Annotated in this window: 44 protein-coding genes, 3 pseudogenes and 1 riboswitch (1 of these 48 running past the window's edge); of the genes and pseudogenes, 14 read left to right on the forward strand and 33 right to left on the reverse strand. The window is 71.0% G+C overall.

The features are described from left to right. Positions 1 to 75 precede the first annotated feature (75 nt). Together LE548_RS34570 and LE548_RS34575 are read right to left on the reverse strand one after the other, a co-directional pair. Positions 76 to 417 (reverse strand): annotated as a pseudogene (locus LE548_RS34570) (transposase); the annotation flags it as partial. Between the two features lie 283 nt (positions 418 to 700). After that, positions 701 to 1,288: a TetR/AcrR family transcriptional regulator gene (locus tag LE548_RS34575; protein ID WP_225100980.1), complete on the reverse strand. Its 588-nt coding sequence runs from the start codon at positions 1,286 to 1,288 to the stop codon at positions 701 to 703. Positions 1,289 to 1,391: 103 nt separating this feature from the next. Between LE548_RS34575 and LE548_RS34580 the strand changes: the two genes are divergently transcribed. Then, positions 1,392 to 2,204 (forward strand): oxidoreductase, encoded by an 813-nt coding sequence (locus tag LE548_RS34580; protein ID WP_225100981.1) that lies wholly within the window; start codon positions 1,392 to 1,394, stop codon positions 2,202 to 2,204. A 1,465-nt stretch (positions 2,205 to 3,669) separates the two neighbouring features. On the opposite strand, the gene LE548_RS34585 is transcribed toward LE548_RS34580, so the two are convergent. The 4 genes from LE548_RS34585 to LE548_RS34600 form a co-directional block, all read right to left on the reverse strand. After that, on the reverse strand, positions 3,670 to 4,320 hold the full coding sequence (locus tag LE548_RS34585; RefSeq protein WP_225100982.1) for a thymidine kinase: 651 nt from the start codon (positions 4,318 to 4,320) through the stop codon (positions 3,670 to 3,672). Between the two features lie 219 nt (positions 4,321 to 4,539). Beyond that, a complete protein-coding gene (locus LE548_RS34590; protein WP_225100983.1) occupies positions 4,540 to 5,733 on the reverse strand; it encodes an alkaline phosphatase family protein in 1,194 nt (397 codons plus the stop codon). Next, positions 5,733 to 6,320, reverse strand: a complete 588-nt coding sequence (locus LE548_RS34595) for a DUF5998 family protein (protein WP_225100984.1) — start codon at positions 6,318 to 6,320, stop codon at positions 5,733 to 5,735. The genes LE548_RS34590 and LE548_RS34595 overlap by 1 nt, the downstream gene beginning before the upstream one ends. 436 nt (positions 6,321 to 6,756) lie before the next feature. After that, on the reverse strand, positions 6,757 to 9,729 hold the full coding sequence (locus LE548_RS34600) for a bifunctional GNAT family N-acetyltransferase/acetate--CoA ligase family protein (RefSeq protein ID WP_225100985.1): 2,973 nt from the start codon (positions 9,727 to 9,729) through the stop codon (positions 6,757 to 6,759). Positions 9,730 to 9,907: 178 nt separating this feature from the next. Here LE548_RS34600 and LE548_RS34605 point away from each other — a divergent pair, with 178 nt between their 5' ends. After that, positions 9,908 to 10,189, forward strand: coding sequence for an HPr family phosphocarrier protein (locus LE548_RS34605; RefSeq protein WP_225100986.1), 282 nt, complete (start codon positions 9,908 to 9,910; stop codon positions 10,187 to 10,189). A 171-nt stretch (positions 10,190 to 10,360) separates the two neighbouring features. On the opposite strand, the gene LE548_RS34610 is transcribed toward LE548_RS34605, so the two are convergent. From LE548_RS34610 to LE548_RS34625, 4 genes are all read right to left on the reverse strand, one after another. Next, positions 10,361 to 11,047, reverse strand: a complete 687-nt coding sequence (locus LE548_RS34610; protein ID WP_225100987.1) for a GntR family transcriptional regulator — start codon at positions 11,045 to 11,047, stop codon at positions 10,361 to 10,363. Positions 11,048 to 11,244: 197 nt separating this feature from the next. Further along, positions 11,245 to 11,985, reverse strand: a complete 741-nt coding sequence (locus tag LE548_RS34615; RefSeq protein ID WP_225100988.1) for a M23 family metallopeptidase — start codon at positions 11,983 to 11,985, stop codon at positions 11,245 to 11,247. A gap of 12 nt (positions 11,986 to 11,997) precedes the next feature. Then, a riboswitch (cyclic di-AMP (ydaO/yuaA leader) is annotated at positions 11,998 to 12,157 on the reverse strand. A 212-nt stretch (positions 12,158 to 12,369) separates the two neighbouring features. Next, positions 12,370 to 13,758 (reverse strand): pitrilysin family protein, encoded by a 1,389-nt coding sequence (locus LE548_RS34620; protein WP_225100989.1) that lies wholly within the window; start codon positions 13,756 to 13,758, stop codon positions 12,370 to 12,372. Further along, the gene (locus tag LE548_RS34625; RefSeq protein ID WP_225100990.1) at positions 13,755 to 15,158 is read right to left on the reverse strand and encodes a pitrilysin family protein; all 1,404 of its coding nucleotides are present in this window, start codon (positions 15,156 to 15,158) and stop codon (positions 13,755 to 13,757) included. Before LE548_RS34625 ends, LE548_RS34620 begins: the two co-directional genes overlap by 4 nt. Before the next feature lie 270 nt (positions 15,159 to 15,428). On the opposite strand from LE548_RS34625, the gene LE548_RS34630 reads away from it, so the two are divergent. Continuing rightward, positions 15,429 to 17,888 carry a DNA topoisomerase (ATP-hydrolyzing) subunit A gene (locus LE548_RS34630; protein WP_225100991.1) on the forward strand — a complete coding sequence of 820 codons (2,460 nt, stop codon included), beginning with the start codon at positions 15,429 to 15,431 and terminating at the stop codon, positions 17,886 to 17,888. Here the strand turns inward: LE548_RS34630 and LE548_RS34635 are convergent. Together LE548_RS34635 and LE548_RS34640 are read right to left on the reverse strand one after the other, a co-directional pair. Next, a complete protein-coding gene (locus LE548_RS34635; protein WP_225100992.1) occupies positions 17,885 to 18,943 on the reverse strand; it encodes a GTP-binding protein in 1,059 nt (352 codons plus the stop codon). The two genes, LE548_RS34630 and LE548_RS34635, sit on opposite strands and share 4 nt — an antisense overlap. 72 nt (positions 18,944 to 19,015) lie before the next feature. Next, positions 19,016 to 20,182: a citrate synthase/methylcitrate synthase gene (locus LE548_RS34640; RefSeq protein ID WP_225100993.1), complete on the reverse strand. Its 1,167-nt coding sequence runs from the start codon at positions 20,180 to 20,182 to the stop codon at positions 19,016 to 19,018. Positions 20,183 to 20,296: 114 nt separating this feature from the next. Here LE548_RS34640 and LE548_RS34645 point away from each other — a divergent pair, with 114 nt between their 5' ends. From LE548_RS34645 to LE548_RS34660, 4 genes are all read left to right on the forward strand, one after another. Further along, positions 20,297 to 21,553 (forward strand): citrate synthase, encoded by a 1,257-nt coding sequence (locus LE548_RS34645; protein WP_225100994.1) that lies wholly within the window; start codon positions 20,297 to 20,299, stop codon positions 21,551 to 21,553. A 53-nt stretch (positions 21,554 to 21,606) separates the two neighbouring features. After that, on the forward strand, positions 21,607 to 22,548 hold the full coding sequence (locus LE548_RS34650) for a sucrase ferredoxin (RefSeq protein ID WP_225100995.1): 942 nt from the start codon (positions 21,607 to 21,609) through the stop codon (positions 22,546 to 22,548). Positions 22,549 to 22,633: 85 nt separating this feature from the next. Further along, positions 22,634 to 24,331 (forward strand): sensor histidine kinase, encoded by a 1,698-nt coding sequence (locus tag LE548_RS34655; protein ID WP_225100996.1) that lies wholly within the window; start codon positions 22,634 to 22,636, stop codon positions 24,329 to 24,331. After that, positions 24,328 to 25,008, forward strand: a complete 681-nt coding sequence (locus tag LE548_RS34660; protein ID WP_225100997.1) for a response regulator — start codon at positions 24,328 to 24,330, stop codon at positions 25,006 to 25,008. The genes LE548_RS34655 and LE548_RS34660 overlap by 4 nt, the downstream gene beginning before the upstream one ends. 18 nt (positions 25,009 to 25,026) lie before the next feature. Here LE548_RS34660 and LE548_RS34665 read toward each other — a convergent pair whose 3' ends face one another. The 3 genes from LE548_RS34665 to LE548_RS34675 form a co-directional block, all read right to left on the reverse strand. Next, the gene (locus LE548_RS34665) at positions 25,027 to 26,085 is read right to left on the reverse strand and encodes an ABC transporter substrate-binding protein (RefSeq protein ID WP_225100998.1); all 1,059 of its coding nucleotides are present in this window, start codon (positions 26,083 to 26,085) and stop codon (positions 25,027 to 25,029) included. A 69-nt stretch (positions 26,086 to 26,154) separates the two neighbouring features. Next, a complete protein-coding gene (locus tag LE548_RS34670; protein ID WP_225100999.1) occupies positions 26,155 to 27,018 on the reverse strand; it encodes an ABC transporter permease in 864 nt (287 codons plus the stop codon). Then, complete coding sequence (locus LE548_RS34675) at positions 27,008 to 27,823, reverse strand: ABC transporter ATP-binding protein (RefSeq protein ID WP_225101000.1); 816 nt, start codon at positions 27,821 to 27,823, stop codon at positions 27,008 to 27,010. Before LE548_RS34675 ends, LE548_RS34670 begins: the two co-directional genes overlap by 11 nt. Before the next feature lie 158 nt (positions 27,824 to 27,981). Here LE548_RS34675 and LE548_RS34680 point away from each other — a divergent pair, with 158 nt between their 5' ends. Beyond that, positions 27,982 to 28,674, forward strand: coding sequence for a response regulator (locus LE548_RS34680; RefSeq protein ID WP_225101001.1), 693 nt, complete (start codon positions 27,982 to 27,984; stop codon positions 28,672 to 28,674). 4 nt (positions 28,675 to 28,678) lie between these two features. On the opposite strand, the gene LE548_RS34685 is transcribed toward LE548_RS34680, so the two are convergent. The 6 genes from LE548_RS34685 to LE548_RS34710 all read right to left on the reverse strand — a co-directional run bounded on the left by LE548_RS34685 (position 28,679) and on the right by LE548_RS34710 (position 36,471). After that, positions 28,679 to 30,271, reverse strand: coding sequence for a cation acetate symporter (locus tag LE548_RS34685; protein WP_225101002.1), 1,593 nt, complete (start codon positions 30,269 to 30,271; stop codon positions 28,679 to 28,681). Beyond that, the gene (locus LE548_RS34690) at positions 30,268 to 30,816 is read right to left on the reverse strand and encodes a DUF485 domain-containing protein (RefSeq protein WP_225101003.1); all 549 of its coding nucleotides are present in this window, start codon (positions 30,814 to 30,816) and stop codon (positions 30,268 to 30,270) included. Before LE548_RS34690 ends, LE548_RS34685 begins: the two co-directional genes overlap by 4 nt. A 69-nt stretch (positions 30,817 to 30,885) precedes the next feature. Beyond that, positions 30,886 to 31,590, reverse strand: coding sequence for a response regulator transcription factor (locus LE548_RS34695; protein WP_225101004.1), 705 nt, complete (start codon positions 31,588 to 31,590; stop codon positions 30,886 to 30,888). Continuing rightward, on the reverse strand, positions 31,587 to 32,738 hold the full coding sequence (locus LE548_RS34700) for a histidine kinase (protein WP_225101005.1): 1,152 nt from the start codon (positions 32,736 to 32,738) through the stop codon (positions 31,587 to 31,589). The genes LE548_RS34695 and LE548_RS34700 overlap by 4 nt, the downstream gene beginning before the upstream one ends. Then, complete coding sequence (locus LE548_RS34705; protein WP_225101006.1) at positions 32,735 to 33,256, reverse strand: DUF1453 domain-containing protein; 522 nt, start codon at positions 33,254 to 33,256, stop codon at positions 32,735 to 32,737. Before LE548_RS34705 ends, LE548_RS34700 begins: the two co-directional genes overlap by 4 nt. Positions 33,257 to 34,347: 1,091 nt before the next feature. Next, a complete protein-coding gene (locus tag LE548_RS34710) occupies positions 34,348 to 36,471 on the reverse strand; it encodes a type IIA DNA topoisomerase subunit B (RefSeq protein ID WP_225101007.1) in 2,124 nt (707 codons plus the stop codon). A gap of 439 nt (positions 36,472 to 36,910) precedes the next feature. Between LE548_RS34710 and LE548_RS34715 the strand changes: the two genes are divergently transcribed. After that, positions 36,911 to 37,141 (forward strand): hypothetical protein, encoded by a 231-nt coding sequence (locus LE548_RS34715; RefSeq protein WP_189955823.1) that lies wholly within the window; start codon positions 36,911 to 36,913, stop codon positions 37,139 to 37,141. 112 nt (positions 37,142 to 37,253) lie between these two features. Here the strand turns inward: LE548_RS34715 and LE548_RS34720 are convergent, their stop codons facing one another. Continuing rightward, positions 37,254 to 38,114, reverse strand: coding sequence for a trypsin-like serine protease (locus LE548_RS34720; RefSeq protein WP_225101008.1), 861 nt, complete (start codon positions 38,112 to 38,114; stop codon positions 37,254 to 37,256). A 191-nt stretch (positions 38,115 to 38,305) separates the two neighbouring features. Between LE548_RS34720 and LE548_RS34725 the strand changes: the two genes are divergently transcribed. Continuing rightward, positions 38,306 to 38,479 carry a transposase gene (locus LE548_RS34725; protein WP_263636920.1) on the forward strand — a complete coding sequence of 58 codons (174 nt, stop codon included), beginning with the start codon at positions 38,306 to 38,308 and terminating at the stop codon, positions 38,477 to 38,479. 87 nt (positions 38,480 to 38,566) lie between these two features. Next, positions 38,567 to 39,319: a hypothetical protein gene (locus LE548_RS34730; RefSeq protein ID WP_263636931.1), complete on the forward strand. Its 753-nt coding sequence runs from the start codon at positions 38,567 to 38,569 to the stop codon at positions 39,317 to 39,319. A 78-nt stretch (positions 39,320 to 39,397) separates the two neighbouring features. Here the strand turns inward: LE548_RS34730 and LE548_RS34735 are convergent, their stop codons facing one another. From LE548_RS34735 to LE548_RS34760, 6 genes are all read right to left on the reverse strand, one after another. Continuing rightward, positions 39,398 to 40,939 carry an RNA polymerase sigma factor gene (locus LE548_RS34735; protein WP_225101010.1) on the reverse strand — a complete coding sequence of 514 codons (1,542 nt, stop codon included), beginning with the start codon at positions 40,937 to 40,939 and terminating at the stop codon, positions 39,398 to 39,400. A 448-nt stretch (positions 40,940 to 41,387) separates the two neighbouring features. After that, positions 41,388 to 42,275, reverse strand: coding sequence for a FadR/GntR family transcriptional regulator (locus tag LE548_RS34740; RefSeq protein WP_225101011.1), 888 nt, complete (start codon positions 42,273 to 42,275; stop codon positions 41,388 to 41,390). Positions 42,276 to 42,437: 162 nt separating this feature from the next. Next, the gene (locus tag LE548_RS34745; RefSeq protein WP_225101012.1) at positions 42,438 to 45,035 is read right to left on the reverse strand and encodes an ATP-binding cassette domain-containing protein; all 2,598 of its coding nucleotides are present in this window, start codon (positions 45,033 to 45,035) and stop codon (positions 42,438 to 42,440) included. 165 nt (positions 45,036 to 45,200) lie between these two features. Then, complete coding sequence (locus LE548_RS34750; protein WP_225101013.1) at positions 45,201 to 45,959, reverse strand: NUDIX domain-containing protein; 759 nt, start codon at positions 45,957 to 45,959, stop codon at positions 45,201 to 45,203. A gap of 129 nt (positions 45,960 to 46,088) precedes the next feature. Further along, on the reverse strand, positions 46,089 to 48,038 hold the full coding sequence (locus LE548_RS34755) for a glycogen debranching N-terminal domain-containing protein (RefSeq protein WP_308030973.1): 1,950 nt from the start codon (positions 48,036 to 48,038) through the stop codon (positions 46,089 to 46,091). Positions 48,039 to 48,790: 752 nt separating this feature from the next. Continuing rightward, positions 48,791 to 50,353 carry a DUF4192 domain-containing protein gene (locus LE548_RS34760; RefSeq protein WP_225101015.1) on the reverse strand — a complete coding sequence of 521 codons (1,563 nt, stop codon included), beginning with the start codon at positions 50,351 to 50,353 and terminating at the stop codon, positions 48,791 to 48,793. A 143-nt stretch (positions 50,354 to 50,496) separates the two neighbouring features. On the opposite strand from LE548_RS34760, the gene LE548_RS34765 reads away from it, so the two are divergent. Both LE548_RS34765 and LE548_RS34770 read left to right on the forward strand, forming a co-directional pair. Beyond that, positions 50,497 to 52,662: a RecQ family ATP-dependent DNA helicase gene (locus tag LE548_RS34765; RefSeq protein ID WP_225101016.1), complete on the forward strand. Its 2,166-nt coding sequence runs from the start codon at positions 50,497 to 50,499 to the stop codon at positions 52,660 to 52,662. Between the two features lie 266 nt (positions 52,663 to 52,928). After that, positions 52,929 to 53,549 (forward strand): hypothetical protein, encoded by a 621-nt coding sequence (locus LE548_RS34770; protein WP_225101017.1) that lies wholly within the window; start codon positions 52,929 to 52,931, stop codon positions 53,547 to 53,549. A gap of 296 nt (positions 53,550 to 53,845) precedes the next feature. Here the strand turns inward: LE548_RS34770 and LE548_RS34775 are convergent, their stop codons facing one another. The 3 genes from LE548_RS34775 to LE548_RS34785 all read right to left on the reverse strand — a co-directional run bounded on the left by LE548_RS34775 (position 53,846) and on the right by LE548_RS34785 (position 55,953). Beyond that, positions 53,846 to 54,478, reverse strand: coding sequence for a hypothetical protein (locus LE548_RS34775; protein ID WP_225101018.1), 633 nt, complete (start codon positions 54,476 to 54,478; stop codon positions 53,846 to 53,848). A gap of 68 nt (positions 54,479 to 54,546) precedes the next feature. Further along, positions 54,547 to 55,248: a ribonuclease HII gene (locus LE548_RS34780; protein ID WP_225101019.1), complete on the reverse strand. Its 702-nt coding sequence runs from the start codon at positions 55,246 to 55,248 to the stop codon at positions 54,547 to 54,549. An 81-nt stretch (positions 55,249 to 55,329) separates the two neighbouring features. Next, positions 55,330 to 55,953 (reverse strand): TetR/AcrR family transcriptional regulator, encoded by a 624-nt coding sequence (locus LE548_RS34785; protein WP_225101020.1) that lies wholly within the window; start codon positions 55,951 to 55,953, stop codon positions 55,330 to 55,332. Positions 55,954 to 56,138: 185 nt separating this feature from the next. Between LE548_RS34785 and LE548_RS46680 the strand changes: the two are divergent. Beyond that, positions 56,139 to 56,294 (forward strand): annotated as a pseudogene (locus LE548_RS46680) (MFS transporter); the annotation flags it as partial. A gap of 134 nt (positions 56,295 to 56,428) precedes the next feature. Here LE548_RS46680 and LE548_RS34790 read toward each other — a convergent pair. Further along, positions 56,429 to 57,565: pseudogene (locus LE548_RS34790) on the reverse strand (transposase); the annotation flags it as partial. Positions 57,566 to 57,630: 65 nt separating this feature from the next. After that, positions 57,631 to 57,671 carry the final stretch of a recombinase family protein gene (locus tag LE548_RS34795; RefSeq protein WP_308030974.1) on the reverse strand. Its footprint extends 598 nt past the window's final position, so 41 of the gene's 639 nt are visible here — the last part of the coding sequence; the start codon falls outside the window, past its right edge; its stop codon occupies positions 57,631 to 57,633.

Here is a 57,671-nt window from a genome sequence, read left to right on the forward strand (position 1 = left end):
CGCCATGCTGCGAGACGGCACCTTCTACGAACCCCCGCTCGCCTCCGCGGCTTGACGAAAACCATAGGGGCACCCTTTGAGGGCCCGGACGTGCGAGCCGTCCACGGCGCAGTCGTCCAGGTCCAGAAGGTCCGCGCGGCGAAGTTCGGTCAGCAGCGCGGCGTGCAGGCGAGGCCAGATGCCGGCTTCCGTCCAGTCTCGCAGCCGGCGCCAGGCCGTGACTCCGGAGCAGCCCACGGCCTGCGCGGGGACATCGCGCCATGCGACACCGGTCCGCAGCACGTAGATGATGCCGGCCAGGGCCGCCCGGTCCGGGACTCGCAGTCGCCCGGGGTGGCGGTGGCGCCGCTCAGGAGCGGGCGGCAACACCGCAGCCACCCGCTCCCACAGGTCATCCGGTACGAGATCAACACGCATCCGGACACCCTGCCGACCAAGATCGCCAAATGCAAGGTCCACTGCTCACTCACCTGAGTGGACGTAAAGTCCGTTTCACGTAGGGCCTCGTCCGGGTTGGGTGAGGAAACTTGACGGGTGAGGTGTCCGAGGCGGCTGCGGGTGATGTTGACGGATGCCTCGTCAGTGGGCATGCCGAGGAGTTCGTGTAGCTCGCGTGCCCGGAACGCCCGGTGGGGGTGCTGGTTGAAGGCATTCACGATCGCCGGACGGCGCGCCCTCACGAAGGCCGTCGGACGCGGCCCTACCGAGCAGGTCGGGCGTCCAGCAGCGCGAGGGCGTTGTGGACACCCTGGTCGAGGACGTCGTCGGCGAGCTTGGGATCGGCCAGGGCGCGGGCGAGTTGGAGCGTCCCGACCATCATGGCGAAGACGCCGAGCGCCTGTGCGCGTGCCGAGGGCGGGTTGTCGGGTGCCAGGCGGGCGGCGATGTCGTCGATGACGCTCAGTAGCCCGTTGGTGAACGCCTGCTTGGTTGCGTCCGTGCATCGCCCGATCTCGTCGAGGAGAGCTGCCGTGGGGCAGCCGTTCTCAGGGGCGTCACGGTGCTCGGCGGACAGGTAGGCGCGGACGAACTGTTCGAGCCCGGCGCGGCCGGGCGCGAGTGCTTCGAGGCTCGCGTTCTGCGCGCCGAGCTGGTCGGCGAGGGCGTTCGCGACGAGGTCCTCCTTGGAGGCGAAGTGGGCGTAGAAGGCGCCGTTGGTCAGCCCCGCGTCCGACATCAGCGTGGAGACTCCGGAGCCGTCGATGCCGTCCTTCTTGAACCGGCGGCCGGCGGCCTCGATGATCCGCTGCCGCGTCGCTTGCTTGTGGTCTTTCGCGTAGCGCGCCACGCGCTCCTCCTCGCGCTTGGGCGGAGAGGCCGCTTGCCGCTCTCCGTTTCCCGTCCTAGAGTAATTGCATTACGGTCATAATCCAATCAATGGGAGGCCCATCATGACCACGAACCGGCCGGTAGCACTCGTGACCGGAGCATCGTCAGGCATCGGCAAGGCAGCCGCCTTCGCGCTCGTCGATGCGGGATTCGAGGTCGTCGGCACGAGCCGCCGAGCCTCAGGGGATCGCCGCGAGGGCGTGACGTTCCTCGACCTCGACGTGGCAAGCGACACCTCGGTGGCCAGCCTGGTCGACCGCGTGATCGAGCAGTTCGGGCGGATCGACGTCCTGGTCAACAACGCCGGCATCGGCTCTGCAGGCGCCGGGGAGGAACGCTCCCTCGGCCAGGACCAACAGCTGTTCGACATCAATGTCTTCGGACTGATCCGCATGACCAAGGCCGTCCTGCCGCACATGCGCACCCAGGGCAGCGGCCGGATCATCAACATCTCGTCCGTCCTCGGGTTCGTCCCCGCGCCCTACATGGCCGCCTACGCCGCGTCGAAGCACGCCGTCGAGGGCTACTCCGAGTCCATGGACCACGAGGTCCGCCAGCACGGCGTCCGCGTACTGCTCGTCGAGCCCGCCGTGACCAGGACCGCGTTCGAGGCCAACTCCCCGAAACCCGCCACGCCCCTACCGGTCTACGAGCAGCAGCGCCAGGTCTTCGAGCGCGTGATGGCCGCGGCGATGAAGGACGGCGACGACCCCGCCACCGTCGCCAAGGCGATCGTCGCCGCGGCGACCGACCCGAAGCCGAAGCTGCGCTACCCCGCCGGACCCACCGCCGGACGCGTCAGCACCCTGCGCCGCCTCGTACCCGCTCGTGCCTTCGACCGCCAGATCCGCAAGCTGAACCAGCTACCCGCCTGACCAGGGGGTGATGAGGACATAGCCGTCGCCACCCTTGCCTCCGTCACGGGCGAGCCCTCCCCGGCTGCCGTTGCACGGGTAGTTGTCGCTGTCCCTCTGGTTGGTGTCGCCGTCTGCCCCGCAGCCGCCCCAGCCGCCGCCTCCGCCGGCACCTCCGTAGCCCACGCTGTCCGGAGGCGTGAGGGGTCGGTTGTCGGTGACTCGGTGAAGTCCGCTCCCCGGCCGCCGCAGCCGCCGCCCTTGCCACCGGTACCGCCTGCCGCCTTGGGGACGTCGGAGACCGTGCCGCCGGACCGACCGCCTGTGCCCGGTTCGCCGTCGCATCCCGGCTCGCCGGTCTGCCGGGTCTTCGACGCCTCCGTCGCCTCGAAAGTCATTCTGAAACGATCAGTAACTCGGGGTCGATGATCTCGGTCAACTCGCCCAGATGGCCAGGCGCGTACACGTCCAGGGCTGTCGCGCCGGACCTGACGCTGACAGAATTCTGTAACAACGGGACCTCCGGGACACTCGCAATGGCTTCGACACCATGCGAACTACCAGAGGTCCCGCCCTCTTGACAGAGCGCACACACCCTTAACGCACTGGCGTTGCACGAGGCGGGACATGACCTCCTCGCCCGGTTGTTCGTCCCCCGCTCTCCACTGAATTCGCCGGCTACACCGCGACGTCTCAGGCAGGAAGCACGGCACCGACGAACGGCTACGCAAGGTCGTCAGCAGAGCAAACGTTGCCTGACGCAGCATTCGAAATGGACCAGGACGCCCCCGACAGCGCCGAGCCGTCCTCCGTGGCGGCCCTCATTTTCGAGGGCCGCCACGGAGGACGTCAGTCAATGATCAGCGACGGGCCGACCCAACCCGGCATCGCAAGCCACTTGTACTTTGGAATCTCATTCCCCAAGTCAGCGACGTGGTGGACTTCCTGCACTGAACCGGAACTCCATCACGTTCGCAGACACGCTCCTCAGCGCCGCTGAACTCCCCTACGACGCCCAGGGCCCTGTTACACCTCGCCAGGGCTCGACAGCCATGAGCCGTCACCCGGCACACGACACCGCTCGGCTCCAGGGAAACGTACTGTCCTGCCGCTGAGACGGAGTCTCTTGGCGGCCCAAGATCAATGCACATCCAGTGCACAACCGCCCAGGAACTCCCAGGAAACCGCAGGTACAGGCGGGAACTCCACTCCGATGCATTGGGGCTCTGACCAGGTCGTTTCCCCAGGTCAGGGCATCAATGGCAGACGAGTCGGGCTGTACGCCGGGTTCAGAGCGACACGGCCGCCGGCGCCACCAACGTCCCCCCGCATCCGCGACCGTTCCGCTGCCCATGTTCTGCAGCTCCTGTCCAGGACTCGAACCTGCGGCCAAGGCCATCCTCCCGGGCCCATGACTCAGAGCCTCCTGCTCCCCGTGGCCGGTGTGGCCGACAAGCAGGTCGACGCGCTTTTCGCCGGCCAGAAGTCAAGTGGCGGTGACGGGCAGCACGTCCGGCGACAGCGCCGCTGCCCGCGCCGAGGCGCTCGTCATCCGTCTGCGGTGATGACGTCGACAGAGCACCTCGTACCCGACCTCCGCCGCCGACTGAGCCACGTCACCCACGACGACCTGCTCCCCCTCGACGACCATCTCTCCACCCACGGTGCGCGCATTGTGCGTGGCCCGAGCACCGCACCAGCACATCGCCTCAACCTGCAAAGTCTCCAGGCGATCGGCAAGTTCGATCAGACGCTGCGAGCCGGGGAAGAGCCTCGTCCGGAAGTCGGTGGTGATGCCGAACGCGAAGACGTCCAGCTCCAGGTCGTCCACGATCCGGGCCAGTTGGTCGATCTGCCCGGACAACAGGAACTGGGCCTCGTCCACGATCACGTAGTCGACCCGGCCACCCCGAGACAACTGCTCCACCACATATCCGTACAGATCCAGCCCCGGCCCGGCCTCCACCGCGTCGGTCACCAGCCCCAGACGCGACGACAGCTTGCCCACACCCGCACGGTCATCACGCGTGAAGATCATCCCCTGCAGACCACGCGCCGTTCGATTATGTTCGATTTGTAGCGCCAGAGTTGACTTCCCACAGTCCATCGTCCCCGAGAAGAACACCAATTCAGACATCAGAGACTCGGGACCTTTCGAGTCGAACGAAGACGACGAACATCGCCAATGCGGACAAATGCATCATCAGATGACACAGCACCGCCCACGACACAGCCGTTCGATGGTGAATACCCAAGCAAGTCGGTCGACTTCCCGCAGTCCATCGTTCCGGAGAAGAACACCAGCTCGGGCATGAGGAGTTGAGCACCTTTCGGCGAAGAGTCGGGACAGCGGGCTTCAGGAGCGTACTTCGAGCAGCGGGACAAGCTGCTCGGCGGCGGTCATCGAGCCGTGGTTGCCGACGAGCGCCGACTCCTTGGGCTCCCGCTCGGTGGCGATGATCAGGACGTCGTCGTGCGCGGCCGCGATCACGTCCCCGAGCCTGGCGTACACCCGCTCGTCGACGTGCGGCCCGAACCAGCCCGCCGCGATCGCCTCGTCCCGCGAGGCCACCCAGAATTGCTCGCCGAGCACCTCGCGCCAGCAGGTCAGTACGTCGTTCTCGGCCCCTGGCACCGCGTACACGTGCCGCGCGCGGCCCTCGCCGCCGAGCAGGGCGACCCCGGCCCGCAGCTCCCAGTCCGTGTCGAAATCGATGCGGTGCTCGTCGTCGAACGGCACGTCGACCATGCCGTGGTCGGCTGTGACATAGAGCGCGCTGCGCGGGGGCAGTTGCTCGGCGAGGCGCTGCGCGAGCCGGTCGACGTACATCAGCTGGCCGCGCCAGGTGTCGGAGCCGACGCCGTAGCGGTGCCCGGAGCCGTCCAGCTCGGAGTAGTACGTGTAGACCAGCGAGCGGTCCCCGGCGGCCAGTTGCTCGGCGGCGACGTCCATGCGCTCCTCGCCGGTCAGCCGGCCGTGGAAGGTGCCGCCGCTGAGCGCGATCCTGGTGAGCGGGGTGTGCTGGAAGGCCGGCGAGGACACCTGGGCGGAGTGCACCCCGGCCTCGTGGGCCAGCTGGAAGACGGTGGGGTACGGCTGCCAGGGGCGCGGGTCGGTGTACGGCTGGAAGCGGAGCTGGTTCATCAGCGCGCCGGTGTCCGGGTTGCGCACGGTGTAGCCGGGCAGGCCATGGGCGCCGGGCGGCAGGCCGGTGCCGACGGAGGCGAGGGAGGTCGCGGTGGTCGCCGGGTAGCCGGCGGTGAGCGGCCTGCCGGTGCCGCCGCGCGAGCTGCCGAGCAGCGAGGTCAGGAAGGGGGCCTCGTCGGGGTGGTCCCTCAGCTGCTCCCAGCCGAGCCCGTCGACCAGGAAGACACAGACCCGGTCGGCCGCGGTCAGTTCCGGAATCGTGGCGGTCAGGCCGGGTACGCCCATCCCTGCGGCCAGGGTGGGCAGCAGGTCGGCGAGGGAGCCGGTGCCGTACTCGGGCAGCGGGGCGGTGGCGAGGGCGAGGGGCTCCGGGTGGTCCCAGGCGGAGGAGAGCTGGGTCATCAGCGCGTGATGTCCGCGGTCGCCTCCGAGATGGACTGCGCGAAGGCGAGCGCCTGGCGCACCGTCTCCGGGCCGTCCCCGGCCTCGCTGACGCGCAGGCTGAGGTCGTCCGCCGTGGAGCTGCCCGTGTAGCCGTGGTCGGCGTCGCAGTTGGGGTCGCCGCAGGCGGCGGGCTCCAGGTCGATGCGGCTGACCGCGCCCCAGCCGATGGTCAGCACGACCTCGCGGGGCAGGGCGCCCGGCGTGTACTGCTCGGGGTTCGCCACGACCCGGCTGACCACGACCGAGGAGATCCGGCCGAGCTTCACGGACTCGGTGGAGGTGGTGGCGTACGGCGTCGGGGAGGTGCTGTCGGCGGCCTGCTCGTCGGTGTGGCTGACGATGAAGCGGTTGCCGGTGAGGACCAGGACGGTCACATGCCGGCGCACCTCGTTCTGGTCGAACGTGGTCTCCTGGTGGACCAGGTACGACCGGATCGGCTCGCCGCCCACGGCGGCCTCCACCGCCTCGGCCACGAGGGCCGGGTAGTAGCCGCTGCGCTCGATCGCCGCGCGCAGCCCCTGGGTCGTCGTACTGGTCTTGGCCATGGCGTCCATCCTAATCCGTGGGCAGGGGCGCTCCGGGCCAGTCGGCAGGACCGGGGGCAGGCCGTTCACGCGCGCGTGGGTGCCTGCGGACAAGCCCCGGCAGGATGTCCAGCCCCTCCGCGGCCACCAGGCACGAGACCGGTGCGGGCCCGCCGGCGTCCGCCTCGAAGGCGACCACGACGGGCGGCGTCCCGTCGAGCGCTCGCCGCAGCCGGGCCGTCTCCTCGGCGATGGGATCGCGGACGACGGGGTCCTGGAAGGCGGAGGGGCACGCGACGAAGCCCGGGGCGGTGAAGACGACCTCCAGGCCGTGGTGGACACGTGAGGTCGTGGCCGGCGGCCGGCCCCAGGTGCCCGCCGTCCCAGACGATCACTTCCCAGTCCCACCAGCTGCCCTCGGGCAGGTGCCGGCCGGCGATCTCCATGGGTTCCTGCTTCAGTAGGCGGGCATCGTGCGCGGACCCAGGTCGTCACGGGCGGGCGGCGGTGCGAGCCGTACCGTGGCGCCGAGGACGCTGACGCCGTGCGGGGCGACGACGACCGGCTCCAGGGTGACCGCGACCACCTCCGGGTGATCGTCGACCAGCCGGGACACCCGCAGCAGCAGCTCCTCCAGCGCCGGGGTGTCGACGGGTGTGGAGCCGCGCCAGCCGAACAGCAGCGGGGCCGTGCGGATCGACCGCACGAGCGACGTCGCCTCGCGGTCGGTGACCGGGACCAGCCGGTGCGCCATGTCGCCGAGCAGCTGGGAGGCGGCCCCGGCGAGCCCGAAGGACAGCACGGCGCCGGCGGCGGGATCGATCACCGCGCGCACGACGGTGTCGACGCCCCTGGGCGCCATGCCCTGCACCACCGGCCGCAGATCCGCCGGCGTCCCGAACAGCTCGGTCAACTCGGCGTACGCCCGGCGCAGTTGCTCCTCGTCCGCGAGATCGAGGCGTACGCCGCCCAGGTCCGCGCGGTGCCGCAGATGCGGGGCGGTGGCCTTGAGGGCGACCGGATAGCCGAGGGCGCGGGCGGCTTCGGCGGCGGCGTCGGGGGTGGGGGCGGGCAGGGCCTGGCGGACACGGATGCCGTACTTCCCGAGCAGCTCGCAGGTCTCGGCGGCGGGGATCGTGAGCCCTTCCCCGCGCGCGAGCAACTCCCCGATCAGCCGGGCGGCCCCCTTCTCGTCGATGTCGTCGTACTCCGGAACCTTCCCCGGATCGGCCGCCTCCCGCCGCCACTGCCCGTACTTCACGGCTTCGGCGAGGGCCCGGACCGCGCGTTCGGCGGCGGGGTAGGCAGGGATGAGGCGGGTGCCGTCGGGGGGTGGCACCGGCGCATCGCCCCGAACGGCGGGTTCCCTGCCGACCGCGTCCGCCATGGCGTGGGGCTCACTGCCGCTCGCACGGACCGTGGGCGCCACCCCGGGGGGCGGCGGTACCGCCCCGGCGCCCGCCCCCGCGGTGGGCAGGTCTGCAGGGCGATGGGGGTCCCCCGGCTCGAAACGGTGGGCGTCGCCTGCCGTTCCGGGTGCCTTGTCGGCGGCCGCGGGTGCGGTACTGGCCGCAGCCGACAACGCCTGCGCGAGCCCCCCGAGCTCCACATGCACCACCAGCACCGGTTTGCCCGGAACGGCCGCCGCCGCGGACCGGAGCGCCTCCGCCAGCTCCGCATCCCCTGGCGAGCCCTCCCCGATCGCCGGGATCGCCGTCACCACGACGGAGTCGACCGTGTCGTCGGCCAGCGCGGCGGACAGCGCCCGGTGGAAGTCCTCCGCCGTCGCCCGGGTCGTCAGGTCCACCGGCCGGGCCGGCCGCAGGCCCTCCGCGAGGCAGCGGTCGTACGCCAGCGCCCCCAGCGACTCGGAGTTGCCGAGGATCGCCACCCTCGGCCCGGCCGGCAGCGGCTGGCGGGCGAGCAGCAGGCCGGTGTCGACCAGTTCCGTGATCGTGTCGACCCGGAGCACCCCGGCCTGCCGCAGCAGCGCGGAGACGGTGGCGTGCGGCAGCCGGGTCGCGCGCACCGCGTGCCCCTGCGGCGCGGAACCGACCCCCTGCACCACGACGAGCGGCTTCGCCGCCGCCGTCCGCCGCGCGAGGCGGGTGAACTTGCGCGGGTTGCCGATGGATTCCAGGTACATGAGGGCGACGTCGGTCTCGGGGTCGTCGTACCAGTACTGCAGGACGTCGTTGCCGGAGACGTCCGCGCGGTTGCCGGCGGAGACGAACGTGGAGACGCCCGTGACCCCGGTGACCCCTCCCCCGCGCCGGTGCAGCCGGGACAGCAGGGCGATGCCGATGGCGCCCGACTGGGCGAACAGCCCGATGCGGCCGGGGCGGGGCATCTCGGGGGCGAGCGAGGCGTTCAGCCGGACGCCGGGGGCGGTGTTGATGATGCCGAAGGCGTTGGGGCCGATGAGCCGCATGCCGTATGCGCGCGCGTGCCGCACGAGGGCCCGCTGCCGCTCCCGCCCTTCGGGCCCGCTCTCGGCATATCCGGCGGACAGGACGACGAGCCCCTGCACGCCGTGCTCACCGCACTCGGCGACCACGGCGGGCACGTGATCGGCCGGTACGGCGATCACGGCGAGGTCGACCGGGCCGTCGATCTCCCGCACCGAGCGGTGCGCGGGCACCCCGTCGACCTCCTTGAGGTCCTCGGGGAAGGCCCGGTTCACGGCGTGCAGCCGGCCGCCGTAGCCACCGTCCCTGATGTTGTCGAGGACGCTGCGGCCGACTCCCCCGGGAGCGCGGCCGACACCGATGACCGCCACCGAACCGGGCGCGAGCAGCCGCCGTACCGAGCGGGCCTCGGCGCGCTGCTCCCGCGCGCGCTGCACGGCGAGCGAGCGGTCGGTGGGTTCGAGGTCGAACTCCAGGCGGACGACGCCGTCCTCGAAGCTGCGCTTCTGGGTGTACCCGGCGTCCGTGAACACCTTGATCATCTTGGTGTTGGCGGGCAGCACCTCGGCGGCGAAGCGGCGGATGCCGCGCTCGCGCGCGACGGCCGCGACATGCTCCAGCAGGGCGGAGGCGACCCCGCGGCCCTGGTGCGCGTCCTGCACCAGGAAGGCGACCTCGGCCTCGTCCGCAGGCGCGGAGGCGGGCAGACCGTCGGCGCCGATGCGGTCATAGCGTACGGTGGCGATGAACTCGCCGCCGATGGTGGCCGCGAGTCCCACCCGGTCCACAAAGTCGTGGTGCGTGAAGCGGTGGACGTCCTTGGCGGACAGTCGTGGGTACGGCGCGAAGAAGCGGTAGTACTTCGACTCGTCCGAGACCTGCTCGTAGAAGCTGACCAGGCGGTCGGCGTCATCAACGGTGATGGGCCGGATGCGCGCGGTACCCCCGTCGCGCAGCACCACGTCCGCCTCCCAGTGGGCGGGGTACTCGTGCCGGTCCTGCCGGCCCGCCGAGGTCTGCATGGGCCCCAGAGTACGGCTCGCGTCCGACAACGGCGCGAGGCAGTCTGTGGAGGACGAAAACCCGGACCGAGGCCGCGGTCCGACGACACGCCAGGGGCGGACGGACGTCCGCTCCAGGCATGCTTCACGATATGGGAAACTGGTCTAGACAACCCTGAACACCGAAGGGCAGCAACACATGGCTGAGCGCCGCGTCAACGTCGGCTGGGCCGAGGGCCTCCACGCCCGCCCCGCCTCCATCTTCGTCCGAGCCGCCACGGCCGCAGGCGTCCCGGTGACGATCGCCAAGGCTGACGGCACCCCCGTCAACGCGGCCTCCATGCTGGCCGTCCTCGGCCTCGGCGCCCAGGGGGGCGAGGAGATCGTCCTCGCCTCCGACGCCGAGGGCGCGGACATCGCCCTGGACCGGCTGGCCAAGCTGGTCGCCGAGGGTCTGGAAGAACTGCCCGAGACGGTCTGACCGCCCACGCGCAGAACCGCGAAGCCGCGTCACCCTTTCCGGGCGGCGCGGCTTCGCCGTTTCCCGGGCGGCACAGCTCGGCCACCTTTAGGGAATACGCGGGCACACCAGTAATTCAGGCAGCAGAAATACACCGCGCCGAATTACTCTTCTTTGTATACGGCGCGCGTGTTAATGCCGCGGGCCCGACGTGTTTACGACGTGTTGCGAAGTCCTCACACGCTCACCGGCACCGGAAAAACGCAGCCGGTGCGCGGCCGTCGTGCGCTCGCCATGCAGCGCCGTGAGCGCCCGCGCGCGCTCGCCGTCGCCGCGCGCCACCGCGTCCACGATCGCGCCGTGCTCCGCCCAGGAATCGGCCGGACTGGGCGGCGCCTCCACCGTGTACATCCAGGCGATCTTGTGCCGCAGCTGGGTCAGCATGGAGGTCAGCGACGGGCTGCCGCAGGCCTGGGCGAGCGTCTCGTGGAACCAGCCGCCCAGCGAGCGCAGATCCTCGCTGCTGCCCCGCCTGGCCCGCTCCTGCCCCAGCCTCACCAGGCCACGCAGCACCTTGAGATGCGCCTCCGTGCGCCGCTGGGCGGCCCGGGCGGCCCCGAGCGGCTCCAGGAGCATGCGCATCTCCAGCAGGTCGGCGGCCTCCTGCTCGGTCGGCTCGGCCACGCACGCGCCCGCGTGCCGGCGCGTCACCACGAAGCCCTCCGCCTCCAGAGTGCGCAGCGCCTCGCGGACGGGGACGCGCGAGACGCCGTAACGACGCGCCAGGACTTCCTCGGTCAGCCGGCTGCCGCGCTCGTAGACACCGGCGACGATGTCGTCCCGGATCGCCGTGCATACCGAGTGCGCCGGAATACGCATGACCGACCTCCGCCTTAATCCCCGTGAAACGTCGACGATGGACGTGTGTTCCGTGACTCTATTCCAATGAGCCGGAATTTCCGACGGCGGGCCGGAATCCATGGAGGTTTTTTGGACAGACCCCCGGCGGACAGCGTGAAAAACGGCGAAAGCCCCGGCTCGGTGAGCCGGGGCCGCGGATGCCGTGCGGGGATGGGTCAGACGTTCACGCCGTGCTTGCGGAGATAGGCGACGGGGTCGACGTCCGAGCCGTAGTCGGGGGTGGCCCGGGCCTCGAAGTGGAGGTGCGGCCCGGTGACGTTGCCGGTCGCGCCGGACAGGCCGATCTGCTGGCCCGGGGTGACCTCCTGGCCCACCGTGACCCCGATGGACGACAGGTGGCCGTACTGGGTGTACATGCCATCGGCCATCCGGATCACGATCTGGTTGCCGTACGCGCCGCCCCAGCCGGTGGAGACGACTGTGCCGGAACCGACCGCGTGGACGGGCGTGCCGCTGGCCGCGTGGAAGTCGATGCCGGTGTGCGAACCGGAGGACCACAGGGAGCTGCCGGCCTTGTAGCCCGTGGAGACGTACGAGTCGGTGATCGGGGCGACGAAGCGGTTCAGCCGCTCGCGCTCGGCCTCGCGGGCGGCGCGGGCCTTGGCCTCGCGGATCTCCTGCGCCCGCTCGGCCGCGGCCTGCTCGGCCGCCTTATGCTCGGCGGCCCGCTGCTGGGCGGCGGCCTGCGCGTCGATGTTCGCGGCGATGTCGTCGCCCACGGTGATCACCGGGGTAAGGCCGGTCTGCTCGGGGGAGTTCTGGGCGGCGAACGCCGGGGCGGCCGCGAGGGTGCCGACGACTCCGGTGGTGAGGGCCGCGATACCGGCCGCCTGAGCGGTGGTGCGCTTGACCCGGCCGGGCTTGCGATGCTTCCCGGAGGCGCACATGAACGCCATGAAGTGGCTGGTCCTTTCCTTCCCTCTCGCCTGCCGGGTTAGCTGACGGGTTCGGAGCAGGAAGGTCTCCTACGGCCCCCCACGCACGCGTGGGCGATCCGATTCACCCCAAGGGACCTGGGTCCCCGGCTCCCCTGGCTCGCGCCGTACGGGGACTCGGCGATGGCTGTCCGGTGCCGCGGGTGCGGCGCACTGCCTGACGAACAGCCCGGACGACGCTAGGCGGGCCCGTCGGTGATCCCCAAACGGATCCGGGGTTTTGTAGCGCATCCCACAGGGCAGACAGGCAACCTCCGCCCCAAATCGGGCATCTGAGGAGGGACGTGGAACAGCAAGGGGCCCTGACGGCCCGTAAGCCGTCAGGGCCCCACGCACGCACGTGCGTTACTCGGCCGCCACCACGGTGACGTCGCCGATGCCGAGCGCCTCCACCGGCGCCTTGATCTGGGCGGCGTCACCGACGAGGACGGTCACCAGGCGGTCCACCGGGAAGGCGTTCACGACGGCCGCCGTGGCCTCCACCGTGCCCGTCGCGGCCAGCTGCTGGTACAGCGTCGCCTGGAAGTCGTCGGGCAGGTGCTGCTCGACCTGGTCGGCGAGCGTGCTCGCGACGGCCGCCGCCGTCTCGTACTTCAGCGGCGCCACCCCGACGAGGTTCTGCACGGCCACGTCCCGCTCGGCGTCGGTCAGGCCGTCCGCCGCGAGGGTGCGCAGCACCTTCCACAGGTCCTCCAGCGCGGGACCGGTGTTCGGCGTGTCCACCGAGCCGCTGATGGCGAGCATCGAGACGCCCGTGCCGTCCGCGGCGGAGCGCAGGACCTGGCCGAACGCGCGCACACCGTAGGTGTAGCCCTTCTCCTCGCGCAGGACGCGGTCCAGGCGGGAGGTGAGGGTGCCGCCGAGGCAGTAGGTGCCGAGTACCTGGGCGGGCCACACGCGGTCGTGTCGGTCGGGGCCGACGCGGCCGATGAGCAGCTGCGTCTGGACGGCGCCGGGCCGGTCCACGATGACCACGCGCCCGGTGTCGTCGGCGCTCACCGACGGCACCGTACGGGCCGCGCCCGGGGTGCCCGTCCAGGCGCCCAGGGTCTCGCCGAGCAGGGCGTCCAGGTCGACGCCGGTCAGGTCGCCGACCACGACCGCGGTGGCCGTGGCGGGGCGGACATGACGGTCGTAGAAGGCGCGTACGGCAGCCGCGTCGATCTTCTCGACCGTGTCCTCGGTGCCCTGGCGCGGGCGCGACATGCGCGAGCTCGCCGGGAACAGCTCCTTGGAGAGCTCCTTGGCGGCCCGGCGGGAGGGGTTGGCCAGCTCGTGCGGGATCTCGTCCAGGCGGTTGCGGACCAGCCGCTCGACCTCGCTCTCGGCGAACGCGGGCGCGCGCAGGGCGTCGGCGAGCAGGCCGAGGCCCTTGGCCAGCCGGGAGGCGGGCACCTCCAGGCTGAGCCGGACGCCCGGGTGGTCGGCGTGCGCGTCGAGCGTGGCGCCCGCGCGCTCCAGCTCGGCGGCGAACTCCTCGGCGGAGTGCTTGTCGGTGCCCTCGGAGAAGGCCCGCGCCATGATCGTGCCGACGCCGTCCAGGCCGGCCGGCTCGGCGTCCAGGGGCGCGTCCAGCAGCACCTCGACGGCGACGACCTGCTGACCGGGGCGGTGGCAGCGCAGCACCGTCAGGCCGTTGTCCAGCGCTCCGCGCTCGGGGGCCGGGAACGCCCAAGGCTTGGCGTCGCCGGGCTGGGGCTGGGGGTGGAAGTCCATGGTGGCGAGCTCGGTCACTTGGCCGTCTCCTCGTTCTCGTTGCCGGCCTCTACGGTCGCTTCCTGCTCCGGGTCCTCGCCGCGCCCCGCTTCCTCGGTGTGCTCGGCGGACTCGGCGGACAGTGGCTCGTAGACGAGGACCGCGCGGTTGTCGGGGCGCAGGCGGGCCTTGGCGACCTCCTGGACCTCCTCCGGGGTGATCTCCAGGACGCGCTTGACGGCGGTGAGGGCGAGCTGCGGGTCGCCGAACAGGACGGCGAACCGGCACAGTTCGTCGGCGCGGCCGGCGACCGTGCCCAGCCGGTCCAGCCACTCGCGCTCCAACTGGGCCTGGGCGCGCTCCATTTCCTCCGGCGTGGGGCCCTGCTCGGCGAACCGGGCCAGCTCCTCGTCGATGGCGGCCTCGATGACCGGCACCTCGACATCCCCGGAGGTCTTCACGTCCAGCCAGCCCATCGAGGGGGCGCCGGCGAGGCGCAGCAGACCGAAGCCGGCCGCGACGGCCGTACGGTCGCGGCGCACCAGCCGGTTGTACAGCCGGGAGGACTCGCCGCCGCCGAGGACGGTCAGGGCGAGGTCGGCCGCATCGCACGCGCGCGTGCCGTCGTGCGGGAGCCGGTAGGCGGCCATCAGGGCGCGCGCCGGGACCTCCTCGACGACGACCTCACGCTTCTGCTCGCCGATGACCTCCGGCAGGGTGCCGTCGCGGGGGGCGGGCTTGCCGTCGTGCGCGGGGATCGAGCCGAAGTACTTCTCGACCCAGGCGAGGGTCTGCTTCGGGTCGATGTCGCCGACCACCGAGAGCACGGCGTTGTTCGGCGCGTAGTAGGTGCGGAAGAACTGGCGGGCGTCCTCCAGGGTGGCCGCGTCCAGGTCCGCCATCGAGCCGATCGGCGTGTGGTGGTAGGGGTGGCCCTCCGGGTACGAGAGCGCGGTCAGCTTCTCGAAGGCGGTGCCGTAGGGGACGTTGTCGTAGCGCTGACGGCGCTCGTTCTTGACGACGTCCCGCTGGTTCTCCATGGACTCGTCGTCCAGGGCGGCCAGCAGCGAGCCCATGCGGTCGGCCTCCAGCCAGAGCGCCAGCTCCAGCTGGTGGGCGGGCATGGTCTCGAAGTAGTTGGTGCGCTCGAAGCTGGTGGTGCCGTTGAGCGAGCCGCCGGCGCCCTGCACCAGCTCGAAGTGACCGTTGCCCTTCACCTGTCCCGAGCCCTGGAACATCAAGTGCTCGAAAAGGTGAGCCAGGCCGGTACGCCCCTTGACTTCGTGGCGGGAGCCGACGTCGTACCAGAGGCAGACCGCCGCCACCGGGGTCAGGTGATCCTCGGAGAGCACCACGCGCAGACCGTTGGCCAGGCGGTGCTCGGTCGCTGTCAGGCCCCCGGAGCCTGCCTCGGCTGTGGTCGTGTGACCCATGGGCATGTACGTCCCTTCGCATGGGGGATGCGGTGGTGCACACCGCGGTTTTCCTGCCGTTCCTGCCACTGTATGCAAAGCGTGCGGGACCTCGGCGAAGTTCCCGCGAGGCGTACGCCGACAGCGATCGCGCGGCCCGCGTCCGGCCCTGCCAGGGATGCCGTTCCGGCACCGTGCGCGACCGTGTGCACCGGGTCGCGGCACGGGTTGTCGGTGCCTCGGTCCACAATGGTCGGCGTCAGATCAGTCAATCGCTTCAGCAAGGAGCCGGCAGCGATGGCCCGCCGCAGCACGAAGACCCCGCCGCCCGACGACTCGTACGAGGAGAAGATCCTCGACATCGACGTCGTGGACGAGATGCGTGGCTCCTACCTTGAGTACGCGTACTCGGTCATCTATTCGCGCGCCCTGCCGGACGCCCGTGACGGCCTCAAGCCGGTGCACCGCCGGATCGTGTACCAGATGAACGAGATGGGCCTGCGCCCCGACCGCGGCTACGTGAAGTGCGCGCGTGTCGTCGGCGAGGTCATGGGCAAGCTGCACCCGCACGGCGACGCGTCGATCTACGACGCGCTGGTGCGCATGGCCCAGCCCTTCTCCATGCGCATGCCGCTGGTCGACGGCCACGGCAACTTCGGCTCGCTGGGCAACGACGACCCGCCGGCCGCCATGCGGTACACCGAGTGCCGGCAGGCCGAGGCCACGAGCCTGATGACCGAGTCGATCGACGAGGATACGGTCGACTTCGCGCCCAACTACGACGGCCAGGAGCAGGAGCCGGTGGCGCTGCCGGCCGCCTTCCCGAACCTGCTGGTCAACGGCTCCTCGGGCATCGCGGTCGGGATGGCGACGAACATGCCGCCGCACAACCTCGGCGAGGTGATCGCGGCCGCCCGCCACCTGATCCGGTACCCGGGCGCGGACCTCGACGCGCTGATGAGGCACGTCCCGGGCCCGGACCTGCCCACCGGCGGCCGGATCGTCGGCCTGGACGGCATCCGCGACGCGTACGCGACGGGCCGCGGCACCTTCAAGATCCGTGCCACGGTCTCGATCGAGACCGTGACCGCCCGCCGCAAGGGCCTGGTCATCACCGAACTCCCCTTCGCGGTCGGCCCCGAGAAGGTCATCGCGAAGATCAAGGACCTGGTCAACAGCAAGAAGGTCCAGGGCATCGCGGACGTCAAGGACCTCACCGACCGCGAGCACGGCCTGCGCCTGGTCATCGAGATCAAGAACGGCTTCGTGCCGGAGGCGATCCTGGAGCAGCTGTACAAGCTGACCCCGATGGAGGAGTCCTTCGGCATCAACAACGTGGCCCTGGTGGACGGCCAGCCGCTCACGCTGGGCCTGAAGGAGCTGCTGGAGGTCTATCTCGACCACCGCTTCGACGTCGTCCGGCGCCGCAGCGAGTTCCGCCGCACCAAGCGCCGCGACCGGCTGCACCTGGTCGAGGGCCTGCTCACCGCGCTGGTCGACATCGACGAGGTCATCCGGCTGATCCGGTCCAGCGAGAACTCCGCGCAGGCCAAGGAGCGCCTGATGGAGCGCTTCTCGCTGAGCGAGGTCCAGACGCAGTACATCCTCGACACGCCACTGCGCCGGCTCACCAAGTACGACCGCATCGAGCTGGAGGCGGAGAAGGACAAGCTCACCGCGGAGATCGCGGAGCTGACCCGGATCCTGGAGTCCGACGCGGAACTGCGCAAGCTGGTCTCGGCCGAACTGGCCGCGGTCGCGAAGAAGTTCGGCACCGAGCGGCGTACGGTCCTGCTGGAGTCCGCGGGTGCCCAGGTGGCCGCCGTGCCGCTGCAGGTCGCCGACGACCCGTGCCGGGTGCTGATGTCCTCGACCGGCCTGCTCGCCCGTACGGCGACGGCCGGGCCGTTCCCGGAGGAGGCCGGCGCGAGGCGCGTCAAGCACGACGTGATCGTCTCGGCGGTCCCGGCGACCGCCCGCGGGGAGATCGGCGCGGTGACCTCGGCGGGCCGGCTGCTGCGCATCAACGTGGTCGATCTGCCCCAGCTGCCGGATACCGCGGCGGCCCCGACCCTGTCCGGCGGCGCCCCGCTCGCGGAGTTCGTGTCCCTGGAGGACGACGAGACGGTGGTCTGCCTGACCACGCTGGACGAGTCGTCCCCGGGTCTGGCGCTCGGCACCGAGCAGGGTGTCGTCAAGCGCGTGGTGCCCGACTATCCCTCCAACAAGGAGGAGCTGGAGGTCATCACGCTCAAGGAGGGCGACCGGATCGTCGGCGCGGTGGAGCTGCGCACCGGCGACGAGGACCTGGTGTTCATCACGGACGACGCGCAGCTGCTGCGCTTCCAGGCGTCCATCGTGCGCCCGCAGGGCCGCCCGGCGGGCGGTATGGCCGGCATCAAGCTCGCGGACGGCGCGAAGGTGATCTCCTTCACGGCGATCGACCCGGCCGCCGACGCGGTGGTGTTCACGGTGGCGGGCTCGCGCGGCACGCTGGACGACTCCGTGCAGACGACGGCCAAGCTGACCCCGTTCGACCAGTACCCGCGCAAGGGCCGGGCCACGGGCGGCGTGCGCTGCCAGCGGTTCCTGAAGGGTGAGGACTGCCTGTCGCTGGCCTGGGCCGGGCCCGCTCCCGCGCGCGCGGCGCAGAAGACCGGCAGCCCGGCCGAGCTGCCGGAGCTGGACCCGCGCCGCGACGGCTCGGGCACATCGCTGCCGAAGACGGTGGCGGTGGTCGCGGGGCCGGTCTTCTAGTAGCCGCCGGTGCCGGGGTCTTCCTCGGTGCCCGGGACGTAGCGCAGGACGCCCCACATGCCGTGCTCATCGGCGTGTGGGGCGTCGTTCGCACACCCCTGGAGCTCCTTGTCGAGGGCTTCGGTGTCGATGCCGGAGCCGATCAGCACGAGCTGGGTGCGGCGGCCGTCCCCGGCCGGCCAGGGCTCGGGGTGGAAACGCAGGAACCGGCCGACGGCATGCACGGTGTAGCGGTTGCGGACGTCGTACGGCCCGAAGTCGACGTGTCCCTTGATCCGGTACAGCCCGTCGGGGCGGCTGTCCAGGAAGCGCATGAGGCGACGCGGCTCCATCGGCGCGTCGGAGGCGAAGGACAGGTTGTCGTAACCGGTGTGGAGATGACCGGCGTGCTCGTCCGTGCCGCGCTCGTGCAGGTCGTCGAAGGACAGCTGCCCGATGCGCTCCTCGCTGGGCCGGCAGTCGAAGAGGAACTCCGGGTCGATGCGGCCGTAGGTGGCGGGGACGACGGCGGCGCGGTCGGTGAGGGAGCGTACGAGGCCGAGCAGCCGCTCACCGTCCGCGGCCCGGTCGAGCTTGTTGACCACCACGAGGTCGGCGAGGGCCAGGTGCCGGTCCAGCTCGGGATGCCGGGCGCGGGTGGCGTCGAACTCGGCGGCGTCCACGACCTCGACCAGGCCGCCGTAGACGACCCTGGGCTGCTCGCTGGCCAGCACCATCCGCACGAGTTCCTGCGGCTCGGCGAGCCCGCTGGCCTCGATGACGATCACGTCGATGCCGGCGTCGGGTGCGGCGAGCCGGTCCAGGTAGACGTCGAGTTCGCTCGCGTCGACGGCGCAGCACAGGCAGCCGTTGCCGAGCGAGACGGTCGAGTCGCCGAGGGCGCCGGCGACGGCCATCGCGTCGATCTCGATGGACCCGAAGTCGTTGACGATCGCTCCGATCCGGCTGCCTCCGCTGTGGTGCAGGAGGTGGTTGAGGAGCGTGGTCTTTCCGGAGCCGAGGAACCCGGCGAGTACGACGACGGGGATCTGCTGCGGGGTGCTGCTGTTGCGCAACGGGCGCCCTCTCTCCTGCTCTCCTGCGGACCGACTGCCGGACCAGGATAAGAGCGGCGTACCGGGGCGGGCTCAGGGCTGAGCCGGTACCGCCACCGGGGGCTCCGGGCCGACGTAGCGGGCGACCGGGCGGATGATCTTCGAGTCCGCCGCCTGCTCCAGGATGTTCGCGCTCCAGCCCACCACCCGGGCCGCGGCGAAGGTGGGGGTGAACATCTCGCGGGGCAGGCCGCACAGTTCCATGACCACGCCGGCGTAGAACTCGACGTTGGTGTGGAGTTCACGGCCGGGCTTCAGCTCGGCGAGGATGGCCTCGACCGTGCGCTCGACCTCCACCGCGAAGTCGACGCGGGGGCCGCCGAAGCTCTGGGCGATCTCGCGCAGCATCCGTGAACGCGGGTCCTCGGTGCGATAGATGGCGTGCCCGAACCCCATGATCCGCTCGCCGCCCAGCACCCGCTCCCGGATCCAGGGGGCGATCCGGTCCGGGGTGCCGATGGCGTCCAGGGTGTCCAGGGCCCGGCTGGGCGCGCCGCCGTGCAGCGGCCCGGACAGGGCGCCCACCGCCCCGGTCAGGCAGGCAGCTGCATCGGCGCCGGTGGAAGCGATGACGCGGGCGGTGAAGGTTGATGCGTTGAATCCGTGATCAATGGTCGAGATCAAGTATTGCTCGACCGCACGCGCCCGCCGCGGCTCCGGCTCCTCACCGGTGAGCATGTACAGGTAGTTCGCCGCGTACGCGAGATCCTCGCGCGGCTCGACCGGGTCGAGGCCCTGCCCCAGCCGGTACAGCGCGGTGAGCAGTGTCGGCACGGCCGCACAGGCGGCCAGAGTGTCGGCGCGGCGCCGGTCGGCGTCGACGTCGTACACCGGCCGCATGCCCCGTGCCGCGCCGAGCAGGGACAGGGCCGTCCGCAGGCCGGACAGCGGGCCGGAGGCACGGCTCGCCGCGGCGAGCGCGGGCAGTGCGGCGCGGACCTCGGCGGGCAGCCTGCGCAGCGCGGCGGTCTCGGCCGCGAAGGCGGCGCGGCGCCGTGCGTCCGGAAGCGTGCCATGGACCAGGAGATGCCAGACGTCCTCGAAGCCGCGGGTCCGCGCGAGTTCGACGGCCGAGTACTGACGGTAGTGGTAGAAGCCCTCCCGCCCGCGGACGTCGCCGATCTCGGTCTGGGTGACGACGACGCCCGCGAGGCCGCGCGGGGCCTCGATGAGCGGGGTGGCGGTCCTGTTGATGGACATGGTTCTCCTCCCTGGACTTGATCCCGACTGTCAATGCTTGACTCATCTCTTGTCAACATTGATTCAATCAATCTAACGCTATCAAGGTGTGCAGAGACGACTACCGTGACCCCCATGCGCGATCACGAACCCGCTTCCGGCCGTCCCGGACGAAGGCTGACCACCAAGGAGACCGCCGAACTGCTCGGCGTGAAGCCCGAGACGGTCTACGCGTACGTGAGCCGCGGCCTGCTCAGCAGCAGACGCGAACCCGGTGGCCGGGCCAGCACCTTCGAGGCGAAGGAAGTCGAGGCCCTCGCCCGGCGCAACCGGCGCGAGGCAGCGGCGCACCCGGGCTCCGGCGGCGACCTGTCGGTCCGGACCCGCATCACGCTGATCGAGCAGGACCGGTACTACTTCCGAGGCGTGGACGCCGTGGAGCTGGCCCTGCGTCACTCCTACGAGGAGGTCGCGGAGTGGCTGTGGACGGGCCGGCTGACTCCGGGCGTCACCCTGTCCGCTCCCGGCCCCACGGTCGAGGTCGCCCGCCGCGCGGTGCACGCGCTGTCCGAGCACGCCTCCCCCACCGACCGGCTCCGGGTGGCGGCGATCGCCGCTGCGGCCGAGGACCCGCTGCGCTTCGACCTGTCCGAGGACGCCGTGCTGAACACCGCGCGGATCCTCATCCCCACGCTCGTCGCCGCACTGCCGCCGGCCCTGTACGCCCCCGAGGACGATGGCCCGCTGGCCCACCGCCTCTGGGCCCGGCTGACCGCACGCCCGGCCGACGAGGCGTCCCTGCGCGTCCTGGACACCGCGCTCGCCCTGCTCGCCGACCACGACCTGGCCGCCTCCACGCTCGCCGTCCGGGTCGCCGCCTCGGCCCGGGCGCACGCCTACGCCGCCGTCTCGGCGGGGCTCGGCGTCCTGGAGGGCCCGCTGCACGGCGCAGCGAGCAGCATGGCCCACCGCCTGCTGCTCGACGTGCTCGACCAGGGCACGGCGGTCCCGGTGATCGCCGACGAGCTGCGCGCGGGCCGCCGCGTCCCCGGGCTCGGCCACCGGCTGTACGCCGGCGAAGACCCTCGCGCGCGCGTGCTGTTCGGCCTGCTGGAGCAGGTTCCGGGCGCCGAGCCCGCGCTGCTCGCGGCGCGGGACATCGTCGCCACGACCGCCCGGCACACGCCGCTCCACGCCAACGTCGACCTGGCCCTGGCGGTGTTCACCGCGTCCAGCGGCATGCCCGCCACGGCGGGCGAGACGATCTTCGCCGTCGCCCGGACGGCGGGCTGGATCGCGCACGCGCTGGAGGAGTACGGCGAGCGCCCGTTGCGCATGCGCCCCGTCGGTCACTACGTCGGCCCGCGACCGCCGCAGCCCCTGCCGGAGTAAGACACGGCCGGGCCGGAAGTCACCCCGGGCAGAGTCAGGTTAGGCTCACCTCTGTGAGTAGGTGTGCGACCGTCTCCCGGAGCCTCGACGAGCCCGTTTCCGGTACGGCGGCCACGGCGACGACGTGGCTGCTGCTGGAACAGCCCGGCCCGTGGGGTGCCAATGCGCTCACATCCAGCCATCTGGACCGCGCGCTGGGCCGGGCGCTGGAGCGCGCCGCCGACGGGACCGGCGTGCGCGTCGCGCTCATCCGGCGACCCGGGCGGCACGCCGACCCCGGCACACCGCCGCTCCGGCATGTGTACGCGGCCCACACCGTTCCGGGAAACGTGTGGCTGCACAGCGCCACAGTCCGAGATCCGAACCGACTCCTCGGCCTCGACTTCGCCGCCCTCGGCACGGGCGACCACCGTTCCTTCGGCTCCGCTGTCGACGGCCGGCCTCACACGGGCGACCCGCTCGCGCTCGTGTGCACCAACGGCAAGCGTGACCGCTGCTGCGCCCTGCTGGGCCGCCCCCTCGCCGGCGAGCTGGCCGCCTCGGGGGTGCGCGGGCTCTGGGAGGTCACCCATCTGGGTGGGCATCGCTTCTCACCGACGGTGCTCGTCCTGCCGTACGGCTACGCGTACGGCCGCGCCGAGGCGCACACCGTCAAGGAAGCGCTGCACGGCGTCCAGGAGGGGCGCGTGGTGGTCGAAGGGTGCCGGGGGTGCTCCGCCTGGGAACGGCCCGGCCAGGCGGCCGAGCTGGCCGTCCGGTCGGCGGCGGGCGAGGACCGCGCGGGCGTGCTCAGCGTCGTACGGACCGACGGCGGCGGCCCGCGCTGGGAGGTCACCGTCGCCCACGCCGACGGGCGGCTGTGGCGGGTCACCGTGGCCCAGGGGGCGTCGCTGCCGCCGCGCCCGGAGAGCTGCGGCGCGGAGGTGCTCGGCACACCCGCGCGGATGGACGTGGTGGCCGTGCACGAGCTGCGGCCGACAGCGCTGGCGAGTTGAGCGGCCACCTCTTTCAAGAATTGGTCAAGAGATCCCCACCACATCCTCTGGGGCACGTCGGGTCCTCCCCCGTAACGTCTGACCCATGAGCCCCACTCCCCCCGCACGCCGCCTGCGCCTGGGTCTGCCGCGACGGGTGTTCTCCCAGGTGCTGCTCATGCAGGTGGCGATCGCCGCGGGAGTGGCCGTGCTCGCGACCGGGCTGTTCCTGGCGCCGCTGAGCAAGCAGCTGGACCAGGAGGCGATGCGCCGGGCACTGGCCATCGCCCAGACCACGGCCCAGGACCCGCAGATCGCCGAGGGCGTGCGGGACACCGCGCCGACCCCCGACGGCCCGGTGCAGCAGGAGGCCGAACGGATCCGGCGGGCCACCCGTGCCGAGTACATCGTGGTGATGGACCGGCGGGGCGTGCGCTGGTCGCACACCACCCCCGCGCAGATCGGCGAGCACGTCTCGACCGACCCCCACGACGCCCTCGTCGGCAAGCAGGTCATGGAGATCGACGACGGCACCCTGGGCCGCTCGGCCCGCGGCAAGGTGCCGCTGTACGACGCCCGGCACCGGATCGTCGGGGCGGTCTCGGTCGGCATCGCCTACGACAGCGTGCGGGCGCGGCTGATCAGCGCGATCCCGGGGCTGTTCGCGTACGCCGGCGGCGCGCTCGCGGTGGGCGCGCTGGCCGCCTGGCTGATCTCCCGCCGGGTCCAGCGGCAGACTCGTGACCTGGCTTTCTCCGATATCTCGGCGCTGCTCGCGGAGCGCGAGGCGATGCTGCACGGCATCCGGGAGGGCGTGGTCGCCCTCGACCGCGGCGGCCGGGTCCGGCTGCTCAACGACGAGGCGCGGCGGCTGCTGGGCATCGGCGACGAAGCGGTGGGCCTGACCCCTGACGAGGCGCTCGGCGAGGGCCGCACGACCGACGTCCTGGCCGGGCGGGTCACCGGCACCGACCTGCTCACCGTGCGCGGCCAGCGCGTGCTGGTCGCCAACCGTATGCCCACCGGCGACGGCGGCGCCGTGGCCACCCTGCGCGACCGCACCGAACTGGAGCAGCTGGGGCGGGAACTGGACTCCACGCGCGGGCTGATCGACGCCCTGCGCGCCCAGGACCACGAGCACGCCAACCGCATGCACACGCTTCTCGGGCTGCTGGAGCTGGAGATGTACGACGACGCCGTGGAGTTCGTCGGCGAGGTGGTCGGCGACCACCGGGTCACCGCCGAGCAGATCACCGAGAAGATCCATGACCCGCTGCTGGCCGCGCTGCTGGTCGGCAAGGCCACCGTGGCGGCCGAGCGCGGGGTCGCCCTGTGGGTGTCGGAACGCACCCGGCTGCCGGACCGGCTGATCGATCCCCGCGGCCTGGTCACGGTCGTGGGCAACCTGGTGGACAACGCCCTGGACGCGGTCGCGGGCACGCTGCACGCGCGCGTGGAGGTCGAGTTGCGCAGTGAGGGCCGTACGGTCGTCCTCAGGGTGCGCGACACCGGGCCCGGGATCCCGGCGGACCAGCGGGAGCTGGTCTTCATGGACGGCTGGTCCACCAAGGAGCCGCCCGCACACGGCAAGCGGGGCATCGGGCTCTCCCTGGTGCGCCGGCTGGCCGAACGGCAGGGCGGCGGCGCGTCGGTGGGCGTCGCGGACGGCGGCGGCGCGGAGTTCACCGTGATCCTGCCCGAGGCGCTCACCGAGCCGGAACCGGAACCGGCGCCCGCGCTCGCGGTATCCGCGGGGCCGGCCCCGGAGCACGTTCCCGCCGCTGCCGAGGAGGAGGCACGATGATCGAGGTCCTGATCGTGGACGACGACACCCGCGTGGCGCGGGTCAACGCGGCCTACGTGGCGAAGGTCCCGGGCTTCCACGTGGCCGGCGAGGCGCACAGCGCGGCCGAGGCGCTGCGCCACGTGGAGACGCTGCCGCGGGTGGACCTGGTCCTCATGGACCACTATCTGCCGGACGACACCGGTCTCGCGGTCGTCCGGGAGATGCGCCGGCGCGGCCACCAGGCCGACGTGATCATGGTGACGGCGGCGCGGGACGTGTCGACTGTGCAGGCCGCGATGCGGCAGGGGGCGCTGCAGTACCTGGTGAAGCCGTTCGCCTTCGCCGGTCTGCGGGCCAAGCTGGAGGCGTACGCCGAGCTGCGGCGCACCCTGGACGGCGGCGGCGAGGCCGAACAGGCGCAGGTGGACCGGATCTTCGGCGCCCTGTCCGCGCCGTCGGAACGCGGCCTGCCCAAAGGACACTCCCCCACGACGGCGGAGCTGGTGCGCCAGGCGCTGATGAACTCCCAGGGCCCGCTGTCCGCGCAGGAGATCGCCGAGCGGACGGGGGTGAGCCGGCAGACCGCCCAGCGCTATCTGAAGCTCCTGGAGCGCACGGGACGGGCCCGGCTCACTCTCAGGTACGGCGACGCGGGCCGCCCGGAACACCGATACGTGTGGGCGACCCGTGTCTGAACGGACGGAGCCTGTACGTTACTTGACGGCCTTGACGAACTCGGTCGTGTACGTCTTGCTCAAGTCGACCTTGGCGTTCTTGATGTTGGGGTTGAACGACTTGAGGACCTTCTCGACGGTCTCCGGGCCGCCCTCGGGCATCACGCCGTCGTCGGTGAACATCGGCAGGGTGCTCTTGATGGCCTGCGCGTAGAGCGTCTTGTTGCCCTGGGAGTAGTCGGCGGGCATCTTGGCGGCGATCTCGTCGGCGCTGTGGGTGGACATCCACTTGAGCGTCTTGACGAATGCGTTGACCAACTTCTGGACGGTTTCCTTGTGTCCATTCACCCAGTCCGTCTGCATGTAGAGACTTGACGACGGGTACGGGCCACCGAGCGCCTCCTGCGAACCCTGCGGGGTACGCATGTCGAGGAGGATCTTGCCCGCCTTCTTGTCCAGGATCGTCGCGACGGTCGGGTCGGTGGTCATGCCGCCGTCGATCGCGCCGTTCTGGAGAGCCGCGATGAAGGTCGGGCCGGCTCCCACGGCGACCGAGGTGAACTCGCTGACCTTCACACCGTTCTTGACCGCCAGGTATTTGGTGAGGAAGTCGGTGGAGGAGCCGAGCCCGGTCACGCCCAGCTTGCGGCCCTTGAAGTCCTTGGGCGACGTGAGGCTGCCCGCCGCCTTGCCGGAGACCACCTCGACCTCGCCGGGCGCGTGCGAGAACTGCACGACCGACTCGACCGACTTGCCCTTCACCTGGAGGTCGAGGGTGTGGTCGTAGAAGCCGACCGCGCCCTGCACCTGGCCGGAGACGAGCGCGGTCTCGGCCTGGACCCCGGCGGGCTCGCTGAGCAGCTGGACGTTCAGCCCCTCGGCCTGGAAGTAGCCGAGGCGCTGGGTGAGCATCGCGGGCAAGTAGATGACCTTGTCCAGCCCGCCGACCATGATCTTGACGGACTCACCCTTGCCGCCGCCCCCGCCGCTGCCGGTGTCGGCCGTGGAACTGGCCGCGTCATTGGCGCAAGCAGTGAGCGAGGAGAGGGCGAGGAGTCCGGCGGCGGCCTGGGAGGCGTATCTGGCGGTCTTGCGCATGACGGTGTCACGTCCTTGTGAGAGGGCGGTGCGGGAAAGGCGTGGGGGGGCTGGTCCGAGGGGGCCGGTTCAGCTGTCGGAACCGGCGGACTTCCAGCGGAAGATGCGGCGCTCGGCGAAGGTCAGCAGTCCCTCGGCGACCAGGGCGACGACCGCGAGGATGACCATCGCGGCGTAGACGCCGGCCGCGTTGAAGGTGTTCTGCGACTGCGAGACGAGCAGTCCGATGCCCTTCGTCGCACCGATGTACTCGCCGACGATGGCGCCGATCAGCGCGAAGCCGAAGCTGACGTGCAGGCTGGTGAAGATCCAGGAGGTGGCCGACGGGATGACCACCTGGAGGGTCACCCTGCGGTCGCTGGCGCCCAGGATGCGGGCGTTGGCCACCAGGTTGCGGTCCACCTCGCGGGCACCCTGGAAGGCGTTGAAGAACACCGGGAAGAAGACGAGCACGACGGCGGAGGCGACCTTGGAGGAGGGTCCGAGGCCGAACCAGATCAGGAAGATGGGTGCGAGGACGATCCTGGGGATCGAGTTGAGCACCTTGATGTATGGACCAAACACTTCGGCGAGCAATCTGATCCGCCCGAGCGCGATACCCAGGAGCACACCGGCGATCACACCGATGACCCAGCCGAGCAGTGCCTCGTAGAGCGTGTACCAGATCTGTTCGCCCAGCGAGCCGAGCGCGGTGCCGTGCGTCACCCAGGTCCAGATCTGGTCCCAGATCTTCGTGGGCATCGAGAAGTTGAACGGGTCGATGACCTTGGCGCGGGACAGTCCCTCCCACAGGCCGAGGACGGCCACCAGGACCAGCACGCGCGCGAGGTTGACGACGGCCTTGCGGCGACGAGCGGCCTGGGCGCGGCTCTGCGCGCGGTCGGCGACTTTCGCGGTCTCGACAGCCGGTGTGCTGAGAACCTCAGGCGACATGGGCGGCACCCCTCTCGCGGGTGATGCGGACCTCTTCGCCGAGCGACTCCCAGATCTCGCGGTAGATCTCGATGAACTGCGGCTCCAGGCGCACCGATTCGACCTTGCGCGGCCGCGGCAGGTCGATGTCGAACACCTGCTTCACGGTCGCGGGGCCGGCGGTCATCACAACGACCTTGTCGGCGAGCGCGATGGACTCCTCCAGGTCGTGGGTGACGAAGACGACCGAGGCACCCGTGCCCTCCCACAGCTCCAGCAGCTCGTCCGACATCAGCGCCCTGGTCTGCACGTCGAGCGCGGAGAACGGCTCGTCCATCAGCAGGATCTCGGGGTCGTTGACGAAGGTCGCGGCGAGGGCCACGCGCTTGCGCTGGCCGCCGGACAACTGGTGCGGGTAACGGTCCTCGAAGGCGGCCAGTCCGACGCGGGCCAGCCATTCGCGGGCCTTCTCCTTGGCCTCCGCCTTCGGTACGCCCCGGAAGCGGGGGCCGGACATGACGTTGGATAGCACCGTGCGCCAGGGGAACGTGGCATCCTGCTGGAAGACGAAACCGACCTTGTCGCCGACGCCTTCGACCGGCTCTCCGGCCACCAGCACCTCGCCCTCGGTGGGCTCCTCCAGGCCGCTGACCAGCGTCAGCGTGGTGGACTTGCCGCAGCCGGTCGGTCCTACGACGGCCACGAACTCGCCGCGCTCGACGGTGAGGTCCAGGCCGCGCACGGCCGTGTGCAGTCCCCCGGACGGGGTTCTGAAGGTCTTGCTCGCGCCCCGCAACTCGATGGCGGGGCTGGTGTGTGCGCTCATGGCCCGGGACGGTAGGTGTGGCCCCGGCCACGGCAGGAGTCTTGTGAGCACAAGCCGTTCTTTTGCCCGCAAGAGCCTGTTGTGCTCATTTTGCTCGCGTTACAACTGCGGAGCCGAAACACGGGCTTAACGCTCGTCGGCCTTGAAGGAGAGGCCTGATGATTGACGTCCTGGTCGTGGACGACGACTTCCGCGTCGCTGAGATAAACGCCAAGTACGTGGGAAAGGTTCCCGGCTTCCGGGTGACCGCCCGCGCGCACAGTGCCGCCCAGGCCCTGTCCACCGTCCAACGCGGCAGTGTCGACCTGGTCCTGCTGGACCACTATCTGCCGGACGGGACCGGCCTCGACCTCGTCCACCGCATGCGGGAACAGGGCCACGGCACGGACGTCATCATGATCACGGCGGCCAGCGAGGTGACGACCGTCCAGCAGGCGATGCGCCTGGGCGCCCTGCACTATCTGGTCAAGCCGTTCACCTTCGCCGCCTTGCGCATCCGCCTCGACTCCTACGCCGCGCTGCGCCGCACCGTGGACCGGGTCGGCGGCCACGGTCTGACCGGTCAGGAGCAGGTCGACCGGATCTTCGGGGCGCTGCGCACGTCTTCCGCCCCGTCCGCGCCCGGCCTGCCGAGCGGCCACTCGGAGCCCACGACCGACCTGATCTGCGGCGTCCTGCACCGCGCCGACCAGCCGCTGTCGGCCCACGAGGTGGCCGCCAGGACCGGTCTGAGCCGCTCCACGGCCCAGCGCTACCTCCGCCACCTGGAACAGGCCGGCCGACTGCGGCTCTCCCTGAAGTACGGCGACACCGGCCGGCCGGAGCACCGGTACGCATGGGTCGCGCCGTAGGGGGCTACACGGCCCCGGCGCCGGTCAGCGACCGCACCTCGGTCTCGGCGTACTTGGCCTCGTCCGCGACCTCGTCCGAGGTGACCGTGCCCAGCCAGCCGGCCACGAAGCCGAGCGGGATGGAGACGAGGCCCGGGTTCTGCAGCGGGAAGTACTGGAAGTCGACGTCCGGGAACAGCGAGCTCGGACTGCCGGAGACCACCGGGGAGAGCAGGACGAGCCCCAGCGCCGGGATCAGCCCGCCGTATACGGCCCACACCGCGCCGCGGGTGGTGAAGCCGCGCCAGAACAGCGAGTACAGCAGCGCGGGCAGGTTCGCCGACGCGGCGACCGCGAAGGCGAGGCCGACGAGGAAAGCGACGTTGAGGTCGCGGGCCAGCAGGCCGAGCGCGATCGCCACGACACCGATGCCGAGCGCCGCGAACCGTGCCACCGCGACCTCGCTGCGCGGCTTGCCGTGCGTCCGGCACAGCGAGGCGTACAGGTCGTGCGCCACCGAGGCCGACGAGGCGAGCGTGATCCCGGCGACCACGGCGAGGATCGTCGCAAAGGCGACGGCGGCGACGACCGCGAACAGAACCGTTCCACCGGTGGATCCCGCTCCGCCGCCCAGGTCGAGGGCGAGCAGGGGCACGGCCGTGTTCCCGGCTGCATTCGAACCGCGCACCGCATCCGGACCGACCACCGCGGCCGCACCGAGGCCGAGGACGATCGTCAACAGATAGAAGCCGCCGATCAGCCCGATGGACCACACGGCGGAACGGCGGGCGGCGCGCGCGGTGGGCACGGTGTAGAAGCGGGACAGGATGTGCGGCAGTCCCGCCGTGCCCAGCACGAGGGCGAGACCGAGGCTGATGAAGTCGAGGCGGGCGGTCCAGCTCCCGCCGTACTTCAGGCCCGGCGCCAGGAACGCCCTGCCGTGGCCGCTGCGGTCCGCCGCCGTGAGCAGCAGCCGGTCGACATCCCCATGGAAGCGCAGCAGGACGAGCACGGTCAGCGCCACCGCCCCGCTCAGCAGCAGCACCGCCTTGACGATCTGGATCCAGGTGGTGGCTCGCATCCCGCCCAGCGTCACATAGATCACCATGAGAGCGCCGACCCCGATGACCGTCCAGGCCTGGGCCGTCCCGCTCGTCCGCCCCAGCAGCAACGCCACCAGACTGCCCGCGCCGACCATTTGCGCCACCAAATACAGCACGGACACCGTGACCGAGGACGTCCCCAACGCGATCCGCACCGGCCGCTCGCTCATCCGCGCCGCCACCACGTCGGCCAGGGTGAACCGCCCGCAGTTGCGCACCAGTTCGGCCACCAGGAACAGCACCACCAGCCACGCCACCAGGAAGCCCACCACGTACAGCAACCCGTCGTACCCGTAGAGGGCGATGAGCCCGGTGACCCCGAGGAAGGACGCCGCCGACATGTAGTCACCCGCGATGGCAAAACCATTCTCCATGGGAGAGAACAGCCGCCCTCCGGCATAGAACTCCTCCGCCGAACCGTGCCGCCGACGGCTCACCCATGTCGTGATCCCGAGGGTGACGGCCACGAAACCGCTGAACAGCAGCAGCGCCAGTGTCTGGTGCTCCCCGGTCACGAGGCACCTCCCCGTACTTCGCGGGTCAGTTCCTGGGTGTCCCAGCGCAGCTCCAGCGCGGCTCGGTCCCGGCGCAGGCGCGCGTGCCGGGCGTAGGCCCAGGTGAGCAGAAACGTGGTGAGGAACTGCCCGAGCCCGGCCAGCATGCCCACGTTCAGCGCTCCGGCGACAGGCCGGGCCATCAGCTCCGGCGCGGCCGTGGCGGCGACGACATAACCGATGTACCAGACGAGGAAGACGACGACCCCCGGCACGACGAACCGCCGGTACCTGCTGCGCACCTCCTGGAAGGCCGCGCTGCGCTGCACCTCGACGTACACGTCGCGAGCGCGAACCCCGGGTCCGCTCCGGTCGTCGCGCGGAGACGGCACGACCGGCGCCGGCATGCCCGCGCCATCCAGCTCGCCCCAGCCGAAGGCCAGGGCGTCGTACCAAGGGTCCTCGTACGCCGTGTCACGCGAGGACGTGCCGTGATCTTCCCGGTTCTCGGCCGAACTCTCGGCACCGTCCCCGGCTCCGCGGCAACGGCCGTTGCTTGACTGCATGCCCAAGGATGGACAGATCGGGAAGATCCCTGACTCTTCTTCCCTCGGCTCTTCACCCCATCAGGTGATTCACTGCGTGGGCGGCCTCACCAGCCCCTTGCTGTACGCGTAACGCACCGCCTGTGCTCGGTCCTTGAGACCCGTCTTGGCGAAGAGGTTGTTGATGTGCGTCTTCACGGTCGCCGTCGACACATGCAGCCTGCGGGCGATCTCCTGGTTGCTGAGCCCGTCGGCGATCAGCAGCAGGACCTCGGTCTCACGCGTGGTCAGTCCGTCGGGCGGCGTCTCGGGCCCCGTGGGCGGGCCGGTCTCGGCCGGGGTGGGCTCGGGCTGGGACAGTCGCTCCAGCAGCCGGCGCTGCACGCTCGGCGACAGCCCCGCGTCCCCCGACAGCACGCTCTGCACGGCGCGCACGATCTCGTCGCCGCCGGCGTCTTTGGTCAGATACCCTCGGGCGCCGGCCCGCAGCGCGGGGAACAGCGACTCGTCGTCCGCGTACGTGGTGAGCACCACGACCTGGGTCCGGGGGTGCTGCGACCGGATCCGCCGGGTGGCCTCCACACCGTCGCAGCGGGGCATCCTGAGGTCCATCAGTACGACGTCCGGGTCGAGTTCCTCGACCAGCTGCACCGCCTCCTCGCCGTCTCCCGCCGCACCGACGACCTCCACGCCCGGCAGCAGCCCGAGCAGCATCACGATGCCTTCCCGGACCACGGTCTGATCGTCGGCGACGACCACTCGCGCGGGCTTCTCCTCCCCCTCCGTCTCGGTCATACCGGCACCTTCAGCGTCACCACGAACCCCTCCTCGTCCGGCCCCGCGTCCAGCGAACCGCCCAGCAGCTCGGCGCGCTCACGCATACCCAGCAGACCGTACCCGCCTCCGGAACTCGTCAGTTCGCCCGGCAGCCCGCCCGAGTCCCGTACGATCAGCGTCACTTCGTGGTCGCAGTAGTCGAGGCGCAGCTGCACTTTGGCGCCCTGGGCGTGTTTACGGACGTTGGTGAGCGCCTCCTGCGCGACCCGGCGCACCGCCTGAGAGGCCTCGGCCGACAAGGGTCTGCGCTCACCCGTGACAGTGACCTCCGCGCCGCCGGTCCCAGTGACGAGTTCGCTCAGAAACTCCTCCAGCGGGGTCAGTTCGCCCCGCAGCGCGGACAGTGCCTGCCGGGTCTCCGCGAGCCCGTCGCGGGCCATTCCGCGTGCGGCCACCACCCGCTCCAGGATCCGGTCGCGATCGGCACCGTTCTCGATCAGCAGCCGGGCCGCCTCCAGATGCACGAGTTGCGCCGAGAGGCTGTGAGCCAGGACGTCGTGGATCTCGCGCGCGATCCGAGCCCGCTCGGCCAGCGCCGCGGACTCGGCCTCCGCGACCCGGGCGGCCCGCTCCTGGGCGAGGAGCCGCTGCGCGTTGCCGCGGGCTTCCGCGTCCAGCCGCAGGACGTATCCGGCGAGGGCCATGCCCGCCACCGTGGCGGCCGTGGTCAACCAGACGTCGTTGTTGAACGCGGAGTACGAGGCCAGCGCCACGGACGTCACGGGTAGGGCCACCGCGAGCGGCAGCCGCTCCAGGGCGCTGATTCCGCAGCCGCACCAGATCAGCAGGGCCGGGCCTCTGAACCCCGTGGCCTCGGCGGCAACCGCGATGGCCAGGAGCACGCTCATCAGCGCCAGGGAGGGGACCAGCCGGTGCTGGTAGGTGGTCCGGAAGAAGGCCCAGGAGACGACACCGGCGAGAAGGACCGCCGCTGCCGCTGCGAGCGCCTCCCAGATTCCGACGTGCCTCTGGCTGAACGCCGCCCACAGGAGCAGGGCGAGCACAAGGAGTCTGACGGCCCAGGCGAGCATCCGCCGGGGTCGGCTGATTCCCGCTCGGCCGAGCGCCTCTCGCGACGGCCAGCGGGTCCAGGCGTTGTCCGTCACGCGCGCTCCTTCCAGGCCTGCCGCATGCCGTCACCGTACGCCGGTGCGGGACGGGTCGCGGTGCCGAGGGACCGGGCCCGCCAGACCAGGATGCCGCCGCGGACCAGCAGGGTGCCGGCGATGCCCAGCATCAGGGCAGAGCTGTTCTGGTGCAGGCCCAGGGCGTAGCTGAAGGCGTAGACACCGATCCGCAGGGTGATGCCCACGGCCCACACCGCGCCGCTCGCCTTGGTGCTCTTGGTCCACACGACGCCGTCCTCAGCCGTCCAGATGCGAGTCGTCCAGGCCCAGCCGGCTCCGGTGGCGAGACCGATAAGCATCTCCAGTGCGAGCAGTGCGACGGACTCCGTGCGGTGGTGGGCATCGAGGATGCCGGGCTCGCGCAGCGCGACGACGGCCAGGATCACCGGGATCAGCCACCAGCGCCGGTCGGTGTTGATCGCGCGGACGCGGAACTGCCGCACGATCACTATGGCGACCACGGCCACAATCGCCAGCGCGTTGACCAGCCCGGACATCAGAGCCTCCGTGAGCGAGAAGGTGGTGCCGGAGCAGGCGCTGCCGGCACCTTCGAAGCTACGGAAATCCGCAGCTCCGCAGATCGGAGCGGAGGTGGATCACGGGTGGAAACCTCGGGCGGCGCATCTCCACCCACGGGTGTAGAGGCTCGTCGGGCGCAGAGTGGAGGGGCGACGGAGACGCGGGGGCAGGGCGCTGTCCGGTGCCGCATCCGGCGAGGCAGGCTGCGACGCCGGGCCACCGTGGGAGAAACGGCGAGTCGGGGTCCAGGGCTCGGACGCGGGGCGGAGTCAGGGGATGGTGGTTGGGAACCATGGCCGGGCGGGGGCCGGTGGCGAGCTTCGCGGGACGGTGGCCGGGGATGGAGGCGGGAGCCGGTGCGGCGGAACATGGTTGACCGGGAGGCGAGCGGCTCTGAGTGGTGCGACGTCGACCGACCCGGGGGCGGCCCCTCCGACTGCCTGCCGAGAGGCGCGCGGCACCGGCCAACCAGTGGCGGCGAAAGCGCCTCACCCTGCTGGGACGTGGCGGGGCAGGAGACGGTCGACCGGAGGCGATCGGCCAGAGCGGGATGTGGCAAGGGCCGACCGGACGCTGCGGCAGCGCACTGGTACGGGAGGCGGCGGCCGGGCAGGCAGACACCGCCCTCACCGCTCGCGCCGCCAGGCCGGATGACCGGCGAGCTGCCGACTCCGTCGCGGGTCGTGCACTCGGCCTCCGGCGTCAGGCCGGCACCCGCCCCCGACGGCCACCGTAAGCCTGATTCCGCACTCGATCGGCGCCACCAGAGCCACGCACCCGACCGCCACGGCCAGCGGGAACGCAGGCACCCGGCCGCTGTCACCCCAGCAGGGACGCACCACCGTCATCGGCCAGGGCGTGCACCGAACCGCAACCGCACGCCGGGGACGCCTGCCCGACCAGCCACCGCCGGCCCAGGCGCGTGCACCCCGCTCCCCCCTGAACCAGCCATCCTCTGGACATCACCAAGCCAGCCGCCGACAGGGTCGGCCGGCCTCGCCCGCTCCCATATCCGTCGCCCGCCTCCGTAACGGGGGCACACCCCGCGGGCCGAAGCCCAACGCAGCGGTTACGCGTCGATGCGGGACCGGTCCAGCGTCGCCGCCGAGCTGGAGATGAACTCCTTGCGGGGTGCCACGTCGTTGCCCATCAGCAGGTCGAAGACCTGTTCCGCGGCCTCCAGGTCGGAGAGGTTGATCCGGCGCAGGGTACGGTGGCGCGGGTCCATCGTGGTCTCGGCCAGCTGGTCGGCGTCCATCTCGCCCAGACCCTTGTAGCGCTGGATGGAGTCCTTGTACCGGATGCCCTTGCTCTGGAACTCCATGAGCTTGTCGCGCAGCTCGCGGTCGGAGTACGTGTAGACGTACTTGTCCTGGCCCTTCTTGGGCTGGACGATCTCGATCCGGTGCAGCGGCGGCACCGCGGCGAAGACCCGGCCGGCCTCGACCATCGGGCGCATGTAGCGCTGGAACAGCGTGAGCAGCAGGCAGCGGATGTGGGAGCCGTCCACATCGGCGTCGGTCATCATGATGATCTTGCCGTAGCGGGCCTGATCGATGTCGAAGGTGCGGCCCGAGCCGGCTCCTATGACTTGGATGATTGCGCCGCACTCGGCGTTCTTGAGCATGTCGGTCACCGACGACCGCTGCACGTTGAGGATCTTGCCCCGGATCGGCAGCAGGGCCTGGAACTCGGAGTTCCGCGCCAGCTTCGCCGTACCGAGCGCGGAGTCACCCTCGACGATGAACAGCTCGCTGCGGTCCACGTCGTCGCTGCGGCAGTCGGCGAGCTTCGCCGGCAGGGACGAGGACTCCAGGGCCGTCTTCCGCCGCTGGGCGTCCTTGTGCTGGCGGGCCGCGACGCGCGTACGGGCGGCGGCCACGACCTTCTCCATGACGACCCGCGCCTGTGCCGCGGCGTCACGCTTGGCGGCGGTCAGGAACGCCTTCAGTTCCTTGGTGACCACGTTGTTCACGATGCGGCGGGCCGCCGAGGTGCCGAGGACCTCCTTGGTCTGGCCCTCGAACTGCGGCTCGGCCAGGCGCACGGTGACGACCGCGGTGAGGCCCTCCAGGGCGTCGTCCTTGACGATGTTGTCCTCGGCCACGCGCAGCATCTTCTTGCTACGCAGCACATCGTTCAGCGTCTGGGTGAGGGCCTGCTCGAAGCCGGCCACATGGGTGCCGCCCTTAGGGGTGGCGATGATGTTGACGAAGGACCGGACCGTCGTGTCGTAGCCCGTGCCCCAGCGCAGCGCGATGTCCACGCCGAGTTCACGGGTGACCTCGGTGGGGGTCATCTGGCCGTGCTCGTCCAGGACCGGAACCGTCTCCTTGAAGGTGCCCTGACCCGAGAAGCGGAGGACATCACAGACCGGCTTGTCGTTTGCCAGGAACTCGCAGAACTCGCTGATGCCGCCGTCGAAACGGAAGGACTCCTCACCCTTGCTTCCGCCCTCGCCCAGGCCGAACTCGTCGCGGACGACGATCGTCAGCCCCGGCACCAGGAAGGCGGTCTGCCGGGCGCGCTGGTGCAGCGTCTCCAGGGAGAGCTTGGCGTCCTTGAGGAAGATCTGCCGGTCTGCCCAGTACCGCACGCGCGTGCCGCTGCGGGTCCTGGGGACCTTCTTGGTCTTGCGCAGGCCGCTCTTGGCCTCGAACTTCGCGTCGGCGCCGTCGGCGGCGAAGGCGCCCGGCACACCGCGCCGGAAGCTGATCGCGTGCGTGTGGCCGCCCCGGTCGACCTCGACGTCCAGTCGGGCGGAGAGGGCGTTGACCACGGAGGCACCGACACCGTGCAAACCGCCGGAGGCGGCGTACGAGCCGCCGCCGAACTTGCCGCCGGCGTGCAGCTTGGTCATGACGACCTCGACACCGGACAGGCCGGTCCTGGGCTCCACGTCCACGGGGATGCCCCGGCCGTTGTCGCGTACCTCCACGGAGCCGTCGTCGTGGAGGATCACCTCGATGTGGTCGCAGACACCCGCGAGGGCCTCGTCCACGGAGTTGTCGATGATCTCCCACAGACAGTGCATCAGGCCGCGGCTGTCGGTCGAGCCGATGTACATGCCCGGGCGCTTGCGCACGGCTTCGAGGCCCTCAAGAACGAGCAGGTGCCGCGCGGTGTAGTTGGAGCCGTCCCGGTCTGCTCCTGCCAGCAGCGCTGTGGACGGCACGGACGTATCGGCGGTCACGCGGTTCGCTCCTCGCTGAATTTCAGTTGGCCCCCTCTGGGGTAAGGGGGTGGCTTCGGTCGCCGCTCAGAGGGTACCGAGGCCTGGTAGAGCCGGTGTAACGCCACCCTCGTCGCAAACTCAGACTAGTCCAGGCTCGCATGCATGTTCGATCCCTCGTTGGAGTGAAGCACACATCACGTTCCCTTGGAGGCATGAACCATTTAGGCTCCGGGCACGTCCTCATGAACAACCGGCAACCCGGCCGGGAGGACCGAGACACAACACTGCGCGAAACCGTAAGCACACAAGAGACGCACTACGGCACATTCGCCGCCAACCGGCAGCAGACAGCCGCCCCGGAAGATTTTTTCGAGGAAAAGCCACGAGCGGGAACGTTTTCGGGCTGGTTGGATGTTGACCCTGGTACGACAGCTCGTCGAGCTAGAGAAGAGGCGACGTGACTACTGTTCTGACCCCCGCGAGCCCGCTGACGGCCGCCGATCGCTGCGACCGCTGCGGCGCCCAGGCATACCTGCGCGTCGTCCTGCTGAGCGGCGGAGAACTGCTCTTCTGCGCCCACCACGGTCGCAAGTTCGAGCCGGAACTCAAGAAGATCGCCGCTGAGATACAGGACGAGACGGAACGACTGACGACCGTTCCGAACACCGCTTCCGACGAAGAGCGCTGAATCTCGCACACACGACGAGCCAGCCCCGGCACAGGCCGGGTGTAACGGGCGGCCGCCCCCGCACCGGGAGCGGCCGCCCGTACGCATGCCCCACACTCGTCCGCGTGAGCCCTCAGGAGCGCCCGTGGAGCCGCGTGCGGCCGCCTGCGGCGGCGTTCAGCGCTCGTACGACTTCAGAGACGCGCGTGTAGACCCCGGGGCTTCCTGGACGGCCACAGCCGTTCCCCCATGACACGAGCCCGATCAGCCGCCCCGCGGCCACCAGAGGGCCGCCGCTGTCGCCCTGACAGGCATCCGGGCCGCCGATGGTCTCCCCGGCACAGAGCATGCTGGCCGCCAGGTAGCTGCCCTGGGGACCGCCCGGGTAGGCGCGGGCACAGAGTTCGTCGGGCAGCACGCGCATGCGTGCGGCGTGCAACCCACGTGCGTAGGCACCACCGCCGGTCGTGTCGCCCCATCCGTAGACCAGAGCCTCGGTGCCCGGCGCATAGGCGGGATCGCCCACACCGGCCATGGCGACGACTGCGTTCTGCGGCAGCGGCTCGGCGAGGGTGAGGACGGCGAAGTCACCGGCGTTGGTCCCGCTGTCGTACCCCGGATTGACCCGGGTGTCACTCACGGCGATCTCCTCGCCCTCACCCGACAGCAGATCCGTACGACCCGCGATCACCTTGAGGTCGCGCATCCGGTTCGGCGGCGCTCCCAGGACATCGTCGCCGAGGCAGTGGGCCGCGGTGAGCACCGCGGTCCGCGCGACCGCCACGCCGCCGCAGAACTGACCGGCCCGTGTACCCCCGAACCGGTCACGACTGGACAGCGCGACCGTCCACGGAGCCTGGGTGACATCTACCGGAAACCCTCCGACCACCACGTTGTCGGCGCTCACGGGGGCCGCGCTCACCAGGGGTATGACGGTCGTGGCGGCCGCCAGGGCCAGCGGCCGGATCAGTGCCCGGACAACGGAGCGGCGCATACAGATCCTCACTCTCAGCTTGATTCGGAATACCAGAGTGATCCACGGCATGGCGGCGCGCAGCACGAAGGCCCGGCCCCGCACCTTCCCTTCCAGGGCGTGTATCGAAAGTGGATCTTGAGTGATGAATGATCACGGTTCATGGCGCGGGGAGATCTCGCGGATGCACAGTGGCGGTGTTGGCGCCGCTGATGCCGAAGGGGAGGAAGGCAGGGCGGCCGCCCGTCTGGTCCCGGCGGCAGCTCATCGACGGCATACGGTTCCGGGTCCGTACCGATGTTCCATCGAGGGACGTCCCTGTTGAGTACGGTCCGTGGGGCCGGATCTACGACCTGTTCCGTCGATGGCAGCGAGACGGCACCTGACAGAAAGAACGACCTGGCGGCGCATTCACCGAGCCCTGTGATCACGGGCTGGGACGTTCGCGCGGCGGGTTCACCACCAAGCTGCACCTGGCCGTCGAGCAGGGACAAGAACCCGTGTCCATCGTGATCACCGCGGGACAGCGCGGGGACTCGCCGCAGTTCGGACCCGTGCTGGAGAAGGTCCGCGTGCCCCGCATCGGGTCGGGCCGACCACGTGTCCGGCCCGATCGCGTGAGGGCCGGCACGGCGTACGCTTCCCACAGAAACTGTGCCCACCTGCGCCAACGCAGCATCCGTTGCACCATTCCGGACAAGGCCGACCAGGCACGTAACCGCAAGAAGCTGGGCTCTCGCGGCGGCCGGCCACCCAGATGCGATGCCGGGGACTACAAGGCTCGGCATGCGGCCGACTCAAAAGGCACAGGGCCGCGCCGCCCACGCACCGAGCACGGAAAGATCGGCCAGACCCCCGGACTGCGCGCCTTCGTCCAGAACCACCTGGACCTACGGTGGAGCCCTGAGCGGATCTGCCAGGCTCTGCGCGCTCGCTTCCCCGACCGGCCCAAAATGCACGTGGTGCACGAGACCGTCTACCAGGCCCTCTACCCGCAGGGCCGCGGTGAACTGCGCCACGAACTCGCCACAGCTCCACGCACGGGCCGCGTGCGCCGCAAGCTCCGCCGTCGGGTGCTGCAGCAATGCCTCCCCAAGGGAAGCGACCAGTCCGTCCACACCGGTGAGCACCTGGACACCGTCGCCGCCGGACTCAACGGCCGTCCACGCAAAACGCTCGGCTGGGAAACCCCAGCCGAGCGCCTGTATGAACTGCTCGCGGCCTGATCAACACGGCCACGTGTGGCGACGCCCCCTAGAAACTGCCCACGAGAAACTGGGCCTTCGGCGTCGTAGGGATACGGCCTAGTCGAGGTAGTCGCGCAGCACCTGCGAACGCGACGGGTGACGCAGCTTCGACATGGTCTTGGACTCGATCTGACGGATGCGCTCACGCGTCACGCCGTACACCTTGCCGATCTCGTCGAGGGTCTTCGGCTGACCGTCGGTGAGACCGAACCGCATGGAGACGACGCCGGCCTCGCGTTCGGACAGGGTGTCCAGAACGGAGTGCAGCTGCTCCTGCAGGAGTGTGAAGCTGACGGCGTCGGCGGGGACGACGGCCTCGGAGTCCTCGATGAGGTCACCGAACTCGCTGTCGCCGTCCTCACCCAGCGGGGTGTGCAGCGAGATGGGCTCGCGGCCGTACTTCTGGACCTCGATGACCTTCTCCGGGGTCATGTCGAGCTCCTTGGCCAGCTCCTCCGGGGTGGGCTCGCGGCCCAGGTCCTGGAGCATCTGGCGCTGCACGCGCGCGAGCTTGTTGATGACCTCGACCATGTGCACCGGGATACGGATGGTGCGGGCCTGGTCGGCCATGGCGCGGGTGATCGCCTGACGGATCCACCAGGTGGCGTAAGTGGAGAACTTGTAGCCCTTGGTGTAGTCGAACTTCTCCACCGCGCGGATCAGACCGAGGTTGCCCTCCTGGATGAGGTCCAGGAACAGCATGCCGCGGCCTGTGTAGCGCTTGGCCAGGGAGACCACCAGACGGAGGTTGGCCTCCAGGAGGTGGTTCTTGGCGCGGCGGCCGTCTTCGGCGATGATCTCCAGCTCGCGCTTCAGCTTCGGCGCCAGCTTGTCGGCGTTGGCCAGCTTGTCCTCGGCGAACAGGCCCGCCTCGATGCGCTTGGCCAGCTCGACCTCCTGCTCGGCGTTGAGCAGGGGGACCTTGCCGATCTGCTTCAGGTAGTCCTTGACCGGGTCGGCCGTGGCGCCGGCCGCTGCGACCTGCTGTGCGGGCGCGTCGTCCTCGTCCTCGTCGGACAGGACAAAGCCGGCGCTCTCGGCACCCTCGGGCTCGTCGCCGACCTTGGTGTCCTCAAGAACCTCGTCCTCAAGAAGCTCGACGTCGTCCTTCTTGGCCGTGGTCTTCTTGACTGCCGTCTTCTTCGCGACGGTCTTCTTGGCGACCGCCTTCTTGGCGGTCGTCTTCTTGGCGGCAGCCTTCTTGGCGGATGCGGCTTCCTCGGCGGAATCGGCTGCGACCGGGGCGGCGGGCGTCGTCGGGGCGGCCGTGGTGGCGGTGGCCTTCCTGGTCGTCACCGTCTTCGCCGCGACCGTCTTGGTGGCGGTGCGCTTGGCCGGACTCTTCGCTGCGACGCTCTTGCGGGTGCGCTTGGGCTCTGCGGCACTGACCATCAGCGTCACACCCTCTTCCTCAAGAATCTGGTTGAGGCTGCGCAGTACGTTCTTCCACTGAGTGGCCGGAATCTGGTCAGCTTCGAAGGCCCGACGCACATCGTCGCCGGCGATCTGCCCCTCAGCCTTTCCCCGCTCAATGAGAGCCATGACAGAGACGGACTCGGCGATCTCCGGCGGGAGCGTACGGGATGTGCTGGCCGACACGAACAACCTCTCGGAACGTTGGAAAACGGCTTCCGGCACCGTCCACTGCGGACAGGAGCCGACCACCGGCCTGGGGATGGGCCGACGGCGCGGGCGGGGCCGGGAAGATGCACAGCGCCTGTCTTGGCGTCCGTATTCCCTCCGCGGCTGTCACCTCTTAGGTCATCGCGCTGTCTCCACGAGCGTTACGCCCAATCTGCGTGGCCCGAGTCACACCCCGTAAGCGGTCAAAAGCGGTCAGACGCAGGCAGAAGAGATCACGCTCCAACCCGGGCCTCCGGTCACCCACAGGAAAGACGGCGGTACGTCGCACCGCCGGACCCCGCCGGATCCTGTGCGAACCGGCGGGGTCCGGCGGCGGCCGGTACCCGAGCCCGGCGCCGCCGCGAAACCCGCGAGAACCACGCTGACGCCGCACACCGGCGACCGCACGGCCTTCGCCGCTAGGTCAGTGCTCGCGCGGGGCGGGCACCACACGCTCGACCTCGGGGTGGACCGTCAGCAGTTGACGCATGGCCACCTCCGCCGCCGCGCCGTCGCCGGTGCCGAGGGCGTCGACGATCCGCGCGTGCTGCGCGAGGGACGCCTCGTTCGGCCGGTCGCACCCCGTGACCGGGCCGCCGGACACCTGGAGAGCGGCCGAGACGATCCCGGAGAGGTGTTCCAGCATGCGGTTGCCGGCGATCTGGATGAGCAGCCCATGGAACTCGTTGTCGGCACGCGAATAGGTCAGCGCGTCGCCCTGCGCCATGGCGTGACTCATGATCTCGACCATGTCACACAGGCGCTGCTGCACCTCCTCGCGCCCGTGCCCGGCAGCCAGGCGTGCGGCGAGCGGTTCGATCGTCCAGCGCAGTTCGCTCAGCTCGCGCCGCTGGTCGTCGCGCTGCGGCCCGAAGGCCCGCCATTCGATGATGTCCGGGTCCAGCAGGTTCCAGTCGCTGACGGGACGTACGCGCGTACCGACGTTCGGGCGGGCGCTGACCAGGCCCTTGGCCTCAAGGACACGGAGGGACTCGCGGACGACGGTACGGGAGACCTCGAAGCGCTGGCCGATCTCCTCGGGGACCAGCGGGCGGTCCGCACCCAGGTCGCCCGAGACGATCATCTGCCCCAGCTGCTGAACGAGTTGGCCGTGCAGCCCGCGTCCGCGGCTGCCCGCGGCACGCCTGCCGACACGGCCCAGTTCGGGGTCCGCGCTCTCCCAGGAGGGCGCTCCGACGCGATCGGCCACCGGGGCCTCGGCGTAGGGGTAGCGGTCGAGTTCGCCCGGGCCGGCCAGACCGGAGTCGGCGGAGCGGGCGGCGGTCATCATGGTGTGCGCAAGGGTACTCACGGAACCTTTGTCGGCGCCGTCTCCAACTCCCTTGAGGTCTTTGGTGAAAAGCACACGAAAGGGTGATCGCTCACCCCGTCGCAATTGACGCCTTATCGGAAAGAAATGGGCTTCCTGCGGGAAGTTGTGTACACAGCGAGATCGGAAGTGGACGCAGGGTCCTCACCGGAACCTGGTACGCAGCGTCATGAAGAGATACGCGCACAGAAGGGCCGCCAGCGACAACGTCATTGCGCTGCCTGCCGGTTGAGCGAGCACCCGCACCAGTCCGAGCAGATAGCGCCGCCCTCCGAAGGGCCATTGCAGCAGGAACACCTCCCGCATCCGCTCCGGAAATCCGGCCGCCATGCGCAGAGCGGGATCGCGCATCGCCTCATACATGGCAGGGAGGACGAGAACGGGTACGGCGAGTACGGCGGCCAGGCCCCCCGCGGTGGACCGGAAGACACCGGCCGCCAGAACACCGGCCCAGGAGCAGCCGACGACGAGCCCGAACCAACTCACGCCCAGCGAAAGCCAGTCCACGGGAACTTGGGCCAGCTCCCGTCCGTAGAAGAGATAGAGCACTTCGGCGTCGCAGCCCAGGGTGAGGAAGGCGAGCAGCGCCGCGGTGGCCCCGCTGACGAGGAGTTTCGCGGTCAGCAGCCCCAGCCGGCGGGGCACGGTGCCACGGTCCGCCGCGAGGGCGGGGTGGCGGAATTCGTCCCCGAAAGCCAGCGCCCCGAGCAGTCCCGCCGCGAGCGCCGCGGGCGGCAGCGGCAGCTCCCGCGGCCAGGCCGCGAACAGCCGCGCCTGCGGGGTGTGCCCGAGCCGCGCGAGGAGTACGGCGGTGACCGCGGACAGCGCCAGCGCGGCACCGCAGGTGAGGAAGCCGACACCGATTCCGGTGGCGCGCCGGATCTCGTAGCGCAGGGGGCGAAGGGGGCTGGGAGCGGAGCGGACGGAGATGGGCGGCGGGAGGGAGGCGAGGGCGTCGGGGGCCGGGGCGGTGCCGGGGCGTACGGTGCGGGCATTCCGTGCCTGACGGGTTCCGGAAGTCCTCGCACCGGGGAGGCGGGCGCGGAGCGCGGAGATGCCGGCTGCGGAGACACTTGCTGCCGGGGGGCTCGTGCTGCCGGCCTGCGCTTCCTGGGCCGCCGCGGCCACGCTGTGGGTGGCGTCGGCATCCGTCGAGCCGGCGGTCCTGCCATCGGCACCCGCGAGCATCTCCGCGGCGGCCCCTTCCCCACCTTCACCGGCGCCGTCGTCGCCGCCCGACGTCACGACGCCGCGCGCCGCCCCGTCGGCCTCGGGAATCATGCCGCCCGGCGGCCCGCCGCCCGCGCTCTGGGCGTCTTGGGGCGTCGCCACGTGCCCCGCCGCCGGTCGGGAATCGGGGGCTTCCCCTGGCGACAACCGCTCTCTCACGGCTGTCGGCGCCCGCTCCGCCGACGCGAGAGCGGACACGGTCCGCGCACGCTCGCCGGTGGAAGAACCGGACACGGCGGGCTCCTGAGCCGCAGCGTCTGCTTCCACGCGCTCCCGCTTCTCAGCCGGGAAACCCGTCGGCACGGCATCCGGTTCTCCTGCCGCGACGCCGGCCACCGTGGCGTTCGGCGTCGCGGGCGAGAAGCCGAACGCCACGGTGGCCTTCTCCGGCGCGGGCGAGCCGGGCTCCGGGGAACGTGACTCGGTCAGGGACGAGCAGGGCACAAAGGAGCCCGGATCCGACGCTGGAGCGATCGACTCCGCAGTCGGCGGGCCGGACGCTGCGGTCTCCGGCTCCGCCGTCGACGTATCCGCCGTCGACGTACCGGACGGCCCGCGCTCATGCCGCCCCCGCGGCTCGCTCGCCGCGGCGTCGCCGGTCGCCGCCGACGAGATGCCGCGCTCGGCACCGGATCCCGGCCCCATGTCGCCGACCTCATCGGCGAGTTGGTGGACGAGGACGCCATGGCGAAAGGCCGTCTCGCCGACATCGGCGGTCGTGGAGCCATACACCGAGAGGCGGTTGCCGTCCTCCCGTACGACCTCCACGGAGCGGCGCGCGGTGCGGGCCTCCTTGGTGAGCAGCGCCGCGAGGCGGCCCGCATGGGGGCTGCGGACGGCGACGCGCGGGCGCAGCCGCGTGCGGGCGAACTCCCTGACGTCCTGGTCGGCCACGAGCCGGCCTCCGTCGAGGGTGACGACCCGATCAGCCGCACGTGCGGCCTCCTTGGGATCGGCCGTGGTGAAGAGCACCGTGCCGCCCTGCTGGGCGTGGGCGCGCAGCATGCCGTGGAACCACTGCGCCTCGCGGGCGGAGAGGCCGTCGGCGGGTTCGTCCAGGACGAGGGTATGCGGGTCCGGCAGCAGAGCGCAGGCCAGGCCGAGCCTGCGGTCCATGCCGCACGAGAGCATGCCGAGACGCTCCTCGCGGAGGCTGACGAGCCCCACGACTTCGAGAACCTCGTCGGCGCGTCTCGCGGGTACGCCCGAGGCCGCGCACAGCATGCGCAGATGGCCGCGGACGGAGCGGGCCGGGTGCCCCGGTACGTCGCCGAGGAGCACGCCGACCTCTCGCGACGGATGGGCGATCCGATGCAGGGGCCGCCCCCTGAAGTAGGTGATGCCGCGCCCCTGTTGAAGTTCGAGCATCAGTCTGAGCGCAGTCGACTTGCCCGCGCCGGCGCCTCCGAGGAGCGCGGTGACCTGTCCGGCACGCGCTTCGAAGGAGACGTCGTCGACGGCCGGCGGGTGCGCCTTGCGGGAATTGCTGGTCAGTCCGAAGGCCTGGATCACCTGCAGCAAGATAGCGCGCTATGTCTGGTTTTTCGGGTATCAACGAATACGCTCCCGCGCGTACTGCGGTTCAGCCTGGTTCAACATCCGCCGTTCGACGGAACCGGGGCCGGAGGAACGGGCGGTCGGTCCTCCCGCTGCCCGGCCTGCCCACCGCCGCGCCTCTCAGACCTCGGGGCGCAGCATCGGAGGGTTGAGCAGAGTGGCCCCTCCGGCCCGGAAGAGCTGTGCCGGCCGGCCGCCCTGGCGCGTGGTCGTACCTCCCGTGGGGACGAGAAACCCGGGCGTTCCGGTGACCTTGCGGTGGAAGTTACGGGGATCGAGGGCCACCCCCCACACGGCCTCGTACACCCGGCGCAGCTCACCCACGGTGAACTCGGGCGGGCAGAACGCGGTGGCCAGCGACGAGTACTCGATCTTGGACCGGGCTCGCTCGACCCCGTCGGCGAGAATCTGGGCGTGGTCGAAGGCGAGCGGCGCCACCGACTCGCCGTCGCGGCCATAACCGCCCTGCTCAAGGAGCTCCTCGACCGGTGCCCAGCGAGCGTTGCTCGCGTCGCCCCCCGCGCGGGGGGCGGGCAGGTCGGGCGCGAGGGCGAGGTGCGCGACGCTGACCACCCTCATGCGCGGGTCCCGCTCGGGGTCGCCGTAGGTCGCGAGCTGCTCAAGGTGGGCTCCGTTGTCCTGGGCCGGGGCCGCCGGGTCGTGCGCCCTCAGCCCGGTCTCCTCTTCGAGCTCGCGCGCCGCCGCCTGGGAGAGGTCCTCGTCGGCCCGTACGAAGCCCCCCGGCAGTGCCCATCGCCCCTGGAAGGGAGGCTCGCCCCTGCGTACCGCCAGCGCGCACAGGGCATGGCGGCGCACGGTCAGCACGACCAGGTCCACGGTGACGGCGAAGGGCGGAAATGCTGACGGGTCGTAGGGCATGCGGCGATCATAGTCGTCTTCCTGACGATAAACACTCCCTTCGTCGGCCGCATCGGTGGTGGTTCCGCTTCGTAGCGTTATGGGGCGCAGGGTCGGCTCCGTTTCTTCGTTCGATCACGTCGTACGAGGTCACACTCCCAGTTGCAGTCCGTCCGCCGCCTCCTCGACCATGGCGAGGCCCAGCCGGCTGACGCGCACGGCGAAGGGAGCGCCGGCGAGGCGCAGCCCGGTGAGACCGACTTCGCCGAGCGGCGCGCTGCGTACGGGGCACAAGGTGACCGTACGAGCCGGGGTGTCGGGGCGGACGCCCGCGAGAGCGGTGAGCATCATGATCGCCGACGCCGCGGCGGTGGCCGCCGGCCGGCAGGCCGCGGGATGCGGAATGGGCGCACTGCCCGCGGAACGCTGCTCGCCGCCGAACATCTCCGGCAGGCGGTGCCCGAAGTGCTCCGCCGCTGCCAGCAGGCCTCTCAGCAGGCCCCCGGCTTCCCTCTCGTAGCCGGCAGCGGCCAGTCCGGTGACCGCGAGCGCGGTCTCGTGGACCCGCACGGCACCGCTCCGGTGACCGAACGGATTGTGCCCCGCCTCCTTGGCGCCAAGACCGCGCAGCCCCCAGCCCGCGTCCATGGCGGGGGTGCCGAGCAGTCGGGCGAGGTGTTCGGTCTGGAGCCGGTCGAGGAGGCCCGGGGCGAGCCGCCCGGAACCGAGCAGGCCGGTGTCGAGCAGGTGCACAGCGGCGGAGCCCAGGTGCGGTATGGGCCGGCCGTCCGATGCCAGGGCCGCGGCCGGGTGGCCGCCGCCGCGGTCCTCGACCCAGAAGTCCGCCCGGAAGGCCGTCCGCAGGGAGTGGGCCCAGTGGCGTAACTCGGTGCCGCCGGTCCGGTCGTAGGCGTCGAGGAGATCGGCGCCGAGCAGGGCCGCGCGATACGCGTGGGCCTGCGTCTCGCAGCGGACCGGGCCGGCGGGCTGCGGGTCGGGGAGGTAGGTACCGTCGCCGACGGTGGTCCGCAACCAGGTGAGACACCGTTCGGCAGCCGGCAGCAGTTCTCTCGTCTCCTGCTCCGGGAGCCCCCAGCGGCAGGCCTCGGCGAGCAGGACGGGGAAGAGCAGTGTGGCCTCCGTGCCCGTGCAGCCCGGCGGGAGGAGCGGGCCGGCGTCGCGGCGCGGCCCGGGAATCATGCCGGCCCGTGGATCCCTGCGCGGGAGCTGTGTACGGGCCAGGGTGCGCAGTGTGCCCACGGCGAGCCGGGTGCCGAGGGGCAGGGTCATGCGGGCGGCGGCGAGGGCCTCGGCGGGCGCCATCCCGCAGCGCCAAGGCGCGCCTGCGGCCAGGTAGATGTCGGCGGGGTGGTTGGGGTCGCGCAGGAGGAGGGCCTGGAGGTCGGCGACGGCCGCGTGGAGCAGCGGGGCCACCCGGGGGTCGTCGCCCGTTGCCCGGGCGGGGGCGAGCGAGCCGGTCGGGGTCTGTCCTGCGGCGCGCAGGGGGCCCGCGCCGTCGAGCCGTACCCGGAGTTCCACGGTGACCGTTCCGCCTGGTGGCAGGTCCACTTCCCAGCGCAGCAGTCCGGCGGACGACAGGGCGTCGGAGGGCGGCGGGTCGGCGGTGACACTGGCGGCGATGCCGGCCGTGGCCCAGCGCAGGCCCGAGTCGTGGACGGTGGCCGGAAGCTCGGGGCCCGCCCTGCCGGAGGCGATGGCGCCGAGCTCCGCGAGGTCCGTACCGAGGGCGACCTCGACGGGGAGCCTCAGCGGTCGCGCGGCGGCGTTGCGGAGGGTGATCCGCTCGGTGCCCTCGGCGCGCCGCGTTCGCTCCACCATGACATCCGGATCGGGGCCCGCCGCCGGGGATACGCGCAGTGTCCCGACGAAGCGGGCGCTGTCGGCCCCGGTCATCCTCGCCTGCACGGCGAGCGGCTCACGTCCGGCCACGCGGATCTGACACCGGGAGAGCAGGCGCCGGCCGCCTCGGTAGAACCCGTCCAGCCCCCGGCCGGCCAGCTGTCCCTGATCGCCCGAGATGGCGAGGCCGGGCAGGGCTACGCAGATCAACGCGTCGTGGGTGGAGGGCAGTTCGGGCACCGGGCGGTCGGCTGCCGCGGTGCGGGACGGCGGAGGCGCTGCGGATCGACGGGCGCGGTGATGAGCTGGGGGCGGAGCCCCGGCGTTGCCGGGTGGAGCCCCGCCGTGGCATGCCGGGGAAGCCGACTGGGAGTCCGGGAACGGCGGCCGTACGACGGTGGCCTCGGGTGCCGTCGCGGCGGCACCGTCCGGCTGAAACCGCTCGGGCCGATCCCACGGCGGCCGCTCGACATCAGCGGCGGAGGGCGGCGTCGGCTGCTGGGGCATGGGATGGCTTCTTCTGATCTCGGTGCGCCTCGGTCGCGCTGGGCGGCCGATGGGGCGCCCCGGGGGACAACGGTCGTAGGGCGGTTGGGCCGGTTCAGGCGTTCCGCCACTCAGGTGAACGGAGGGGGCGCCGTCCGGGTCACGGTCCGCGTCGGGGAGTCCGACCGAATGGCGGCGCGCCGGAATCGGGCAGGTGCCGTTCAGTACAGTCGCGGTCCTGTGCCACCACCGGTCGCGCGGTGCGCCCCGGCACGCTCCCGGAGCATGCCGGTACGACCGGCGCGCAATGTCGCCCAGGCGGCTCAGAATCCCACCAGCACTGGCACCCGCACCGACAGCACGGTGGCGCCGCCTACCGGGCGCAAGCGGACGCGCAGGGGATCGTCGCGCACGCAGGTCCCAGGAGTGTGCGCGTCGTCCCGCTGTCTTCATCGGAGCGCCGCGCGTCTTCGTCGTGCCGGCTTGCTCGACCAAGGACAAGGCGCTCATTCCTCCCCTTCGGGCTCACGAACGCCGCTCCCCGACGGAGTGGCACGGACGGAACCCCGGTCCGATGCACGCGTGCGCGTGCCGCCGGGACCGCGGGTGGCGGGGCGCGAGGGCTCGGTCGCCGACGGCCGGGGGTGGGAGCCGGACGGCCGCTGCCGTCCACCCAGCGTCCGGGCCGCCCGACGTGCGCGACGACCGTCACTGCCGTCCGCGGAGCGCACGCGGCGCCTCCGGCGCGCGCCCGTGCCTGGCTCCGCTTCGGCGACGTGGTCGTCCGCCCGCGCACTCGCTCCGGGCATCGCACCGTCGTCAGCCGGAGACTCGGTCCGTGCCGAGTCCGCCGCCTGATCCGATTGTCGCTTCGTCTCCGGCCGCGCACGCCCCGTGCGGTCCTCGCGCAGACAGCGACGAATCCCCTCGGGGTCGAGCCCTTCGTTGCAGGCCTGGTGCAGCAGACGCGCGAACAGATAGTCGGGATCAGCGCCCAGGGCCATGGCCAGTGCCTCGCGTGCCTCCAGCTCGTCGCCCGTCGACCAGGCAACCCAGCCGGCCAGGGTCAGCGGAGCCGCCGCATGTTCGCCGTAGGAACCGACGCAGCGGCGGGCCACGGCGCGCCAGAGCCGGAGAGCCGGGCCGGCCTCCTCGCCCTCCATCCAGGCGGCCGCCCGGTCGCGAGTCGTGCGGTCCTGGAGTCCGAGGATGAGCCTGGCGGCCTCGTCGTGCGCGAGCATCCCGTCGTCACGCAGGTCCGCCCGATGCGTGCCGGACACGGGTGCCGCCGCGGCGAAGCGGCGCATGATCCGCTCGGCGAGGGCGAGGGTCTCCTCGGCCACGTCCGGGCGGGACGCCTCGTCGAGAATGCGGGGCACCAGGGTCATGCCCGCCGCGTCCAGCGCGACCTCCTGCTCCAGGGCCGCGGAGGTCTCCCAGGGCTGCAGCCGGGCCCGCAGCTCCCTGAGTGTGCCGCGCACCTGGATGCCGGCGTAGGTGGCCGCGGCGGCCAGCACGGAGGTGCCGGGAAGGCCCATCGGCGAGCCGTCCTCGGGGCAGCAGCCCTCGATCGGGCAGCAGTACGACCAGTACCGGCCGTCCGAGATGCACAGCGCCTCGATGACCGGCACGTCGAGGTCGCCGCACTGGGTGCGCAGCAGCTGGGCCAGTCGGCCGAGCCGTCGCTTGACGTCCCGGCCGGACTCGCCCGGGCCCGGTTCCTGGCAGACGTAGGCCACCATCTGTTCCGGTCGCGAGCCTCGCCGCTCGCTGCCCCTGACCAGTCCCTGGGCCAGCTGGCGGGCGGCCGCCTCCCAGTCCTCCTCGTTCGCGGGGATGCCGAGCCTGGCCCGACCGCCGAACCGGCCGCGGCCTTCACGGTCGTGGAGGGCGACCAGCACCATGCTGTCCTCCGGGCGGTATCCGAGCAGGTAGGGCAGGGCGTCGGCCAGCTCGGCGGGGGTGCGCAGCGTGACCTGTGTGTCGTGCGCGGACAGTCCGGTGGACGACTCCTGTCCGGAGATGCCGCTGTTGTCAAAGGGTCCGATGGTTTCGCCGTGATTCGTCATGCGGAGACCATCTCGCGGATCTTGAGATTCCGCTTGAGCCTGTGGATAAGTCGAATCAGGGACACGACAAGATGGTCGCGGTTGTCCACAGCCTCGGCCCGCGGCCCGCCCGATTGTCGGTCCCGTCCTGTTGTATGGAGCGCATGGAGCACACGAGCAACGCGGATCTCCGGGCCCAGGCGGACGCCGTCCTCACCCGGCTCGTCGGGGATGCCACGGGCGGGGCCCGGCTGCGCGAGGACCAGTGGCGCGCGATCGAGGCGCTGGTCGCGGACCGGCGCCGGGCCCTGGTCGTGCAGCGCACAGGGTGGGGAAAGTCCGCGGTGTATTTCGTGGCCACCTCGCTGCTGCGGGCCAGAGGAAGCGGACCCACGGTGATCGTCTCGCCCTTGCTCGCGCTCATGCGCAATCAGGTGGAGGCCGCGGCCCGGGCCGGTATCCACGCCCGGACCATCAATTCCGCGAACACCGAGGAGTGGGACGCCGTCCAGGCCGAGATCGAGGCCGGTGAGGTCGACGTCCTGCTCGTGAGCCCGGAGCGGCTGAACAACCCCGACTTCCGCGACCAGGTCCTGCCCAAGCTCGCCGCCGCGACCGGCCTGCTGGTCGTGGACGAGGCTCACTGCATCTCCGACTGGGGCCATGACTTCCGTCCCGACTACCGGCGGCTGCGCACCATGCTGGGCGAACTGCCGCCCGGTGTGCCCGTGCTGGCCACCACAGCCACGGCCAATGCCCGGGTGACCGCGGATGTCGCCGAGCAGCTGGGCACGGGCGGCTCGTCGGACGCGCTGGTGCTGCGCGGGCCGCTGGACCGGGAGAGCCTCAGCCTCGGGGTGCTGCGGCTGCCGGACGCCGCGCACAGGATGGCCTGGCTCGCCGACCATCTCGACGACCTGCCGGGCTCCGGCATCATCTACACCCTCACCGTCGCCGCGGCGGAGGAGGTCGCAGCCTTTCTACGGCAGCGCGGGCACACCGTCGCCTCGTACACGGGCAAGACGGAGAACGCCGAACGGCAGCAGGCCGAGGACGACCTGCTCGCCAACCGGGTCAAGGCTCTGGTCGCCACCTCCGCGCTGGGCATGGGCTTCGACAAGCCGGACCTGGGTTTCGTGGTCCACCTCGGCTCCCCCTCCTCCCCCATCGCCTACTACCAGCAGGTCGGCCGGGCCGGCCGCGGTGTGGAGCACGCCGAGGTGCTGCTGCTGCCCGGCACGGAGGACGAGGCGATCTGGCAGTACTTCGCCTCGCTCGCCTTCCCCTCCGAGGAACTGGTCCGGCGCACCCTGGACGTCCTCGCCCGGGCGGAGGGACCGCTGTCGCTGCCCGCGCTGGAACCACTGGTCGAACTGCGCCGCTCCCGGCTGGAGACCATGCTGAAGGTCCTCGACGTGGATGGTGCCGTCCACCGCGTCAAGGGGGGCTGGATTGCGACCGGACAGCCTTGGTCGTACGACGCCGAGCGCTACGACTGGGTGGCCCGGCAGCGCGCGGCCGAGCAGCAGGCGATGCGCGCCTACGCTTCCACCACCACCTGCCGGATGGAGTTCCTGCAGCGTCAGCTGGACGACGAGGGCGCCAGGCCCTGCGGCCGCTGCGACAACTGCGCGGGGCCGCGCTTCACCGCCGACGCCTCTGCGACGGCGGTGGCCGCCGCGCGCAGCGACCTCGGCCGCGCCGGGGTCGAGGTGGAACCCCGCCGCATGTGGCCGACCGGGCTCCCGGCCATCGGCATCGCGCTCAAGGGGCGCATTCCGGCCGGGGAACAGGCCTTGCCGGGGCGTGCGTTGGGTCGACTTTCGGACATCGGCTGGGGCAACCGGCTGCGGCCGCTCCTCGCACCCCAGGCGCCCGACAGCGCTGTGCCGGACGACGTGGCACAGGCTGTGGTGGGTGTCCTGGCCGACTGGGCCAAGGGCCCGGGAGGCTGGGCTCCCGGCGTGTCCGACGCCCGGCCCCGGCCCGTGGGGGTCGTCACCATCGCCTCACTCTCCCGGCCTCGGCTGATCCACTCCCTGGGCGCCCGGATCGCCGAGGTGGGGCGGCTTCCCCTGCTCGGCTCCGTGGAGTACGCCGGGGACGTGCCGCGGCTGTCGCGCAGCAACAGCGCCCAGCGACTGAAGGCCCTCGACGGCGCGCTGACGGTGCCGCCCGACCTGGCGTCGGCGCTCGCCGAAGCCCACGGACCGGTGCTGCTGATCGACGACTTCACCGAGACGGGCTGGACCCTCGCGGTCGCGGCGCGTCTGCTCGTAAAGTCCGGCGCGCGGGGGGTGTTGCCACTGGTCCTGGCCGTCCAGGGCTGACCGCACGTCCAGCCGCGAGGACGGGGCGCACTGCGGCTGGGACGCCTCAGGCGTCAGCAGCCAAAGCATTGGGTAGGGATATAAGCCACACACCCCCCGATAACAGTCGGCGACCCCAATTGCTCGTTGCCGCATCCCAGTTCGACAGGAAGAATTGAGGTCCGCTCCCCGCACGGCTCGCTCGTGATCTGGTTGGGCTTTGCTGCGGTGCGCGCTCCCCAATCCGACCTCGCCCGCAGTGTGGGCGCGTAGCCGAAGGGAGGAACGTGACCTTCGGATTCGCCTCGTCCTCGGCGGCCTCGTTGTCGACGTCCGCGTCCGCCGTTTCCGCCAGTCGCCTGCTTGAGCCGGCCGAATGGGCCGCCGCCGGAATCCCTCTGCTGCGCAACCCCCGTGAGGTCGTCAGCGGGTTGCATGCCCGGCACCATCCGAAGCCGTTCACGGCGATCGTGGCGGTGCTGGATCCCGACGAGCGGCTGTGCGCCAGCGCGTCGTTCACCCGTAGACCGGCCCCGGCCGACGGGTGGATGTTCCGCAACGCGCTGCTCGCCCAGCTGCGCCGGGTCATCCCGCACGACCTGCGGCGCCGTACACCCGTGCGCACGGCCGTACTGCTGTACTGCCGTGAGGGCGATGCGCGCTGGACGGAGGAGGACGGCGCCTGGATGTGGGGCCTGCGCGACGCCTGCACGCTGCACGGCCTGCGCTGTGGGGCGTACATCACGCTGACCCACGACGGCTGGCAGGTGCTCGGTGAGGGGCGCGGCGGACGCCGGCCCAACGCCGACTCCCCGCCAGAGCCCTTCGCCCTGTCGGAGACCCCGCCGCTCGCACCGCGCACCGGCGGGCCGGTCTCCGAGGTCCTGCGCCGGGCAGCGGCGCGCTGAAGGTCACGGCATCGGGCCCAGGCCATACGCCTCGACCGCATGCGCCGCCCGACGCCGGCCACCGGTACCAAGCAGACGGCAGACCGCGCACGGACCGTCGGCGCCCCGACCCGGCGGTCTGAAACGACGCCCGCACCCGCCGGAGGCCGCTCCTTGCACCCGTGACCGGCGGCTGAGCCGGCCGAGCCATGAGTTCAGTGGCCGCCCGGCGTCCAGGCATGCCAAAAGCCACTCCGTGCGGATTCCGCCGGAGCGGCTCCAGCGACGCTCCGGCTCCCCGAGGCGCCGCGCGTGGCTCAGACGCCGGCGCCCAGCACCGCGTTGATCTGCTGCGGGTCGCCGCAGACGATCAGCAGGGCTCCGGCCCGGGTGTGGGCCAGCGGCAGGGCGGTGGCAGCGGCCGAGGCCGGGCCTCCGTTGACGGCCACGACCACCACGGGGCGGGAGGCGGCACGGGCAGCGATGGCGGCGTCCGTGTAGAAGACATCGTCACCGGCGTCGTGCTGCGCCCAGTAGGAGGCTTCACCGAAGGACAGTTCGTGCTCCGCCCACGGGTGCTGGGCACCGGTGGTGATCACAAGCACGTCGCCGGGGGCACGGCCCGAGTCCAGGAGCAGGTCCACCGCCTCCTCGGCGGCATCGAGCGCTCCCTCGACCGAGGCCGGGATCAGCTGGATCTGCGGGGTGGCCGCCGAAGCGGCGGGAGCGGCCGGGCCCGACGGGCTCGGCTTGGCCGGAGCCACGTCACGCGGCGTGCGCTGCACCGGGGGCGCGGGCCGCAGAGGGCCCGGGCGACCGGGACGGGACGGAGCCGCGGGGCGGGGGCCGGGTACGGGGCGAGGGGTCGGCGCGGTACGGCCGCTGGCCGGAGTAGCGCGGGGACCCTGGGCACTCTCGTGAATCTGAGGCTCCTCGGGAATGAGAGGCATGAGCTGATATTTATCAAACATTGGTGCGGTGCGGGTGACCGGGTGGCACATCAGTGCGATCGAAACCGTCAGAAGTCGAAGCCGAGCTGCCCTTCGATCTCCGGAACGCCTCCGTCCGCCCAGCTGCGGGCCTTCTTGAGGTGCCGCCACTGAGGCAACGCATCAAGATACGCCCACGACAAACGGTGGTGCGGGGTGGGTCCCCACTCCTCCAGTGCGGCCTTGTGCACGGGCGACGGATACCCGGCGTTGTCCGCAAATCCGAAGTCTGCATGGTCGATACCCAGTTCGGCCATCATTTTGTCGCGCTGAACCTTGGCGATCACCGACGCCGCGGCGACGGCCACACACGAGCGATCGCCCTTGATCACCGTGCGCACCTTCCAGGGGTCGCCGAGATAGTCGTGCTTCCCGTCGAGGATGACGGCCTCGGGGCGGACCGGCAGGGCGTCCAGGGCACGCACCGCGGCGAGCCGTAGCGCTGCCGTCATCCCCAGGTCGTCGATCTCCTCGGGGGAAGCATGCCCCAGGGCATAGGCCGTCACCCATGCCTGCAGGACCCCGGCGAGTTCCGTACGACGCTTGATGGTCAGCAGCTTGGAATCGGTCAGGCCCTCGGGCGGGCGGCGCAATCCGGTGATCGCGGCACAGACGGTGACGGGTCCGGCCCAGGCGCCGCGCCCCACCTCGTCGACACCGGCAATGACCTTCGCTCCGGTCGTGGCGCGCAGAGAGCGCTCGACAGTGTGAGTGGGTGGTTCGTACGGCATGGCAGCCTTAGCGTACGCCGCCGGGATCGCCCCGCGACAGCCCGGTCGCCCGACCGCCGCACAGATCACCGAGGCGTGGGATCAGACCCCGTGGGGCCGCAGCAGCGGGAGCATCAGCTGGTCGATCATCTCTTCGAGATCCCGGTCGCTCCATTCACATGCGCACACCTTGGAGCGGTACATCATCATGGCGGGGATGGCGTCGAAGACATAGCCGTTGGCCGCGTCCGGACGGACCTCACCTCGCTCTATCCCACGGGTGATGACATCACGGAGCAGGGTGACCGTCGGCTCGATGACCCCTCCGATGATCACGTCCTGGAAGCGCTCCGCCTGAGCGTCGTCGCACTCGTGAATCACCGCGCGCAGTGCGAGACCGGGGGGCGAGTACATGATCTCCCGAACCTGCCGGCACAGCATGAGGAGGTCCTCGCGCACGCTCCCGAGGTCCGGAGCCGTCTCCACCTGGGGCAGCCCGGCCACCAGCGCGTCCGCGACGAGGTCCTCCTTGCTGGGCCAGCGGCGGTAGACCGCGGCCTTGCCTGTCTGGGCGCCGGCCGCGACGCCTTCCATGGTCAGACGCTTCCAGCCGACCGAGCCGAGCTGTTCCAGAGCGGCGTCGAGGATCGCGCGCTCCAGCACCACGCCGCGCCGACGAGGGGAAGCCGTCCGGGTGGGGTCGGCCGTCCAGCGCGAGGTAACCATCTGTGTCTCTCCAACGTGCATGGGAAGCGGGGATTCCGGGGCGAAGGGCGCCACGCCGCAGCAACAGGGGGACGCGAGGCGGCGCACCCGATTAAGTGAACGCTTGCGTTCACTGTTGGGGACTCACTACCGTGGAGCCGAAAGTGAACGCAATCGTTCACTAACGCCTTTGCGGGGGACCCATAGTGACGACCTCTCAGCTGCTTCAGGATCCAAATCCGGGCGTGGCCCGCCGGGAGGGGCATCCCGGCATCGCACTCACCGTCATCGCGGCCTGCCAACTCATGGTGGCACTCGACGCGACCGTTGCAACGCGCGTTTCACCGTCCCTGTCATCGTCATCGTCCGTGTGAAACAAGCGAGGATCGACCACGCCCTCGATCAGCATGTCAGGCAACGGCGGCTCTTTCGATGGTTCGGGCACCGGAACGGCTGGAATCGCCAGAGACTCCGTCAGGGTCCGCATCATGCGCTCCCAGGTCCCGTCCGTGTTCCAGCGGGTCCAGCGGCTCATGAGGGACTTTCCCACTCCATGAGTCAGACGGGAAGCGGCCTCGTTCCACGTCCTCGCAGTCCGCGCTTTCCACAAGATCGCTTCGACGGCGTCACGGGCCGGGAGGTCGGTGGACTTCCCCGCTCCCCTGCCGGTCTTCGTGACAAGCGGCTGGATGACCGTCCACGCCGCGTCGGGAACCTCGACGGGAATGAGCAGGCCGCGCTCTTTGAACCACGCGCCCACAGCACAACCCGCATGACCCTTGCGTACCGGGACGGGTCCCTGAAGTGTGACTTTGAGATCGATGAGATCGATGACGTCCGCCCGTTCCGCATCGTTCATGTACGGCATCTGGGCACGGGCTCGTTCGGCAAGGGCATAGAGGTCCCTCGCCCGGCGCTCGGCGGCCTCGCTCTGGCGCTGCCATGCGACGGCTTCTTCTCGGAGTTTGCGCAGCTGACCGAGTTCGGCATTCATGGGGCCGGTGGCCTGGGTCACCATCTGGGTCGCGGCGTCCTGATCCAGCCCTTGCTGCGCGGCCTGGATTGCTGTGGTGGACATCACTGTGGCGATCGCCCTCTCCTGGACAGCGATCTGGGCGTCGAGTTCCTCGATACGGTTAGCGTGCCCGCTTCGGGCGCCGAGCGTGACATCGGCCCATTCCCGAGCCAGATCGATCAACGCGTCCGGGTCCTTGAGGAGTCGGCTGACGCGCTGCCACACCTGCCGCTCGATCCGCTCCGCGTCGATCTGACTGCAGCCGCACACCGGGCCCCCTGCCTGGCGGGGCTGCTTGCCCGAGCAGATGTACTTGCGCCTTCCTGTGACGGTCTGGATCTGTCCGACGTAGTGGGCCCCGCATCGGCTCACGATCCGCTTGGACAGCGGATACACGCGCGAGCCCTCACGCGCTGCCCGCTGCGCGCCGATCCGGGCTGCCGCCTCTTTCAACTCGCGGACTTCATCCTCCGTGAACACCTCGTCCAGCTTGATGACGACCGTGGCCCCGAAGACGGGTGTGCCGTCCCTGTCGAGCTTGGTGCCACGCCCGGATCGCGCGTCCTTGGAATGCGGGTCCCTGAACACCTGCACCCCTTCGAGTACCGCGCGGGACATCACGCGCGCCCGGAGATTCTCCCTGGACCAGGGGGCTCCCGAGCGTGTCAGCAGCCCTTCCGAGTTCAGAACGACCGCGGCCTGAGTCCAGTTCTTGCCCTCGTGC

The sequence above is a fragment of the Streptomyces sp. CoH27 genome, assembly GCF_020181035.1.
Classification (GTDB): Bacteria; Actinomycetota; Actinomycetes; order Streptomycetales; family Streptomycetaceae; genus Streptomyces; species Streptomyces camelliae.

Excerpts from the sequence above, each read along its gene's own strand:
- LE548_RS34580 (WP_225100981.1), top strand. The coding sequence starts at position 1,392 with ATGACCACGAACCGGCCGGTAGCACTCGTGACCGGAGCATCGTCAGGC.
- LE548_RS34585 (WP_225100982.1), bottom strand. The coding sequence starts at position 4,320 with ATGTCTGAATTGGTGTTCTTCTCGGGGACGATGGACTGTGGGAAGTCA.
- LE548_RS34590 (WP_225100983.1), bottom strand. The coding sequence starts at position 5,733 with ATGACCCAGCTCTCCTCCGCCTGGGACCACCCGGAGCCCCTCGCCCTC.
- LE548_RS34595 (WP_225100984.1), bottom strand. The coding sequence starts at position 6,320 with ATGGCCAAGACCAGTACGACGACCCAGGGGCTGCGCGCGGCGATCGAG.
- LE548_RS34600 (WP_225100985.1), bottom strand. The coding sequence starts at position 9,729 with ATGCAGACCTCGGCGGGCCGGCAGGACCGGCACGAGTACCCCGCCCAC.
- LE548_RS34605 (WP_225100986.1), top strand. The coding sequence starts at position 9,908 with ATGGCTGAGCGCCGCGTCAACGTCGGCTGGGCCGAGGGCCTCCACGCC.
- LE548_RS34610 (WP_225100987.1), bottom strand. The coding sequence starts at position 11,047 with ATGCGTATTCCGGCGCACTCGGTATGCACGGCGATCCGGGACGACATC.
- LE548_RS34615 (WP_225100988.1), bottom strand. The coding sequence starts at position 11,985 with ATGGCGTTCATGTGCGCCTCCGGGAAGCATCGCAAGCCCGGCCGGGTC.
- LE548_RS34625 (WP_225100990.1), bottom strand. The coding sequence starts at position 15,158 with ATGCCCATGGGTCACACGACCACAGCCGAGGCAGGCTCCGGGGGCCTG.
- LE548_RS34630 (WP_225100991.1), top strand. The coding sequence starts at position 15,429 with ATGGCCCGCCGCAGCACGAAGACCCCGCCGCCCGACGACTCGTACGAG.
- LE548_RS34640 (WP_225100993.1), bottom strand. The coding sequence starts at position 20,182 with ATGTCCATCAACAGGACCGCCACCCCGCTCATCGAGGCCCCGCGCGGC.
- LE548_RS34645 (WP_225100994.1), top strand. The coding sequence starts at position 20,297 with ATGCGCGATCACGAACCCGCTTCCGGCCGTCCCGGACGAAGGCTGACC.
- LE548_RS34655 (WP_225100996.1), top strand. The coding sequence starts at position 22,634 with ATGAGCCCCACTCCCCCCGCACGCCGCCTGCGCCTGGGTCTGCCGCGA.
- LE548_RS34660 (WP_225100997.1), top strand. The coding sequence starts at position 24,328 with ATGATCGAGGTCCTGATCGTGGACGACGACACCCGCGTGGCGCGGGTC.
- LE548_RS34665 (WP_225100998.1), bottom strand. The coding sequence starts at position 26,085 with ATGCGCAAGACCGCCAGATACGCCTCCCAGGCCGCCGCCGGACTCCTC.
- LE548_RS34670 (WP_225100999.1), bottom strand. The coding sequence starts at position 27,018 with ATGTCGCCTGAGGTTCTCAGCACACCGGCTGTCGAGACCGCGAAAGTC.
- LE548_RS34675 (WP_225101000.1), bottom strand. The coding sequence starts at position 27,823 with ATGAGCGCACACACCAGCCCCGCCATCGAGTTGCGGGGCGCGAGCAAG.
- LE548_RS34680 (WP_225101001.1), top strand. The coding sequence starts at position 27,982 with ATGATTGACGTCCTGGTCGTGGACGACGACTTCCGCGTCGCTGAGATA.
- LE548_RS34690 (WP_225101003.1), bottom strand. The coding sequence starts at position 30,816 with ATGCAGTCAAGCAACGGCCGTTGCCGCGGAGCCGGGGACGGTGCCGAG.
- LE548_RS34695 (WP_225101004.1), bottom strand. The coding sequence starts at position 31,590 with ATGACCGAGACGGAGGGGGAGGAGAAGCCCGCGCGAGTGGTCGTCGCC.
- LE548_RS34705 (WP_225101006.1), bottom strand. The coding sequence starts at position 33,256 with ATGTCCGGGCTGGTCAACGCGCTGGCGATTGTGGCCGTGGTCGCCATA.
- LE548_RS34720 (WP_225101008.1), bottom strand. The coding sequence starts at position 38,114 with ATGCGCCGCTCCGTTGTCCGGGCACTGATCCGGCCGCTGGCCCTGGCG.
- LE548_RS34725 (WP_263636920.1), top strand. The coding sequence starts at position 38,306 with ATGCCGAAGGGGAGGAAGGCAGGGCGGCCGCCCGTCTGGTCCCGGCGG.
- LE548_RS34750 (WP_225101013.1), bottom strand. The coding sequence starts at position 45,959 with ATGCCCTACGACCCGTCAGCATTTCCGCCCTTCGCCGTCACCGTGGAC.
- LE548_RS34760 (WP_225101015.1), bottom strand. The coding sequence starts at position 50,353 with ATGACGAATCACGGCGAAACCATCGGACCCTTTGACAACAGCGGCATC.
- LE548_RS34765 (WP_225101016.1), top strand. The coding sequence starts at position 50,497 with ATGGAGCACACGAGCAACGCGGATCTCCGGGCCCAGGCGGACGCCGTC.
- LE548_RS34775 (WP_225101018.1), bottom strand. The coding sequence starts at position 54,478 with ATGCCTCTCATTCCCGAGGAGCCTCAGATTCACGAGAGTGCCCAGGGT.
- LE548_RS34780 (WP_225101019.1), bottom strand. The coding sequence starts at position 55,248 with ATGCCGTACGAACCACCCACTCACACTGTCGAGCGCTCTCTGCGCGCC.
- LE548_RS34785 (WP_225101020.1), bottom strand. The coding sequence starts at position 55,953 with ATGGTTACCTCGCGCTGGACGGCCGACCCCACCCGGACGGCTTCCCCT.